The following is a 56311-nucleotide window of genomic DNA, read 5'->3' as shown; positions in this document are numbered from 1 at the left end:
CGGGGTGCGGTCCGCGCATTTCGCCACTGCCGCCTGACCGGAATTTCTTTATTTCATTCAACTACCTGATCGCGTTTTCGCAGACGATTCGAAGCGGCACGTGAATCGCCTTTGCAGTTTTCGAAATGACATATTGCCGTCGGGATTTCAGCCGAAGGCCAGCCCGGCAACGTTTTCGGCGCGAGGCGGCATGCGTTGATGCTCGCGAGAAAAATCAATCGAACGAACCGGTTTCGCTGACGCGCGGCCAATCCTCCGCACCGATTTACCGCTCCGCGACAAGACGTGTCCGACGAGTAAGCGCGATAATTGCGCATCGGCCGTATGTCACGGCTCTCTCGCCTTCCCTATTCTTCACTCGAGTTCCGCCATGTCCGCCATCGACACCACCGGCATCGACAGTTGGCACGCACACGTCTACTTCGACGCCGCGAGTCGCGACGCGGCCTGGGCGTTTCGCCTCGTCGTCGAAGAACGGTTCGGCGCGATCATCGAGCTCGGCCGCTTTCACGAACGCCTCGTCGGCCCGCATCCGGCGTGGTCGTACCAGATCGCGTTCGACGCCGCGCGGTTCGACACCATCGTGCCGTGGCTCGTGCTGAATCACGGCGCGCTCGACCTCTTCCTGCATCCGAACACGAACGACGAACTGCGCGACCACCGCGACAGCGCTGTGTGGATCGGCAAGTCGCATGAACTGAATCTCGGCGCGCTCGCGGGCTGACGGGTGGCTTGCGCGACATCCACGTTTCGGTTCGCGCTGAAACGTCCGGCGGCGTTGCATCGATACAGTGGTTCCGTTATCCACGCTTGCCGGAACCCGTCATGACCCACGCCGACACCGATGCGCAACGCATCCATCGCGACTGGCACGCCGCCGTCGTCGCACGCGACCTCGACGCGTTGATGTCGCTGTACGCGCACGACGCGATCCTCGAAACGCCGCTGATCGTCGCCACGCTGCCCGATCAGGGCGCGGGCGTGCTGCACGGCAAGGCCGCGATCGGCGAGTTCTTCGCGGCGGGCCTGCGCAATCCGGGCAACCAGCTCGGACGCTGGCACCGCACGGGCACATTCTTCTCGAACGGGCGGCAACTCATATGGGAATATCCGCGCGAAACGCCGGAAGGCGATCAGGTCGATCTCGTCGAGGTGATGGATCTGCGCGACGGGCTGATCGCGCATCACCGCGTCTACTGGGGATGGGTCGGGTTCATGGCGCTGCGCGGCGCGGCACAAGCGGCCGGACGCGGATGACGCGCACCGTGCCGTCCACGCTCACGCAACGTACATCGCGACACTGACGAACTGGCACAGGCTGCCGGCCAGCACGAAAAGGTGCCAGATGCCATGCCCGTGGCGGATGCGCTCGTCGTTGATGAAGAAGTAGATGCCCGCGCTGTAGATGACGCCGCCGGCCACGAGCCATGCGGTACCCACCGGCGGCAACGCATGGATCAGCGGGCGGATCGCGACGAGCGCGAGCCAGCCCATCAGCACGTACAGCACCATCGACACGATGCGCGTGCGCCGTCCGAGCGTGAGCTCCTGCGCGATCCCGAATGCGGCGAGCCCCCAGCTCACGCCGAACAGCGACCAGCCCCACGGGCCGCGCAGCGTGACGAGCGCGAATGGCGTGTAGCTGCCCGCGATCAGCAGATAAATGGCCGAATGGTCGCACTTCTGCAGGATCGCCTTGAGCCGCGGGTTGCGCACGCTGTGGTACAGCGTCGAGATCGCGTAGAGCAGGATCAGCATCGCGCCGTACACGCTGAAGCTCACGATCTTGTAGGGATCGCGATCGAGCGCGCCCATCGTCACCAGCGCGACCAGCCCTGCCACCGACAGCACCGCGCCGACGAGATGGGAAATGCTGTTGAAACGCTCACCGACATGCACGACGGATTCTCCTGCCCGGATTCATCGAAAAAAACAAAAACCCTATGATACCGGCGCGCCGAGCGAGCCAGGCTGAAGCCGGTCAAACGCCGCGGCGACGGCCGGGCCGTGCGCGCCGCCCGGCCCCAAAGAAAAAAGCGCCGCGAATGCCTTCGCGGCGCTTCCTGGTCCGTCACCGGACCGCCCTACCGGGCGGCTTCACCGGCCTGGTTCAGCAACACTTCCCCGCCCCCGACCCGTACCGCGCATTCTGACGCTCGCGGAAGAATTCCTCGTACGTCATCGGCTCGCGGTCCGGATGGGTTTCGCGCATGTGCGCGACATAGGTGTCGTAGTCGGGTAGGCCGACCATCAGCCGCAACGCCTGCCCGAGGTAACGCCCCGCGCTGCGCAGGTCGCCGCCGAGATCGCTGAACATCGCGGCCTCCCGTTATCGTCCGCTGCCGAGCGCCTGCGCGGCCGGCATCGGCTCGTACGGCGTCTCGCGCACCGTCGGCTTCGACTCGCGGCGCGCGCGCAGCACGGCAAGCAGGCCGTACACCGCGATCGCCACGACGACGAAGATGAACAACCCGGCCAGCGCCGCATCGATGTAGTCGTTGAAGATGATCCGTTTCATCTGCGCGATCGACTTCGCCGGCGCAAGCACCTTGCCTTCGTCCACCGCGGCCTGCAGCTTCGCGGCGTGCGCGAGGAAGCTGACCTTCGGATTCGAATCGAAAATCTTCTGCCAGCCGGCCGTCAGCGTGCAGATCAGCAGCCACGCGGTCGGCACGAGCGTCACCCATGCATAGCGCTCGCGCTTCATCTTGAACAGCACGACGGTGCCGAGCACCAGCGCGATCGCGGCGAGCATCTGGTTCGAGATGCCGAACAGCGGCCACAGCGTGTTGATGCCGCCGAGCGGATCGACCACGCCCTGGTACAGGAAGTAGCCCCACGCGGCCACGCACAGCGCGGTGGCGACGAGGTTCGCGGGCAGCGACTCGGTGCGCTTGAGCGCCGGATGGAACGTGCCGAGCAGGTCCTGCAGCATGAAGCGGCCCGCGCGCGTGCCGGCGTCGACGGCCGTCAGGATGAACAGCGCCTCGAACAGGATCGCGAAGTGATACCAGAACGCCATCATCGCTTCGCCGCCGATCACCTGGTGCAGGATGTGCGCCATGCCGACGGCCAGCGTCGGTGCGCCGCCCGCGCGCGCGATGATCGTCGTCTCGCCCACGGCCTTCGCGGTCTGCGTGAGCATGTCGGGCGTCAGCACGAAGCCCCATTGCGTGACCGTGTTCGCGACGGCTTCCGGCGTCGAGCCGAGCACGGCCGCCGGCGCGTTCATCGCGAAGTAGATGCCCGGCTCGATCACGCACGCGGCGACGAGCGCCATGATCGCGACGAACGATTCCATCAGCATCGCGCCGTAACCGATGAAGCGCGCGTTGGATTCGTTGTCGATCAGCTTCGGCGTCGTGCCCGACGAGATGAGCGCGTGGAAACCCGACACCGCGCCGCACGCGATCGTGATGAACAGGAACGGGAACAGGTTGCCCGACCACACCGGGCCCGTGCCGTCGACGAACTTCGTCAGCGCGGGCATCTTCAGTTCCGGTGCGACGACCAGGATGCCGATCGCGAGGCCGAGGATCGTGCCGATCTTCAGGAACGTCGACAGGTAGTCGCGCGGCGCGAGCAGCAGCCACACCGGCAGCACCGATGCGACGAAGCCGTAGCCAATCAGGATCCACGTGAGCTGCGTGCCGCTGAACGTGAACCACGCGGCGATCGCCGGCGAGGCGGCCACGTTCTGACCGAACGCGATCGCCGCCATCAGCCCGACGAAGCCGATGATCGACACTTCGCCGATGCGGCCCGGACGGATGTAGCGCGTGTAGATGCCCATGAACAGCGCGATCGGAATCGTCGCGGCGACGGTGAACGTGCCCCACGGCGAATTCGTCAGCGCCTTCACGACGATCAGCGCGAGCACCGCGAGGATGATCACCATGATCAGGAACGCGCCGAACAGCGCGATCACGCCGGGCACCGTGCCGAGCTCCATCTTGACGAGGTCGCCGAGCGAGCGGCCGTCGCGGCGCGTCGAGATGAACAGCACGATGAAGTCCTGCACCGCGCCGGCGAACACGACGCCGGCCAGGATCCACAGCATGCCGGGCGTGTAGCCCATCTGCGCGGCGAGCACGGGGCCGACGAGCGGCCCGGCGCCGGCGATCGCGGCGAAGTGATGGCCGAACAGCACGTACTTGTTGGTCGGTACGTAGTCGAGGCCGTCGTTGTATTTGACCGCCGGCGTCATCCGCAGCCCGTCGAGCTGCATGACCTTGCTGGCGATGAAACGGCTGTAGAAGCGATATGCGATCAGATACACGCAGACGGCGGCGATCACGATCCATAGCGCGCTGACGCGTTCGCCGTGCGCAAGTGCGATCGTCCCGAATGCGAACGCGCCGAGCAGCGCGACCGCGATCCAGAGCAGGGTACTGGAAGCCCGATTCATGGCGTCTCCTGGTCTCCAATGTGTTTTTGAGTGGATGCGGCGAGGGGCCGAACCCGCGTGACGTCGATGCGTCGCGCCGCGTCTCGTGAAAGCCGCGGCGTTGGGCCGTAGTATTCCGCGCGATGGGGGCGGCTTACAAGCGCACAACTACGTATGCGGGGCTACGTAGAATTACGTAGACAGGGAGGATGAGCGTGCGCGGCGGTGATGGATCGCCGCACGGCGCGACGTGACGTGACGTGACACTCGGCCGGCCCGGCACATCGCGCGCCGGGCCGGGCCGCATGCATCAATGCATCAATGCTTGTCGTCGACCTTCTTCGGCTTCGGCGCCGCCGGCACCTTCGCGTACTGGAACGCCGGCGTGGCCTTCAGTGCATCCTTCGTCGCGCCCGGCAGGTAGATGTTGCCGTTGCGCACGTCGAGCGACGCGATCGGCACCGCGACGTCATGCGCGGCCACGCCGAGGAAGCCGCCGGCCGACACGATCGCCGCCGACACCGAGCCGTCCGGCGCGACGATCAGGTCGCGCACCGTGCCGACTTTCTGGTTCGCGTCGTTGTACACGACCTTGCCGAGCACGCTCTTCTTCACGCTCCAGCCTTCGAGCAGCGCCTGCGATTGCTCGACGGTCACGCTGAGCGGCTGCGCGCCGGCAATCTGCGCGTGCGCGCTCACGCTCGATGCGAGGACGGTTGCTGCGATGAGGGTCTTGTAGAACTTCATGTAGTTTGCACTCCGGTGCGGTTGTTGTTGATTCCGGGAGCGAAGCGACGCGGGCGCAACGGCCGATCGGTGGGCACCCCGCGCTTCGTCGGTCGCGTGGCGGCCGGCCGCGCCGCCACTGCGTGTGTGCATGACGGACCAGCATGGCCGGACCGCAGTGCAACACGGCTTGCATGGTAGCGACATTCGCCGAATTGTGCGTCCAGCGTGCAACGCGGCAGGCGGATAGCCGGACCAGGATCAAAGACCATGCGGATAGAGTTCGCGCGCCGCGCGGAAACAGCGACGCCGCGGCATGTCGATCAGGAGAACATGGCAGACTGTCAACCGGCGTCACCGGTGCATCGAACTACGCGGCGGGCGCCACCCCTCCGCGCTGGCCCGCAGCCACGCCCGTCACGCGTTGCGCGAATACACCCGGCGATGCCGCACCGCCTCGGCCAGCACGTCGAGCACCGGCTCGGTCTGCGACCAGCTCAGGCACGCATCGGTGATCGACACGCCGTACTGCAACGGCACGCCCGGCTTCAGATCCTGACGCCCGGCCTCGAGATGGCTCTCCACCATCACGCCGACGATCCGGTGCTCGCCCTGCGACAGCTGTCGCGCGAGATCCTGCGCGACGTCGATCTGCCGCTCATGCGACTTGTTCGAGTTCGCATGCGAGCAATCGACCATCACCTGCTCGCGCAAGCCGCTCTTGCGCAGCACTGCACAGCTCGCCTCGACGTGTTCGGCGTCGTAGTTCGGCCCGTTCTTGCCGCCGCGCAGGATCACGTGCGCATCGTCGTTGCCGCGCGTCTCGAAGATCGCGGCCATCCCCATCTTCGTCATCCCCATGAACGCGTGGCTCGCGCGGGCGGCGACGATCGCGTCCGACGCCACCTGCACGCCGCCGTCGGTGCCGTTCTTGAAGCCGATCGGGCAGCTCAGCCCCGACGCGAGCTGGCGATGGCTCTGGCTCTCGGTCGTGCGCGCACCGATCGCGCCCCACGCGATCAGGTCGGCAATGTATTGCGGGCTCAGCAGGTCGAGGAATTCGGTCGACGCCGGCAGGCCCAGCGCGTTGATGTCGAGCAGCAGTTGCCGCGCGGCGCGCAGCCCTTCGTTGATGCGGAAACTGCCGTCCAGGCGCGGATCGTTGATGTATCCCTTCCAGCCGACCGTCGTGCGCGGCTTCTCGAAGTACACGCGCATCGTGATCAGCAGGTCGTCCTTCAGCGCATCGGCGGCGGCCTTCAGGCGGCGTGCGTAGTCGAGCGCCTGATCGTGGTCGTGAATCGAGCACGGGCCGACGACGAGCAGCAGCCGGTCGTCGCGGCCGTGCAGGATGTCGCCGATCGCGCGGCGCGTGTCCTCGACGAGCGTCTGCGTGGCGGCGGGCACCGGCAGCTCGTCCTGCAGCAGCGCGGGGGAAATCAGCGGACGCACGGCGCCGATGCGGACGTCGTCGATGCGCGTGGTGTCCTGCGTCGCGTCGGCGCTGCCTACCTCGCGATCGTGGGAAGGATTGTCGAGGTTCTGCATGGGAATTCTCCGGGGGACGTCTGGAATGATTGCAGGCTCGATTATGGCACTCGCGCCGGCCGGCACGCCGCTCGCGCGGAACTGCCGCGCCATCGCGCACATTGCGACGCGAGCCGGCCGTTCGGCCGAGTGGTTGCATGTCGCCGAAGTACCGTACGATCGTGGCTGTCCCCTGCCGATTGGGGCCCTCGTTTGACGCCGGCGGCACGACGCACCGTCCGTCCGTGATTGATCGTTTGCAATTTGACCCGACCCGCCAAGATGACCGTATCCGAACTGCTCAGCGCCATCCGCCAGCCCTACGCCGACCTGCTCGCGCAAGCGGCGGCGCAACCGGTGACCGTCGTCGAACCGGCCTACCGGAAAGCCGACGGCACGCTGGCCACCGAAGGCCCGCTCGCGCTGCCGTGCCGCGCCGATCTCGTTCACACCGGAGGCGAATCGACCGGTCAGCCGGCGATGGTCGACTCGACCGCGCAACTGGATTTCGAACCGTTCGCGTTCGAACTCGACACGGCGGCCGTGTCGATCCGGCCGTTCGTGTGGGACTGGGTGAGGGTCGAGGTCGACGGGCCCGACGAAGCCGCGGCCACCGACGCGTTCAAGGCATGGTTCTTCGCGTGGTTCGACACCGACGACGCACGCGTGCCGACCGAGGACGGCCTGCACGGCGTCGTTCACTATCTGTCGGAGCCGGTACGCACGGAGCACGGATGGCATGTCAACGCGGACCTCGGTTCGGCGCCGGGTGCGGCCATCGAGGACCTGCTGTTCCGGCTCGTCGCCGCGGGCGCCACGCGAATCGTGCTCGGTTGATGCCGCACTTTACCCTTCGTCGGATCATGATGAAAAAAACCCTTATCGCCCTACTGCTCTTCGCGTCACTGCCTGCGTTCGCCAAGGTTTCCACCGACGTGTACTGCTTCAAATCGGACGGCGACAAACCCGTACGCTTCGAGATGCGCACCTACTACGACGACGCCGTCGATTGGTCGGGCGGCATGGTCCGCTATGCGAAAGCGAAAACGGCCCTGCCGCTGGTGGTCGAGCACGTCGATGAGGAAGTGCTCGTCGAAGGCCGCCCGCACCAGTTCACGACGACCTGGGTCGAAATGGTGGACGGCAGGATCAATGGGCGGTACGAGATGATGTCGCAGGGTGCGATGATCTATTCGATGACCTATACCAGCGCGCGCACCGGCAAGCGAACCGCGTTCAGCAGGGCACTCGACGTCGACGCCTCCGAACAAACCGGGTGCCGCTGGTGATGCGCCCGCTAATCCGGTTTGTGCTGGTGCTGATCGCGCTGCGCGCGGGGGCAGCCGACGCCGCGCCGCGCGTGGTCTATCGCGGCATGCTGCAAGGCGCCGGCGAGGTCGTCATGGAGCTCGATCGCCGAGCGGCGGCGGACGGCACAGTCTCGGGCCGCTATTTCTATACGCAGTACGGTGTCGACATTCCACTGCACGGCAAGCCCGCGCAGCTCGTCGAGCCGCTCGAGCGCACCGCGTTGCCGGACGAGGTGCGCGACATGACGCGAAACAACGGCAACGCCGACTTCGAGCATCCGGCGGCGACCTGGCGCGGCACGCAGGACAAGGACGGCTATCGCGGCCGGTGGACCGACGCGCGTACCGGCAAAACGCGGAACTTCACGCTGCGACGCATCGCCGAATACGATCCCGATGCGGTTGCGCCCGGCTCCGTCGAAGCGATCACCGATCGCATCGCCGGCGGCGTCGGCAGCGGCATCGCAAGCGGCGCGGCCATCGACATGCGGCAGGCGCCGTATGCGACGCTGAAGCTCGCCGGGCACGCACAGCCGGCCGGCCGCGAAATCGGCGACGGCACCGTCGCATACCGGATGTGGCGCGATCCGCGCACGAAACTCATGTATCCGCGTCTGAGCCGCCATCCCGATTCGGGGGTCATGGCACGGGTCAACCGCTTGCTCGAGCAGCAGCACTGGCAGATGAATCTCGCCGCGCTCGAATGCGCGTCGACGCGCTATACCGACGACGGGCCGGCCGCCGGCTCGCTCGGCGGCTTCGACGACGAACAGGTAACGGTCACGTGGCTGTCACCTGCGGCGCTCGGCATCGTGGAATCGGGCAGTACGTACTGCGGCGGCGCCCATCCGAACAATCACTACGATCCGGTCACCTTCGACCTGCTGCGCGGTGCGTACCTCGACTGGAATCGCGTGATCGATGCGGCTGCGGCGGGCACGGACGGCGATCAGGCAACGAGCCCCGCGCTGGGGCGTTTCATTACGCGGTTGCGCGACAGGGCCGAATCCGGCGCTCACCCCACGGATGACGACGGCGATTCAATGGCGTGCGCCGACGTGTTGCCGCAATATCTGGCGTTCGAGTTCGATGCGCCGGGCAAGCTGTCGTTCAGCGTCTCCGGCATCGGGCACGCGATGGGCGCCTGCCTCGGGCCGCAACTCGACGTGCCGTTCGCGGCGCTCGCGCCGATCCTGAGACCGGGCGGTTCACGCTATCTCGTCCCGGGCGTCAAGCTGAGGTAACGCAGCGATGCGGATGGTATCCGCATCACGCACCCCGCCGTGCAACGACGAGGCCAGCCGATGGGCAGGCACAGCCGCCATTTACGTCAGGACGCGTCGCCCGGCGCGTCGACATCGATCCCGAGTTCGGTCGCCATCCGCTGAACGAGCGCGTTCAGCCGCGCCACTTCATCCGCAAGCCGCTTCTGCTCGGCCTTCAGCGCCTCGAACTCGGACGGCGGAACGGAATCCGTGCCGCCACCGGTATCCGGACCGGCGAAGTCGGCGACGTTCACCTCGCCGCACATCAGGTGCATCCAGCGGTTCTCGCGCGCACCGGGCGCACGCGGCAGCCGGATCACGAGCGGCTGCGCGCGCGCCGCGAGTTCGTCGAGGAAGGCCTCGACCGACGAGATGTCCGCGAAGCCGTGCAGGCGGGTGCTGTTCAGGCGCAATTCGGCGGCCGTCTGCGGGCCGCGCAGCAGCAGGATCGTCAGCAGCGCGATCGCCTGGCTCGGGATGCCGAGCACGCGATTCATGTTGTGCTCGAAACGCGGCACGCGGCTGCTGCTGCCCTCCATCACGAGGCTCAGGTGCTTGAGACTGTCGAGCGCGGTCGTGACTTCGTCCTCGCTGACGTTCATCACCGGCGAGCGTGCGGTTTTCTGGTTGCAGCCCGCGGTCAGCGCATTCAGCGACAGCGGATAGGTGTCCGGCACCGTGTGCTGCTTCTCGACGAGCACCCCGAGAATGCGGGCCTCGAGAGGCGTGAGTTCGCGCAAGGCGCGTGGCGTGGGCATATCCGGCGTGGTGTTCATGGATGGCGTCGCAGCGTGCAGCAGGTGAAGGGAAACGTCGCGGCCCGTCCGGCGTCGCGAACGGGCGAGCCATATGATAGCTCGCGACGTGGGGCCCGGCGCCACTTGCCGCCGCGCCGCGCGCACTTGCCGCGGACGGCTTTCGTCCAACGTATCGGACGGGCGGCGGCGGCGCGCGACGATGCGTGCATTCGGCGCCGCGCATTCACGCTGCGTGGCCACGCGTTTGCGCGTCATGCAGGCCGGCGCTACGATACGCGTTCAGCCGGACAGGCGGCGCCGCACTCGGCCGCCTTCGAACGCCACGCCGGCACCGCGCATCGCCCGTCCCGCCCGCCGGGCTGCCGCGCATGCGCGCCACTCGCCACTCGTCAACACGGTTCAACCGTCCACTCGTTCACCACCATGACCGCATTCTCTTCAGCGCCGAACGTGCGCGCCATCGTTACCGGACACACGCGCGGCCTCGGCGCGTCGCTCGCGGAACAGCTGCTGCAGGAAGGCATCGCCGTGCTCGGCGTGTCGCGCAGCCGTCATCCGTCGCTCGCCGCGCAGGCCGGCGACCGATTCGCCGAAATCGAACTCGACCTGTCGGATACGTCGGCCGTCGCGACGTGGCTGGCCGGCGACACGCTGCGCAGCTTCGTCGACGGCGCGTCGATCGTGCTGCTCTTCAACAACGCGGGCATCGTCGATCCGATCGGGCCGCTCGACGCGCAGGACCCGGCGCTCGTCGCACGCGCGGTCGGCCTGAACGTCGCCGCGCCGCTGATGCTGTCGGCCGCGCTCGTGCAGGCGGCGTCGGCGCCGACCGAATGCCGGATCCTGCACGTGTCGAGCGGCGCGGCGCGCAACGCATATGCGGGCTGGAGCGTCTATTGCGCGACCAAGGCCGCGCTCGATCATCACGCACGCGCCGTCGCGCTCGACGGGAACCGCGCGCTGCGGATTGCCAGCGTCGCGCCGGGCGTCGTCGATACGGGCATGCAGGCGACGATCCGCTCGACCAGCGAAGAGAACTTCCCCCTGCGCGAGAAATTCGACCAGTTGAAGGCGAGCGGCGCGCTGTCGACGCCCGAGGCCGCCGCGCGGCACCTGATCGGCCATGCGCTGAGCGATGCGTTCGGCGCCGAGCCGACGGCCGACGTGCGGAACCTGCCGGCCGCGTAAGCTGCGCACGCGGCGCGTCAGCCTTCGAGCCGTTTCGTCCAGTCTTCCACCTGCCGCTCCGTCCGGCGTTTTTCGAGCATCTTGCGCCAGCCGGACGGCAATACCGGAACGCCGCACAGCGCATCGAGCGCGGCCATGTCGAGCGTGCGCCGGTACAGCACCTCGAGCACCGTCGACAGCGGCCATTGCGGATACCGGCGCTCGTGCAGCGCCAGCACCTCGCCCGGCGCCACCCAGCCTTCGTCCAGCACACGGTAGTACCAGCCGCTCCGACCGCTTTGCTGCACGAGCGCCGCCATGCGCGGATCGTCGAAACGCGCATTGAGCTTCCAGCACGGCTGCCGCGACTGCGACACTTGCAGCACGGCGCCGCCCAGCGTGAACACGTCGCCGAGACACACGTCGTGCTCGGTCACGCCGTGCGTCGACAGGTTCTCGCCAAAGGCGCCCGGCCGTCCGAGCACGTCACGCGCCCCGATCTGCGCGGACCACCACGCATAGTGGTCGTACGCATAGTGATGGACCGCCTTGTCGGGGCCGCCGTGATGCCGCGCATCGGCCTGCCCGTCGCCCGCGAAGCCGAGCGGGCCGAGCCACAGACGCGCGTCGACCGGCTGCTTGTCGATCGCACTCACGTGCGGCGTGCCGGCCAGCGGCCGGCTCGTGCCGACCCGCACCGCGGCGATCGGGACCGCGATCGCCGGCCGCGCGTCGCCGCTCATGCCGGCACACCGTCCGGCAGTGCCGCCAGCAGGCGTTCGAGCTCGCGCGTGCGCACGTCGCCGAGCGGCAGCAACGGCCGCCTCGGCTCGCCCGCGTCGAAGCCGCGCAGCCGCAACCCGGCCTTCACGGTCACCGGCAGGCCGCCGTCGGCGATGAACCGCAGCAGCGGCAACTGCGCGTGAAAAACCGCCCTGGCGCGCGCCAGATCACCCGCGCGCATCGCGTCGACCAGCGCAATCGGCAACGCGGCATTCAGGTTCGGCGCGGCCGTGCACCATCCGGCCGCGCCCGCGGCGAGCGCGGCAAGCGCCATCGGATTGCTGCCGTTGTAGAACGGGATCGTCCCGTCGCTCAACTGCGCGAGCCGGTGCATCCGCCCGATGTCGCCGGTGCTCTCCTTGACCATCGTCACGTTGTCGACGGTCCGGCAGATCGTCGCGATCAGGTCGGGCGACATGTCGACGCCGCTCGTCGCGGGGTTGTTGTACAGCATGATCGGGATGCCGATGGCGTCGCCGATCGCGCGGTAATGCGCGACGATCTCGTCGTTGCCGAGCGTCCAGTACGACACGGGCAGCACCATCACGGCATCGGCGCCTGCCCGTTCGGCGAAGCGCGCGCGGCGCACCGCGCCGGCCGTCGTGAGATCGGAGATGCCGACGACGGTCGGCACGCGCCGGCGCACCGCACGAATCGACGCGGTGGCGACCGCCTCCCATTCGGCGTCGGACAGGTACGCGCTCTCGCCGGTACTGCCCAGCGGCGCGATCGCGTGGACGCCATCGGCGATCAGGCGCTCGATCAGCGCATCGAGCGCCGGCAGGTCGATGCCGCCGTCGGCGGAGAACGGCGTAACCGGATAGGCGATGATGCCTTTCAGCAGGATGGACACGATGTGGATTCCTCAATGATGGATGGACGAGACGGAACCGATGCACCCGCTCATGCAATACAGTCCCGATGCGTGCGCAATGCGCGACGCGCGTAGTAGTCGAACGTCACGGCATCGCGCTTCGGCTTCGAAATCCAGTCGTGCGCTTCCCGCGCCAGCGCCGGCGGCACCGGCTTGATCTCGCCCGCCGACATCGCCAGCAGTTGCAGCTTCGCGGCGCGCTCGATCAGCAGCGCGAGAATGCAGGCTTCCTCGATCGTCCTGCCGACCACGAGCTGGCCGTGATGCGACAGCAGGATTGCACGCTTGCTGCCAAGCGCCTTCGAAATGATCTCGCCTTCCTCGTTGCCGACCGGCACGCCGGGCCAGTCCTTCAGGAACGCGCAATCGTCGTACAGCGGGCAGGTGTCCATGTGCGACACGACGAGCGGCTGCTCGAGCATCGACAGCGCCGCGACATGCGCGGGGTGCGTATGGATGATGCAGTTCACGTCCCGGCGCTCGCGATAGATCCACGTATGGAACCGGTTGGCCGGGTTCGGAATGCCTTCGCCGTCGACGACGTCGAGATCCTCGTTGACGCGCAGCAGGTTCGCGGCCGAGATCTCGTCGAAGCCGAGCCCCAGCCGCTGCGTGTAGTACGTGCCGGCGTCGCCCGCGCGGCAGGTGATCTGCCCGGCCAGGCCCGAATCGTGACCGGCGTCGAACAGGATCCGGCACGTGAGCGCGAGCTTTTGCCGCGCGGACCAGCCGCTGTCGCCCACCTCGTTCTCGAGACGCCGCTCCGCCAGCGCGACCAGCACCTCCTTCGTCAAATTCAGCGTTTCCGCCATGTTCACCTCCTGAATGGATCGGATCTGCCGCGCCGCTCGCGGCCGTGTCCGTGGACACACAAGACACACGATACATCATAGGACACATTGTGTCATGCGTTACAATCGATTTTTCGAAGAACACCTGGCGCCCCATGACGATTCGCCTGAAGCTGCTCAGAAAACAGAAGGGCTGGACGCTCGATGTGCTGGCCGACGAGACCGGCCTGACCAAGAGCTACCTGTCGAAAGTCGAGCGCGGCCTGAGCGTGCCGTCGATCGCGGTCGCGCTGAAGCTGTCGAAGGCGCTGAACATCGACGTCGAGCAGCTGTTCTCGGAAAGCCACAACCGCGAGCTGATCACGGTGACGCGCGCCGGCGAGCGCACGGCGATGGGTGCGGCGGCCGACAGCCACGCGCACCGCTTCGAAAGCATCGCGGCCGGCGTCGCGCCGAAGAAGATGCTGCCGTTCGTCGTGCATCCGCCGCACGAATTCGTCGCGTCGACGTTCCGCGAGCACGAAGGCGAGGAATTCCTGTTCGTGCACAAGGGGCGCGTCGAAATCGAATTCCCGAACGAGACGGTGCAACTCAAAACCGGCGATTCAGTCTATTTCAACGCACTCATCCCGCACCGCACGCGCAGCCTCGGCGCCGCGCAGGCGGAGATCCTGGTCATCGTCAGTCACGACGACTAGCCTCGTCACTTCTTCGCGCAAGGATCTTCCGATGGTCACAAAGGCCACCGCACCGTTCCAGCAGATCAAGACGCTCGTTCGCCAGAATGTCGACGCGGGCGACTGGCGCCAGGGCGACCGCATTCCATCCGAACTCGATCTCGCCGCGCAATTCGGCGTCGCGCGCATGACGGTCAACCGCGCGCTGCGCGAACTGACCGAGGAAGGCGTGCTGAAGCGCATCGCGGGCGTCGGCACCTTCGTCGCCGAAGTGAAGCCGCAGTCGAACCTGCTGATGATCGCGCACATCCGCGACGAGATCCGCGCGCGCGGACACGAATATCGCTGCCGCGTGCTCAGCCAGTCGCGCGAGCCCGCGTCGTTCGACGTCGCGGCCGCGTTCGGGCTGGCGGTCAACACGCCGGTCTTTCACGTGGTGTGCGTGCACGAGGAAAACGGCCGCCCGATCCAGCTCGAGGATCGCTACGTGAATCCGGCCGCCGCGCCCGAATTCATCGATCAGGACTTCCAGGCCGAGCCGCCATCCGAATACCTGTTCAACAACGTGTCGCACTACGAACTGGAGATCGAGCACGTCGTCGACGCGTCGCTGCCGACGAGCGAACAGGCGCGGCTGCTCGACATGCGTGCCGACGAGCCGTGTCTCACCCTCACCCGCCGCACCTGGACGAACGGGCTCCCCGTCACGTTCGTGCACTTCCTGCATCCGGGCAACCGCTACCGGCTCGGCTCGCGCTTCAAGCCGGGCGCCGGACGTCACCAGACCTGAACCGGCTTCGGCACCTGAAAACGGCCACGCGCGGCGACCGCTTCATCGCGAAACGGCCGCCGCGCGTGTGACGGCGCTCCATGTCGTCGATATTCGCCGCTCAGATCGCCCCGACCTGCCCCGCGTCGCGCGTCCACACGACCGGAAACAGCGAATGCTCGAGCGGCGCGCCGTCCGGCAGTTCGTCGGCCAGCCCCGGGAAATCGGGCGACGTTTTCCAGCGGCGCGGCGCGTGACGGATGTCGTCGCCGACGAAGCGGATCGAGAACGCACGCCGGCGGTTCTGCGTACCGCCCGACGCGTGCAGCGTCAGCATCCGGAAGCACACCATGTCGCCGGGCTCGAGCGCCCAGTGACGAATCGGGAATGCCGAGCGGTCGGCCTCGATGTCGGGCAGGTCGGCGAGGCTGCCTTCGGGAAACCACTTCGCCTCCTTGTCCATGAACGTGCGCGGCATCAGCCACGGCCCCTGGTGCGAACCCGCGACGAATTCCAGCGTCGATTCGAGCGGCACCGGGTCGACCGGAATCCACATGCTGACGTTGTCGTCGCCTTCGATGTTGTAGTACGGCTGATCCTGGTGCCACGGCGTGCGCTGCCGCGTGCCGGGCTCCTTCACGAGCAGATGGTCGTGATGCAGGCGCACCGTCTCCGTGCCCATCAGCGCGGCGGCCACCGACGGCGCGGGCGACCGCACGATGAAGTCGCGGTACGCATCGTTGTGCCGCCAGTTGCAGAAGTCCTCGAAGAACCAGCCCGGATCGTCGGGCCGGCTCGCGACCTTCGCACGCTCGCTCGGCTGCGCGAGGTTCGCGTCGATGCCGGCGCGCAGCGCGGCCACTTCGTCGGGCGAGAAAATGCCCTTGATGCATACCGCGCCTTCGTCGCGGAACGCGGTGATCAGTTCGGGCGTCACTGCCTTCGCGACACGGTCCTGGATACTCGTCATGGTTTGCCTGTCGATTGAATGAAGCACGGGATCATGTGGAGCACGGGGCGCATGCGGTCACGGCGCGGCCGTCAACTGCTGCTTCGCGCCGTAGATGTCGAAGTCGAAGTATTTCGCGGCGATCTTCTGGTACGTGCCGTTCGCGCGGATCGCGGCGATCGCGTCGTTCAGCCGCTTCTTCATGTCGGCGTCGCCCTTGCGCACGCCCATCGCGACGCCGTAGCCGGTGATGCGCACGTCGGTCACGTCGGGGCCCGCGAACGCGTAGCCCTTGCCGCGCGGCGTCTTCAGGAACGAATAGCCGGCCTGCGTCTTGTCCTGGAAGGTCGCGTCGAGACGGCCATTCACCAGATCCTGATACACCTGGTCCTGGTTCTGGTACGACACGATCGTCACGCCCCGGGTCGCCCATTCGGCCTTCGCGTACGCCTCCTGCGTGGTGCCCTGATCGATGCCGACGCGCTTGCCGGCGAGCGACGCCGCGGTCGGGAGCAGCTTCGAGCCGGCCGGCGCGACGAGCGCGCCCGGCGATGCGTACAGCTTGTTCGAGAAGTCGATCTGCTTGAGCCGCTCGTCGGTGGCCGTCATCGCGGACATGATCACGTCGAACTTGCGCGCGCGCAGCGCCGGAATCATCCCGTCGAAGCCCTGCTCGACCCACACGCACTTCGCATGCAGCTGCTCGCAGATCGCATCGCGCAGGTCGATGTCGAAGCCGGCGAGCGAGCCGTCGGGCTGCTTCGCCTCGAACGGCGGATAGGTGGGATCGATGCCCCAGCGGATCGTTGCCGTGTCCTGCGCGAACGAGACGAGCGGCGCGAACGCCAGCGCGGAAACGACGAGCTTTGCAGTGCGGTTCATGGTGTGTCCTTGTGGTCTCGACGTGGCGGGCGAGCGCCGGGCGTCCGTGGGGGAGCGTCGTGCCGGCAGGCCCGGCGCGGTACGCGTAAGACTGGGACTTCGATGAAACTGCGATGCAGTCTAGACCGCTCAATTTTCGAGCGCAAGCGGGGCGGGTGGGTTGGAGGAAGCTGGAGGTCGAGATCGGGACAAAGGGCCGGATTGATGATCAAAAAATCGCCGAAGGCGGCGGATTCTCCCTGTATTTCTATCGTTTACCCCGCGTGATGCTTGCTTGCCACAGAGCGAGTTTTCGCGGATATCCGCCGGGGGCGAATGTCTATACAGCGCGGCCCATCGAGACATTTTTCCACCCGAGCCGCCCTGCACCCTATACCGCACAACCAACCACAAGTGGCGACGATCCTCACCGAGATGTAAGATATACTTTACATTCACGCACGGTGAACCTGCGTCCGGAGGGTCAACATGCAACTCTATGAAATCGGTCAGGCCGTTGCAAAACGGAGGGCCGAGCTCGACCTCACGCAGGCCCAGCTTGCAAAACTCGCCGGATTGTCTCGCCTCACGGTGAACCAGCTTGAAACCGGCAAGATCAAGGATCTTGGCGTCAACAAGCTGATCCCGCTGCTCGGCGTGCTCGGCATCGAACTCCACGCACAACCGCGACCGGCCCAAAGCGGTCTCTACAAGGCGGTTGTGAGCTCAAACGTCAGCTATAGAGGTGAATTGACCGAGCGACTGCTGGCCGACGCGTTGACCACGGGACAGATTCCCGCCGGATACGAATCGCAGATCTCCGTGATCCTCGACGAGGTGCCGTTGCCGGTGGTGGTGAAGGCCGCCGAAGAAGCTGCCGCACGCTCCGGCACGCCGCTTCGCGCCATCTGGAAGAACCTTGCCGCATGGTCGAAGGATCTTCATCTGTACCGGGACGTATGGGCATGATTGCACCAGCCGCTTTGCCCGACGGCCCGTGGCTTTCCGACACCGGCACCGCACGCAAATCGCCCCCACGCTGACCTTGCCTCCAGCAGCCCCCCGTGTCCGGCGAAACCGCGATTGCCCGCAGTCTCCGGCCATGCTAAAAGTCCTCGCACGCATTTGGAAATGAAATGCTCGAATCCAGAAAAGTGCAGAAATGAATCGACCTTTGTTCGACCTCGACCTGTTGCGCGCACTCGTGATGGTCGCCGATTGCGGCAGCTTCACGACCGCGTCCGCGCGCCTGCATTCGACGCAGTCGACGGTCAGCCAGAAGGTGCGGCGGCTCGAGGAGATCGCCGGGCATCGCCTGCTCGATCGCGGCACGCGCGACGTGCGGCCGACCGACGCCGGCGTGACGGTGCTCAGCTACGCGCGGCGCATGATCGCGCTGAACGACGAGATGCTGGAAGCGCTGTCGGGCGCGACCGTCGCGCTCACGATCCGGCTCGGCGTGCCCGACGATTTCGCGGCGGGCCGCACGACCCATGCGCTCGCCGCGTTCAAGCGCGATCATCCGCAGGTAAAACTCGAAGTGACGTGCGGGCTGAGCCGCGACATCTGCGCGGCCTACGATCGCGGCGAGCTCGATCTCGTGCTGATCAAGCAGCGGCGCGACAGCCGCGAGGCGGTGGTGCGCTGGCCAGAGAAGCTGCGCTGGATCGACAGCGCGCAGCATCCAACGATCGAGCTCGACCCGGTACCGCTCGTCGTGTTTCCGCCGCGCGGGCTCTATCGCGACGACATGATCAAGGCGATCGAGGAGCGCGGCCGCCGCTGGCGGATCAGCTTCACGACGTCGAGCCTGAGCGGCATCCAGGCGGCCGTCGCGGACGGCCTCGGCATCAGCGTGCTGCCCGCGCGCGCGGTGACCGACGAGCACGTGGTGCTGACCGACGAGCGCGGCGGCTTCGCACCGATCGAGAACATGGACATCGCGATCCTGCATCGGCCGACGGCCGATCCGATGGTCAGCGAACTGACGAAGGCGCTTGCGGCGATGCTGGAACACGAGCCGGAATAAGCGCGGCCGTCACGATGCGGATCGGTGGCGACGGAGCACCGGCGTAACTGGGCAAGTCCGCGCCCGTCAGAACATCGTGTTCCCGTTGGCCGCATGCTCGGGCACCGGCTGGTTCACGTCCCAGTGCTCGACGATCTTGCCGTGCTCGAGCCGGAAGATGTCCATGATCGCGCTGCCGCGCGTGCCGGGCTCGCGCACCGCATGCACATGCAGGATCACGTAGTCGCCGTCGACAAATGAGCGCTTGATCTCGCTGTGCGACTGCGGAAATTTGTCGCGCAGGAACGCGACGAACTTGCGGAAACCGTCACGCCCGTCGGCCGCGTTCGGGTTGTGCTGCACGTACTGGTCGCCGACATACGCGAGCGCGGCATCGGCATCCTTCTCGTTCAGCCCTTTCTCGTAGAACGCCAGCACCGTGCGGCGATTCGCTTCCTGCTGCGCTTGATCCGGTGCTGCCGCCGCCGCGTGCGCGGCCGTCACCGCGAGCATCGCCGCGGCCATCCATCGTGTCCACCGCGTCCATCGCGCGGCCCGTGCCGCCATCGTGCGTGTGCGTCGCATCGTCGTCTCCCGCAGGGTCAGGCTGAAAGAGCCCGATCATACCCGGCGCGATGCGGCACCGGCGTCAGCCGCCTCAGACGAGCGCGCCGTTGCGCGCGACGATCCGCCCCGACGACACGACGAGCCGACGCGTCGGCCGCGCGACGACGGCCTCGGCAAATGTCAGCGCATCGACGAGCACGACGTCCGCACGCTTGCCGGCCTCCAGCCCGTAATCGGCGAAGCCGCAACCGCGCGCCGCGCCGTGCGTTACGCAATCGAGCGCGACTTCGAGCGCGTCGTCGCGGCGGAAGTCGTTGCGCATGCCGATCAGCATCGCGCGTTCCAGCATGTCGGGCGAACCGTACGGCGTCCACGTATCGCGCACGCCGTCGTTGCCGCCGATGACGGTCACGCCGGCCGCGCGGCACACGACCACCGACGGCACCGGCACCGCCGCCGGCGCGGTCGTGACGATCGCGACGCCGAGTTCGGCCATCCGCGCGAGCAGCGCGTCGCGCTCGCGTTCGGCAACGTCGCCGAGGCAGAAGCCGTGGCTGATCGTGACCTTGCCCTGCATGCCGAGCGCGGCCGTGCGCTGCAGGATCAGGTCGAGCGAGTACGCGCCCATCGAGCCGCGTTCGTGCAGGTGCAGATCGAGCCCGCGGCCGTGGCGCTCGGCGATGCCGAACAGCACGTCCACCGCTTCGACCGGATCGCCTTCGATCGCGCACGGGTCGAGCCCGCCGAGCAGATCGGCGCCCGCGCCGAGCGCGTCGGACAGCAGCGCGGCGGTGCCGGGCCGCTTGAGCACGCCCGACTGCGGAAACGCGACGATCTGGATGTCCACCTGGCCCCGCAGCGTCTCGCGCGTCGCGAGTACGCCGTGCAGATGCCGCAGCCCGGCCTCGGTGTCGACGTCGACGTGCGTGCGGATGCGCGTCGTACCGGCCGCGAGGAACGCGCGCGACAGCGCGAGCGACGCGGCGCGCGCATCGTGGCCGCTCGTCGCGCGGTAGTTGCGCTCGTTCTCGATGCGGTCGACGAGGCGCGGCCCCACCGCGTTGCGATACCACGGCATGCCCCAGTGGGTCTTGTCGAGATGCGTGTGGCCTTCGACGAGGCCGGGCAGCGCGAGCGCGAGCGCGCCGTCCTCGATCGCGCAGCCCGCGGGCGCGTCGAGCGACGGGCCGATGCGCGCGATGCGCTCGCCTTCGATCAGGATGTCGAGTGCTTCGTCGGCGTGCGTGCGGACGTTGCGGATCAGCAGGTTCGTCATGTCGGTTCCGGTGAGGTCGGTCAGTGCGGGACCGTCACGATGCACGCACCATGACGGCGGTCAGGTTGATATCGCGTGAAACGCAGCGTCGGCGCGGCGTCGGCGCGGACAGGGGAAGGAGCCGCGGCCGGCGCGGCGCGACCGTTGGCAGGGCATGCGGTCACGATATCGGACGGGGCGGCCCGCGACCAATTAAATGTCGCGATGCCGCGCATTCGATTTCGCGATGCGCGGCACGCATGCCCGCCGGGCCGCGCGCAACGATGGGGCGGGATCGCGGCGGAAGCGGCGGAAGCGGCGGAAGCGGCGGAAGCGGCGGAAGCGGCGGAAGCAGTGGAAGCGCCGGAAGCAGTGGAAGCAGTGGAAGCGGTGGGAGCGGTGGGAGCGGCGGAAACGGCGGAAGCAGCGGAAGCAGCGGAAGCAGCGGAAGCAGCGGAAGCGGCAGAAACGGTGAAAGCGTTGGAAGCGTGGAAGCGGCGGAAACGGCGAAACGGCGAAACGGCCCACGGTCGCGCAGCGCGCCACATCACAGGAATGCGGGCGCCCGGAGCGCGCGTCGCGCCGTGCCGCCCGCTCGCTGCAACGCCCCATCGTCCCGGCGAGTTGCTCGGCAACAGACTTTACACGTTGTTACCCGGCCGCCCCGGACGCGCATCCGCCCTTTCCTTATACTCACGCCGTGTTCGCCACCCGTCCCGGAATCTGTCGGCGAACACGTTGCCGATGCAGGAACCATCATGATGCGCATGCCTTCCACGAAGACCGTTCTGTTCGCCTCGCTCGTCGCCGTGGCGGCGCTTCCGCTCACCGCTTGCGTCGCACCCGGCTACTACGGTGCGCAACCCGGCTATCCGCAGCAGCAATACGCGACGCCCGGCTACGCGCAGCCCGCATATTCGCAACCCGGCTACGTGCAGCCGCAGCAGCCGGCCTATCCGAATCAAGCGCCGCAGTACGACCAATACGGCAACCCGCAGCCTTACGGCGGCCAGTACGGCAACGGCTACGGCGGGCAGTACGGCACACAATACGGCACGGTCGCGAACATCCAGCCGGTCAACGGCTCGGTCGGCACGTCGGGCGTGGCCGGCACCGTCGTCGGTGCGCTGGTCGGCGGCGTGCTGGGCAACCAGTTCGGCCGCGGCCACGGCCGCGAGGCGGCCACCGTGATCGGCGCGCTCGGCGGCGCCGTGGCCGGCAACCAGATCGGCCAGCAGATGGGCGCGGCCCAACCGCCGAGCAGCTACCGGATCGACGTGCAGGTCAGCGACGGTTCGACGCGCTCGTTCGACGTGCAGTCGCCGGGCGACCTGCGCCCGGGCGATCGCGTGCAGATCAACGGCAATCAGCTGTCGCGTTATTGATCCGCGTCGCATGCGTGTGACCTGATCGGGCGCATCGCGCGGATTACGCAGATTGCGCGCACTCGACGCCGCGCGCCGCCGCGGCGCGACGGCGGGCGCGCTTCACTTCATTCCCTTCCTTCTGCCTGCGCGGCACGCTTGCCGCGCAGGCACGTCACCGTCAGCTTCCGCACATCGCCGATACTCGCGCGAGCCACCCGTTTGCGCTTAGCATTGTCGATGCCCTGCCGCGCATCGCGCAGCAGATTCCGACATCCCGGCACCCCAACAAGAACTGCATTCCATGATCACGATCCGCCTGCTCGACGCCGCCGATGCGGCGCAGTTCCAGTCCGTGCGCCTGCGCGCAATCGACACGTCGCCGACCTCGTTCCTGCCGACCCGCGACGAAGAAGCCGGCATCACGGTCGACGAATTCGCGACGCGCATCACGCCGAGCGGCGTGCAGGCCGTGTTCGGCGCGTTCGACGGCGCGACGCTCGTCGGCATCACCGGCGTGCGCCGCGATCCACGGGCGAAGGTCGCGCACAAGGCGCTGATCTGGGGCGTGTTCGTCGATCCTGCGTATCGCGGGCGCGGCATCGCGCAATCGCTGCTCGACAGCGCGACCGCGCATGCGGCGCAAGCGTGGCAATGCAGCCAACTGATGCTGTGCGTCAACGAGATCAACGGCGCCGCCGAACGCCTGTACGCGTCGCAAGGGTTCGTCCGGTTCGGCACGGAACCGCGCGCGCTGCTCGTCGACGGCCGCTTCTACGACGAGCACCACATGGTCAAGACGCTGGCGTAACGCGTCCGCATGCATCGACCGGCCGCACGCGAACGCATGCTCGTGCGTTACCTCACCGCGTGTCGGTGACCGTCATGTTGACGGCCTGCCCGGCGATCGCCACGTTCGTCAGCGTCATCGCGCTCACGTTGAACGCGTAGATCGGCCCCGGCGACGTGACGGTCGGCGTGCCCGACGCGACCGGCGTGCCGAAGTCGCAGTTGCTGATCGTCACGCCGGAGATCGGCTGCACGGCAGGCGTGGGCGGCGTGCCGTTGTAGTCGAACGCGACCGGCCCCTGCGCGACGATCGCCTGGAAGCACGACGCGGTCACGCCGTTCAGCGTCACGTTGCTCGCCTTCACGTCGGAGATCGTCACGTTCCGCACGACCGGCGGCCGCGTGCGCACGGCGTCGTTCGCGGGCTGGTAGTCGCAGTCGAACGTGACGATGCCACCCTGCGCGGCCGACGGATTGCCGGCTGCCGGCGTCGCCACGCCGAGCGGCACGCTCGCGTTGACCGGGCTGCCCGCGAGCAGCGCGCTGCCGTAGCCGCCGCCCTTCAGCGTCACGCCGTTCGGCAGCGTGACGCCCTTCACGTGGAAGTCCTTCACGTAGCCGCCCCGGTTCATGTTCGTCTTCACGCGAATCGCGATGTTCAGCGGGTTGGTCTGCCAGTTCGCGTTCAGCATCGACAGGTTGGTCGCGTAGATCTGCTCGACGCCGCCGCCCATCTCGCTGCCGAGCGTGATGCCGCCGTGCCCGCTGTTCATCGTGCAGTCGCGGATCAGGTGCCGCTTCGCGGGGCCGTATTCCGTGTCGCGGTCCTTGCCCGACTTGATCGCGATGCAGTCGTCGCCGGTGTTGAACGTGCAGCCTTCGCACAGCACGTCGGTGCACGCATCCGGATCGAAGCCGTCGTTGTTCGGGCCGATGCTGTTCGTCGTCACGGCGCGCATCACGACGTTGCGGCTCGCGGTCGGATGGTGCTGCCAGAACGGCGTGTTCTGCGTCTGGTAGTGCTCCATCAGCACGTTGGTGCAGCCGATGAATTCGACCATGCACGGCCGCAGGTAGTGGCCGAGGCCGAATATGCGCTTCTCGACCGGCACGCCGGCCTCGGACAGCGCGGGCAGGTAGTTCTGATCCTGCTGCCACGGCGTGACGGGCGACGTAAGCAGCGCATAGAGCGTGTCGGGGATCGCGGGCGCGACGATCCGCAAGTCGACGTTGTTCGGATTCGCGGAATTCTGTGCCGGCACCGTCGCGCTAGCACCGTATGCACCCGACGAGCCCTTGTAGGTCCACCAGCACACGCTGCTGCTGCCGGCGCCGGAGAACGGCGTCATCGCCTGTCCGTTCAGCACCGACGTCGGCCCTTCGCCGGTCAGCGCGATGTTGGTCGCGTTGCGCGCATAGACCGGGGCGCCGTAGTTCAGGCAGTCGTTCGCCTGCCAGCGGCTGTAGTACAGGCGGCCATTCGCGCCGCAGTCGACCGGGCCGTCCTTCGCGTAGTCGGCCGGGGTCGGGCTGAAGTAGATCGTGCAGTTCGCGCTCAGGTGGAAATTCACGTTGCTCTGCAGCACGATCGGCCCCGCGCAGTACCAGTTGCCGGGCGGCACGACCACGCGGCCGCCGCCTTCGCGCACACACGCGTCGATCGCCGCGAGAAACGCCGGACGCGAGTCGAACGCGCCGGGCGCGGTCGTCAGTTCGGAACCGGGGCTGACCGGAGATTTCGCCGCCGGGTACGGCGATGTCTGCGCGACGGTCGCGCACGCGCGTGCGCCGAAGTGCGTGACATCGAAGTCGCGCCTGCGGAACGCGAGGCGCGACACATGCGCGAGCGATGCGGCGATGCGCGCCGCCGCACCGTGCTCGCCCCAGATCAGGTCGACCGCCGCATGGGGCGACGTGCCGGCCGCAAACGCGCGGGTGGCCGCGAGCGGTGCGCCGAGTGCGGCGCCGCCGGCGAACGCGCCGGTCAAGCCGATGAAGTCGCGACGCGATAGCCGCCGCGACGCGGGCGATCGGACAGACGAAGACGAACGGCGACGGTTTGCGGCCATGGGCACTCCTTCAGGGGGTTTGGGGGGATTGATGCGCCGGACAGCGGATTTCCATTCATACGTCGTCGTACTACTTCGCAAAGTCTAGACCCGATGAGTCCCAAGGACGTATCTGTCGTTTACCCTGTTTTTCGGCCTTTCATCGAGAATGTGAGCGCACACTCGCATCTCGAATGAACCGCTCAAGAGATATGTCGTCGTATATTTATGCGCAAAAACTGCAGTAAAATGCCCCGCCCGACGAGAGCAAGCGGGGCGACCGCGCTACTTGCCAGTTGCTGAAACGGTCCCGTCTGCCGGCTCGCGCCCCGCCGACGCGGCCGGTTCGAACACCAGCACCAGATTGCGCGGCTCACGCGCGCCGGCCTGTGCCGCGGTTGCGCGCACCACCGCCGCGGGGGCGCTGACCTGCAAGTCATGCGTTTCATCGAAGCCGTCGAACCCGTCGCGTCCGCGCTTCACCAGCGTGATCGTACGGCCCGCACTGGACACCATGTCCGGATTGCCGGCATTGCCCGTCAGCGCGACCTTTGCGTCGGCGGGACCTTCAGCGCCGTTCAACGAACCCGGCGGCGGCAACAGCACGACATGGATATCGGGACTCGTCGTACGTACGCGGATCGGCAGCGTCGCGCCGAAATTCTGCTGCGCGCGGTCCATCGCGGTCAGTTCGACCACGTCGTTCCATGCCGAATCATCCGGTTTCGACACGAACAGGCTGTCGCCGATGTTCGCGGTCAGCTTGATCGTCTTGACGACCGCTTGCGGCGACGTCGGTCCTGCATCGGCGATACCGGTCAGTGCACCGCACGCGGCAAGCGCGGCGAGTTGTAGGTGGATCTTCATCGTGTCGCTCCGCCTTCTGGATGGTTGAAACCCGATGGCCGAAACAACCGGCCCGTTTCGCGCGCCCGATTCCGCCATTGCGTGAAAAATCGGCTAGCCACTTATCCCGAAATTAACCCGCGATGCCCCGGTGAATTCGGTGCGCGCAGCCGCATGCGCGTGCGGTCGGATTGTCCGCATGCGATCGCGACAGCGCGCCGGATGCGCCGCACATTCAGCATCGACGGCACCCCACGCACGGCTCGCGCCGCGGCATACCATCACGATAGATCGCGAAAAGCCGCACCAGAATCGATGAATACCTGCACGCTTTACCGGCTTTCCATTTACCTGTGCAATCTCGAAATCAACCGGAAAAGCGCCCGGCATGCCGGTTTCGCGCGCGTCGGTCTCGATGATTCCGCCTCTGGTCAGCCCCCTGCCGCCCGCGCTATCGTTTCTCCACCCTCACAGCCCAGGAGCCGCCTTTGCGTTCCCGACACGGAGTCGACCTCATCCGCGCCCGCGCATTGTTCGATCGCGAGCGCCGTGCATTCACCGAAGCCATGCCGACCTCCCGCGCGTTGTCCGCGGAAGCCGCCGAGCATTTGCTGTTCGGCGTGCCGTTACACTGGATGCAGGACTGGTCGACCCCGTTCTCGCTCGTCGTGAAGGAAGCGCGCGGTGCGACCGTCACCGACGTCGACGGTCATCGCTACGCGGACTTCTGCCTCGGCGACACCGGCGCGATGTTCGGCCATGCGCCCGAGCCGGTCGCCCGCGCGCTCGCCGACCAGGCGACCCGCGGCTACACGACGATGCTGCCGAGCGAGGACGCCGCATGGGTGTCGCGCGAACTCGCGCGCCGCTTCCGGCTGCCGGTCTGGCAGTTCGCGCTGAGCGCGAGCGACGCAAACCGCTTCGTGCTGCGCTGGGCGCGCGCGGCCACCGGCCGCAACACGATCGTCGTGTTCAACGGCTGCTATCACGGGACCGTCGACGACGTGTTCGTCGATCTCGTCAACGGCCGCCCCACGCAGCGCGACAGCCTGCTCGGGCAGTCCTACGACCTGCTCGCGAACACGCGCGTCGTCGAGTTCAACGATCTCGACGCGCTCGAAGCGGCGCTGAAGGTGGGCGACGTCGCATGCGTGCTCGCCGAGCCCGCGATGACGAACATCGGGATGGTGTTGCCGGAGCCGGGCTTCTGGGAGGCCGCGCGCGCGCTGACGCGCCGCTACGGCACGCTGCTCGTGATCGACGAAACGCACACGATCAGCAGCGGCCCGGGCGGCTACGCGGCCGCGCACGGCCTCGACGCGGACGCGCTGGTGGTCGGCAAGCCGATCGCCGGCGGCGTGCCGTGCGCGGTGTACGGTTTCAGCGCCGAATTCGCGGAACGCGCGAAAAAGGCGAAGCTGAACGCGCCGCCCGGCCATTCCGGGATCGGTACGACGCTCACCGCGAACATGCTCGCGATGCGAGCGATGCGCGCGACGCTCGCCGAAGTCGCGACCGACGCCGCGTATGCGCACATGTTCGAACGGGCCGCGCGACTCGCCACCGGGCTCGAACAGGCGATCGCGACACACGGTCTGCCGTGGTGCGTGACGCGCATCGGCGCGCGCACCGAGTTCCAGTTCACGTCCACGCCGCCGCGCAACGGCACGATCGCGGGCGAACAGCTCGACAGCGAGCTCGAGCACATCGTGCACCTGTACCTGCTGAATCGCGGCGTGCTGATCACGCCGTTCCACAACATGATGCTCGTGTGTCCGCAGACGACGGCCGACGACGTCGACACGCTCGTCGCGCAGTTCGACGCGTGTCTGGGCGAGCTGGAGTGATGTAACGAGAGGCTCGCCGGCATGCCGTCATCCGTGCGATCCGCGTAGCCGCCTGCCGGCAGGTGCGCTACGCGGCCTGCAACGCGCGCCGCGCCACTTCCGCGAAATAGCGCGCGCCGACCGACAGGATCTCGTCGTTGAAATCGTACGTCGCGTTGTGCAGCGGCACGCCGCCGTGCCCGGCCGCTACGCCGTTGCCGATGAACACGAAGTTGGCGACCTGCTCGACGCGATGAAGCGGACCTTCGAGCGCTGCCCGCAGATCCAGCAGTGCTACTACGTGACCGGGGAGTGGGATTTCGTGCTGATCCTGGCCGTGCGCAACATGGATCAGTACAACGCGCTCACGCGCGAGCTGTTCTTCGCGAACAACAACGTGAAGCGGTTCAAGACGCTGGTGAGCATGAGCCGGGTAAAGGTCGGGCTCGAGGTGCCGGTGGATGTCGACGCGTGACGTCAGCGCCCGTCGGCGGCCAATGACCCGAAAAACGTCGCGACCTTCGCCTTGCTCGTCGTCTGCAAGCGCGACATGAGCCCGTGATCGATGTGTCGCACGCCGTAAGTCGCGCCGATGTCGCGCTGCAACCGGCACCACAGATGGCTCGCGATCTCCGCGTCGACCATCGCCCGGTGAGCGCGGCCCGTCTGCGGCAGGCGCAGCATGTCCGCCAGGCTCGACAGCCGGTGACTCCGCGCGTGCGGGTAGACGCGCCGCGCGACGAGCATCGTGCACGCAAACGCATGCTCGGCCGCCATGCCGAGCATCCCGAGCTCGGCCTGCCAGAACCGCTTGTCGAAGCCGGCGTTGTGCGCGACGACCGGATGGTTTCCGACGAACGCGGCGGCTTCCTTCATGACCTGCGACACCGGCGGCGCCGACGCAATCATCTCGTTGGTGATCCCGGTGAGCGCGACGACGTCGGACGGAATGCGGCGTCCCGCGTTCATCAGGCTCTGGTAACGGTCGACGATCTCGCCGTCGCGCAGAAGGATCACGGCGATCTCGGTCGCCCTGTCGCCCAGGTTCGGAGAAAGCCCGGTTGTTTCGAAGTCCAGTACCGCTACGGTTTGCATGGTTGAATCGGTGGAAAGATACCTGGCGAGGAACGTCGGTCAGCACGCGTCGCGCCGACAGGAAAGCGCCATAGTATCCCGGGCGCGGCCTCCGGCGGCAAACGCGCTCGTCACGCGCGGCTCACCGCCGTTTTCCTGCGCACCGGCGCGCCCGCCATTGCCGCTGCGGAACCACGGCGGATGGTCCGATCCATGCACCCATCGGCACATCCGCACACCCGCACCGTCAGCGACAACTGAAGTTCGCCGCCGAATTCACGTCGCCCGAACCGTTGTAGCGCGCGACCTGCGGATACGGGCACAGCGGACGCGTGCGGCCGGCCCCCCACGCGCTCGGCACGTCCGCATTCGGCACCGCGTTCGTCGCGTCGCGCGCGGCGGCAACGATCGCGGCGGGCGCCTGCCCCTGCTCGACCCACGCCACGAGCGGCGTCAGCATGTCGAACTGGTCGGCCGCCGGCCCGCCTGCGCAGTGGTTCATCCCCGGCACCGGATAGAAGCGCGCGAAGCTCGACGCATCGCCGCCATTCGCCTGTGCGACCTGCGCATACCAGTCGCGCGTATCGTTGAACGAGAACACCGGATCTCCGGTGCCGTGATAGACGAGCAGCTTCGCGCCACGCGACTTCAGCGCGGACAGGTTGGTCTCGTCGGGCGGCGTCATGAACGACCACGACGATTGCGTGTACACGCCGTTCGTCGCGAAGATCGCCGGCGCGTCGTGGTCCATGTCGAAGCCGAGCGCGAAGCCCGCGAGGTTCGCGAGCGTCGCGGCGGTTTTCGGCGGGGTCATGAACGTGAACGCCATCGCGGCCGGGTCGAGCGTGATCGAATTCGACTGCTTCCAGCCGGCCCAGCCGGCGGCAGCCACACCCGGATCGTATGGAAAGCTCGCGTAGAGCGCCGTGCCGGCGCTGTTGCGCGCCCCCGCGAACACGTTCTCGAGCGCACTCTTCTGCGCGGTCGTCAGGCAGGCGCCGGTGCGCGTGTCGTTCGCGCAGGCCGGGATGTCCGTCTCGACGCTGAAGTGCGCCTGACAGGCGGCGACGTCCTGCACCATGCCGTCCGTCGCGCCGTCGAGCGCATCGCACTTGTCGAGGATCTTCGCGCCGACGAACTGGCGCTCCGCGTCGTTAAAGCCGCTGCGGATGTCCAGCAGCTCGTTCGAGCCGGTCGCCGATGCGATCTTCGCGAACTGCTGCGCACCGTACATCTCGCCGATCGCCGCCTTCGGCAGGTGAAAGCCCGGGTCGCCGGCGATGATCCCGTCGTAGTCGCCCGGGTTGCGCACGGCCGTGACCATCGCGTGACGGCCGCCGTTCGAGCAGCCGCCGAAATAGCTGCGGTCGGGCGTCTTGCCGTACGCGAGCCGGATCACCTGCTTGGCCATCGGCGTGAGCGCATCGACGGCGCCGTAGCCGTAGTCGAGCCGCGCCTGCGGATCGAGGCCGAACAGCGGGTTCTGCGCGGCGCTGTGCCCGGAATCCGAGCTGATCACCGCGAAACCCTGGTTCAGCGCGTTGGTCAGCGGGCCGCCGCCGATTGCGCCGGTCGCGGTCACGACGATGCCGTCGAGCCCACCGTTCGCCTGGTAGAAGAAGCGGCCGTTCCATGCCTTCGGCAAACGCATCTCGAAGCCGATCGCATAGGTGTTGCCGTCCACCGCGCTCACGCGCTCGTTCATCTTCCCTGCGATCACGCAGTGCTCGGCGATGGGCTTGCCGGCCACCGTCAGCGCGCCGGCAGCCGCGGTCGTCACCGACGTGAACGACGTGTTCGCATACGCGAGCTTCGCGGCGAGCGCGTCGCAGGTCTGCGTCATCGCGGCCGGCGTCGCGGCGCTCAGATGCGTCGGCGCGGAACTGACCGAATCGTCGCCGCCGCAACCGGCGAGCATGGCCGCCGACAGCGGCGCGATACAGAGGAATGCAGATTTTCGATTCACGATATCTCCCGTTCGTCAGGCTGCCGAATCAGAACATGTGCCGCACGCCGACCATCGCGCCGAGCTGACCCATCCCCTGGCCGGGCGTCGTGCCGGCACCGCCGCCGCTCACTGCGTAGCGCGCATGCGCGCTGTTCCACAGATACGACGATTGCGCGTAGACGGCAGTGCGCTTGGTCAGCAGATAGGTCGCGCGCAGCGTGGCCATCGTCGCGCGCGTGTCGTGCGCGCTGTTGACGATCCGGTAGCCTTCGCCGTCGACGATGAAGTCGGGCTTGATCGCATACGACGCGCCGAGAAAGAACAGGTCCGAATGCGCGCCGGCCGCGGCCGGCGAGCCGGTCGACACGCGCCGCCCGATCCAGCCCGCGCCGATGCGCGCGCCCGCCGCCTGCGCATATGCGCTCACGTGGGTGCGCGCGTCCTTGCCGCCGCTGCTGGTGAAGGCGACCGGCGCGACGCCGTCGAAGAAGTTCGCGGCGGCGCCCGTGCCGCCGCGCTGCTCCTCGTACGACGCCGCCGCGCCGAAATACGCGCTGTCGTACTTGAGCATCACCGACCAGTTGCGGCATTGCACCGCGTCGCCCGGCACCTGCCCCGCGCACGTGCCCTGCCCCGGCGAGTTGCCGGTGCCCGCGCCGTCGCGGCCGAACGAATACGCGGCGCCGAGCGTCACGCCGCGATACGTGCCGACGTAGGTCACCGCGTTGTCGGCGCGGCCGTTCGGCACGTATGCGTCGAACGAGCCGAGCCCGTAGATGTCGGGGCCAATGATGTCCGCGCCCTGCAGCGCGAGATAGGTCATCGTGTACTGGCGGCCGAACGCGAGCGTGCCGAAGCCGCTCTTCAGCCCGACGAACGCCTGCCGCCCGAACAGCCGCCCGCCCTGCCCGAGATCGCCGCCGCGCACGTTGAAACCGCTTTCGAGCGTGAACACCGCCTGGTAGCCGCCGCCGAGATCCTCGGTGCCGCGCAGCCCCCAGCGTGACGGCAGTTCGCCCGTCACGCCTGGCATGCGCACCACGTGATCGCCGGCCGCGTTCGCGTGCGACACGTACTCGACGCCCGTGTCGATGATTCCGTACAGCGTCACGCTCGACTGCGCGTGCGCGCCCGGCGCGGCGAGCGCACAGCAGGCGCCGGCGGCCAGCAGGCCGTTCCTGGTTTTCGTCTTCATTGCGTTGTGTCTCCAGACCTTGAGTAGGCGCGCTCTGACGGCGCGCATCGAAAAACCGTGACAGTCAGTCGCCGGCTTGCGGGCGGCGAATCAGCACCAGCGCGGCGACGGCCGCGACGAGCGTGACGGGGATGCTCGCGCCGATCACGACCGGCGCGCTGCGGCCGGCGGCCAGCAGCGTCGCGGCCGCGAGCGGCCCGACGACGGAACCGAGCCGCCCCACCGCCACCGCCGCGCCCACGCCCGTGCCGCGCATCGCGGTCGGGTAATAGATCGCCGCGAGCGCATACAGCACCGATTGCCCGCCGACCACGAACATCCCGGCGGCAAACGCGGCCGCCGCGAGCGACGCGAAGCCGGGCGCGGCCGCGAGCGCGGCAAGCGACAGCACGATCCCGACATACATGCCGCCGACCACGCGCGACGCGCGCATCCGGTCGAGCGCCGCGCCGATGCCGAGCGCGCCGAGCCCCGCGCCGACGTTGAACGCGATCTGCACGAGGCCGACATGCGCGCGATCGAGCCCGCGCGCGGCCATCAGCGACGGCAGCCAGTTCAGCAGGAAGTAGAGGACGATCAGCGTGCAGAAGTAGCTGATCCACAGCGCGAACGTCGACGTCGTGCGACCGTCGCCGAACAGCGTGTGCGCGACGCTGGTGCGCGCGGCCGGCGTGCCGGCGACGTCGAGATACGCGCGCGATTCCGGCAGGCACCACGCGAGCAGCGGCACGAGCAGCAGCGGCCCCGCACCGCCGACGTAGAAGATGTGCCGCCATTCGGTGTCGCCAGCGAGCAGCACGCCGATCAGCGACGCGATCACGCCGCCGAACGGAATGCCGCAGTACATCGTCGCCACCGCGCTGCTGCGCGAGCGCGGCTCGACCGCTTCGGACGACAGCGCGATCAGGTTCGGCATCGCGCCGCCGAGGCCGATGCCGGTCAGCACGCGCACGACGACGAGCATCCAGAAGCTCGACACCTGCGCGGTCGCGATCGACAGCAGCCCGAACAGCACGGCCGACGCGATCAGCACGCGCTTGCGGCCGATCCGGTCGGCGAGCCGCCCGCCCAGCATCGCGCCCGGCAGCAGCCCGAAGGTGCCCGCGCTGAACGCGATGCCCATCTGCGACACGGTCAGCCCGAATTCGTGCGCCATGCGCGGCGCGGCGACACCGACCGACTGCAGGTCGAGCCCTTCGAGGAGTGCGACCGCGAAACACAGCGCGAGCGTGGTCGCGACCGTGGATTTTTCGGCAACGTAGGTGTTCATCATGTCTCCAATCCCATGTCTTGTAGTCGGTCGGCCCTGCAACGGCCGCCGCGCGCCGCCGCCGGCCAGTGGCGGATCGGCGCGCGAGGTGTCGTCCGAACGGCCGCCTTTATCAGGCCGCCTGATTCGCTGGCCGCAAGAATGCCTGCCGGTGTCGTGACCGGCCGGTCGTTATGCCTGCTTGGTCCTGCTTATGCCTGCTCGTGATGCCTACGCGTAAATCACGTCGGGATCGCGCCGCGCCGGGTCGTACAGCGCGTCGATCGTCGCGGCGCGATGCTGCTGCACGGCCGCCTGGTTCAGCGAACCCTTGTCGGTCACTTCGCCGAGATCGAGCGACGGCGGCGTGTCGATCAGCCGGATGCGCGCGACGAACGTCGAACCGCCGCTGGCATGCCGGTTCAGTGTGGCCAGCCACGTCGTGAACGCCGCGCGCACGGCCGGCGCGCGCAGCACGTCGGACACCGGCGCGTCGGCGGCGAGCCCCGCCAGCGCGCGGCACGCGTCGACGCGCGGAAACACGAGCAGCCCGATGTCGTCGCGATTGATCCCGGTGACGACCACGTCCTGCACGTACGGCGCGCCGCTCGACACCGCGTTCGCGCGCAACGGCCCGACGCTCACGAAGGTGCCGCTGCTCAGCTTGAAGTCCTCGGTCAGCCGTCCGTCGAACTGCAGCCCGAGTTCCGGCCGCTGCGGATCGGCAAAGACCCCCGCGTCGCCGCTGCGGTAATACCCTTCGTCGTCGAACACGTCGCGCGGATCGACGTCCGCGTGCCAGTAGCCGCGCATCACGTTCGGCCCCTTGAAACGCAGCTCGAGCTTGCCGCCGCACGGCACCAGCTTCGCGTCGCAGCCCGGCGCCGGCAGCCCGATATAGCCGGCGCGCATCAGCGGCCCCGTCGTGAACAGGCACGACGGCGACGCTTCCGTCATCCCGAGGCCGGCCATGATCCGGATGCGCTCGCCGCAATGCGCTTCGGTCACGCGGTCGAGCCGGTCCCACGCGGCCTGCGACAGCCCCGCGCCGCCGAAGAAGTACAGCTTCACACGCGAGAAGAACGTGTCGCGCAGCGCGGCATCGCGTTCGAGCGCGACGGTCAGCTCTTCCCAGCCCTTCGGCACGTTGAAGTAGATCGTCGGCGCGATCTCGCGCAGGTTGCGCACGGTTTCGTCGAAGCGGCCCGGCATCGGGCGGCCGTCGTCGATGTACAGCGTGCCGCCGTTGTACAGCGCGATGCCGAGGTTGTGACTGCCGCCGAACGTGTGATTCCACGGCAGCCAGTCGACCAGCACCGGCGGCTCGCGCGTGAGTTCGGGCATCGTCTGGCGCAGCATCTGCTGGTTGCTGCACAGCATCCGGTGCGTGGTCGGCACCGCCTTCGGCTGCTTCGTCGAACCGGACGTGAACAGGATCTTCGCCAAATGATCGGGGCCGACCGCCGCGTGGATCGCGTCGATCGTGCGCGGTGCCGTGGCGAGCAAGCGCGAGAGCGGCACCGCGCGGCCCTTTCCGTGCGCGTCCGCGTCGGCATCCTCGTCGCGTGCGACGAGCAGCGCCGCATCGGCCGGCAACGTGGCGTCGAGCGCACGCGTGAACGGCGCGCGTTCGGCGACAAACACCGCACCGGGCCGCAGCACGCCGAGCGTGTGGCGCAGCTTGCCGTAGTCGGTCGACACGAGCGAATACGCGGGCGAGATCGGCGCATACGGCACGCCGGCCAGCATGGCCGCGAACATCAGTTGCAGATGCTCGAGATCGTTGCCGGACAGCACCGCGAGCGGGCGCTCGGCCGACAGCCCGAGATCGACGAGGCCCTGGCCCAGCGCGCGAGCGCGTTCGAGCATCTGCGCGTAGGTGATCTCGATCCAGCGTCCGTCGGCGCCGCGCCGCGCGGCCAGCACGCGATCGGGGTGCGCTTGCGCGCCGCGCACGAGGCAGTCGGTCAGGCGCGTCGGGTAGTCGCCGAGCGGTTCGCGCGAACGCAGGTACCACGTGCCGTTTTCCGCGCGGCGAATCTCGGCCGCGCCAACGGCGACGGCCGCCGCGCGATAGCGCACGCCGCCCGTGTCGTTCACCGGCCCGCTCGCGGGCGTCGCTACATTCATCGTGGCCTCGCTCATATGGGGTAATGCCGCGGCGTGGTCTGCACGGTGATCCAGCGCAGCTCGGTGAATTCGGCGATCGACGCACGGCTGCCGAAGCGGCCGTAACCGCTCGCCTTGGTGCCGCCGAACGGCATCTGCGCCTCGTCGTGCACGGTCGGCCCGTTGATGTGGCAGATCCCCGACTCGATCCGTCGCGCGAGCGTCATCGCCCGCGCGATATCGCGGCTGAACACGCTTGCCGACAGCCCGAACTCGCTGTCGTTTGCGAGCGCGACCGCTTCGTCGTCGCTGTCCGCGCGCAGGATCGCGACCACCGGCGCGAACGATTCCTCGCGATAGAGCCGCATGTCGCGCGTGACGCCGTCGACGATCGCCGGCTGCATCGTCGCGCCCTCGACGCGACAACCGAGCGGCAGTTGCGCGCCACGCGCACGCGCATCTTCGACCAAAGACGCCGCGCGCGCGGCGGCCGCCGCGTCGACCATCGTGCCGAGCGGATGGCCGGCCAGCGGATCGCCGGCGACCAGCGTGCGGGCCTTCGCGGCCAGCCGTTCGACGAGCGCATCGGCGATCGGCCGCGCGACGATCACGCGCTCGGTCGACATGCAGATCTGCCCTTGGTTGAAGAACGCGCCGAATGCGATCGCGTCAACGGCTGCATCGAGATCCGCATCGTCGAGCACCAGCACCGGCGCTTTGCCGCCGAGTTCGAGCAGCACGGGTTTCAGGTGCGCTGCCGCGTGGCGCGCGATGATGCGCCCGACGTGCGTCGACCCGGTGAAGTTGATCCGCTTCACGTGCGGATGCGCGATCAGCCGCTCGACGAGTTCCGGCGCATCGGCCGCCGCGTGCGTGATCACGTTGACGACGCCCGCGCCGAGCCCCGCGTCGTCCAGCACCGCGCCGATCAGCGCGTGCACGCCCGGGCACGCCTCGGACGCCTTCAGCACGACCGTGTTGCCGCATGCGAGCGGCATCGCCAGCGCACGCGTGCCGAGGATCACCGGTGCATTCCACGGCGCGATGCCGAGCACCACGCCGCACGGCACGCGCATCGCGAGCGCGAGATTGCCCGGTACGTCGGACGGGATCACGTCGCCGGCGATCTGGGTGGTCATCGACGCGGCCTCGCGCAGCATGTTCGCCGCGAGCGTCACGTTGAAGCCGAGCCAGCCGGGCGTCGCGCCGGTTTCGGCGACGCCGGTCGCGATGAATGCGTCGATGCGCGCGTCCATCAGGTCGGCCGCCTTCAGCAGCCGGCGGCGCCGCTCGGTCGGCGCGAGCGCCGCCCAGGCGGGGAACGCGCGGTGCGCGGCGTCGATCGCCGCGTCGGCGTCGGCCGCGCCGGCCGCCGGCGCGCGCGACGCGAGCGCGCCCGTCGCGGGGTTGAAGCGGTCGAAGGTGCGGCCGTCGCCGGCGGTGCACCACTCGCCGCCGATCAGCATCCGTCTGTCGGTCATGTCGTCTCCTGCCTTGCCTGTCTCTTGCGATTACACCGGCGGGGAAGCCGGCGGCTGCGTCGGCGCTTGTCTCAGCGCTTGTATGCCTGCAGGCCCGGCTTGATCGCCTTGTCGTCGAGGAACTGCTTCAGCCCCTGCTCGCGGCCGCGCTCCGGGTCGCGCAACTGCGCCTGGTCGAGCTTCGCATACAGATAATCCTCGCACTGCTCCCACGTGAGTTCGCGCGAACGCTTGAAGCCATGCTTCGCCGCGCGCAGCACGACCGGGTTCTTGTCCATCAGCCGTGCGGCGAGCGCGATCGTCGCGTCGCGCAGGCCAGCGAGCGGCACGCTGCTGTTCACGAGGCCCATTTCTGCCGCTTCGACGCCGGTAAACGTGTCACCGGTCATGATGTAGTGCAGCGCGCGGCGATGCCCGACCGTGTCCGCCATCGCCTTGCTGACGAGGTTGCCCGGCGGGATGCCCCAGTTGATCTCCGACAGCCCGAACACCGCTTCGTCCGCGGCGATCGCGAGGTCGCACGCGACGAGCGGCGAGAACCCGCCGCCGAAGCACCAGCCGTTCACCATCGCGATCGTCGGCTTGTTGTACATCCGCAGACGGCGCCACTGCCATTCCGATGCGTCGCGCCGCACCTTTTCCTGCAGCGCGTCGGAGCCGCCGTCGATCTCGCGGAAATATTCCTTCAGATCCATGCCGGCCGTCCATGCGCTGCCCGCGCCGGTCAGCACCAGCACCTTCGCGTCGTCATCGAACTCGACCGCGTCGAGGACTTCCAGCATCTCCCGGTTCAGCGTCGGGCTCATTGCGTTGCGCTTCTCGGGGCGATTCAACGTCACCCAGGCGATGCCGGCCTCCACGTTCACTTCAACGGTCTGCCAGCGGTTGTCGTACTTGCTCATGTCTGTTCCTGTCGTTCGTTTCCAGTGCGATTCGGTGCGCAGCGTGCGTGCTGCGGACGACTTCATTTAATATCAGGCTACCTGATATTGCAAGCGGCATGAGCGCCGGTGTAAACCCGGAGCGGAACGCGGGGAAGGCGGCGGGGAAATCAGGGAGCGGTTGGCCGAGCGCCGATGGCGCGTACGAAGCGAGCGCGGGCCTGGCGGGCCCGCGTCGTGAAAATGCGGGAAGCGGTCAGCCGCGCAGGTTGCGCGAGAACAATTCGAGGGCGCGCTGCACGTGCGCGGCGTCGTCGGCGGAGATGTCGCCGAGCATGCGCGTCTCGAGCGGGCGCAGCACGGCTTCACATTCACGCAGCATCGCCGCGCCCGCGTCGGTCAGCGTCAGCAGGATGATGCGGCCGTGTGACGGGTCGGCTTCGCGCGTGACGAAACCGCGGGCGGCCATCACGCTCATCACCTCGTTCGCCGATTGCGGCGTGATCCACGAGCGCTCGGCCAGTTGCGCGTTCGACGACGCGCCGCGCGCCTCGAGCACCGACAGCGCCGTGTATTGCGCGAGCGTGATGCCGAGCGGCGCGAGCGCGTCGGTCATGTGGCGGCGCAGCAGCCGGTCGAGGCCGCCGATCACGTAGGTCAGGCGCTGTTGCACACGCGCTTTCGGCTTGTCGCCCGTCGCGCGGGCGGCGCTTTTCGCGGCGGATTTCGAACGGGCAGGCTTGGTCGGGGTGGAACTCATGGCGCGTGCTGGATGGAATTGCGGGCCATCTTACCAGCAGGTCGGGGGGCGAATGCATAGTGGCCACATCACTCTCAGCGTACCTCCATGTTCTCACTTGCCTCGCATTTAGCTGATAACGGGGTTGGCATGAATTCAGAAGTGGCTAAAAATGGAATTTCAGGACACTGGGGAGTTTTAGGCATGCGTGAACGAATTGCCGTACTGGGTGGTTCATTGAATATAAAAAGTAGTTTCACTGACGGCACGACGCTTACTTTCATTCTTCCAACATAGAGTTATGCGGTTAAAAAGAAAATTAGCTAAATCGGATTATTGCTGGCTCTATGCGCTGGGGAATTACTCTTTCGATCAGTGTCGCTGCACTCAACAATGCACGATCGGCACCCTGACTCGAAAATATCGTGACGCCAAATGGACAACCGTCCTCATCACTGCCAACCGGAATGGCAACGACCGGCGCCCCAGCTTTGCCTGTGCACTTCGCCGCTGCACTCATGGGAGCAATTAGCATCGAGACATTTCCGGCGCGAAGGGCTGCATCAATTCCAGCCGTTCGGCTGAGAAAAATGTCTCGTCTCCGATCGTCGAGATAATTGGGCGTTAGCAAGCCCTCGGTCGCATCTGATGCTATGAGTAATGACTGTCCATACGGAATGGCGGCTGAATGAAGCCGATTCCACTGAATGATATCTTGCATAGAAGTCATGCCACAGGGCTTAAGGTCCTGAAGCATACTGTTCAAACTCTCTTTAAATTCGGCGCGAAACACGCATGATCGAACTTCAGCAAGCTCGTCTGCACTAGGCAGATCGCAAGGGTCTATGATAACAGCCCCGGATTTCTCTAAAGCAACAAGTGTCGCTTCGAACAAGGCGAGGTTATTTCCAGTTATGACATTGTTTGCGATAAACCGTCTCGGAACCCCTATACGAAGGCCGTTTAAACTTGTAGGTACTGGGAAGTCATTGGTGAAGTTAATTAAAGTCATGCTGTCTCGCATGTCTGGCCCGGCGATGATATCAAAGACTAGTTCGGCGTCTTTGACCGTGAGAGTCAACGCCCCAGGTGAGTCTTGGCTAGGCACCAACGGCACGATCCCGTGTCGGCTAACTCGTCCGACAGTCGGTTTGAAGCCTACGACAAAGCTATGTAATGCCGGGGATTGAATCGAATTTTGAGTCTCTGTACCAATCGCAAACGCACAAAACCTTGCTGCTACTGCCGATGCCGAACCGACGCTTGATCCCTGTCCCCGTTCATACCGATGGCCAAGAGGATTACGCACTACTCCGCCAGCGCTACTAAATTCGGCTGGCATAGTATCTGAAACAAAGTCGGCAAATTCGGTTAGGTTCGTTTTTCCTAACAATATTGTCCCGGCTTCTCTCAGACGACTCACGATCGTTGCCTCGTAAGGTGGCACGAATTCTGCGAGCGCTTTGCACCCAGCGGAGGCAACACAGCCGTCCGCTGTGAAGACATTATCTTTTAGAAGATATGGAACTCCATGCAGCGGCCCCCTGATAAAGCCAGAGGCGATTTCCGCGTCAGCTTTCATTGCTTCCTGTATGGCTATCGGTGAGATAGAACGCACGCAATTTAGTCCACTTGGACCAGCATTAAATTTGTCGATCCGCGTCAAAAACCATTTTGTTGCCTGAACAGACGTCAGCCGTCCATTTGTAATGGCTTGTCCGATAGCCGAGGCTGAGTGGGTCGTCAAAATCGAATCTACGTTGGCAGGTTGTTGGGGTGATGATTGATGGACCATATTATTTGCCTATCTAGCTAACGCGATTGCGAGGGAACGGTGCCTACGGAAAGTTTTACGGCTTTCTTCGAAGTTCGGACATCCCGAGTCGCCCCCACATTTTCGCGTTCGCGACGGTCATTTGAATGGCATATGTCGTTGGCAGCGCACGGTATTATCACTTATTATCTGAATCGTCTGGCAGACGCCGAGCATCGCCGTCAACCTTCAAACAACCTCACTCAACTCATGCATAAGCCGACAAGCGATTGACGACCCGGAGGAAATATGTTTAATCCGCGCGAATAGCTTCAGCCTGAATTTTTAGTCGCGTGAACATTTTGAATCCCAGTTTTTTGGAGTAGTCGACACCAAAATCATCACGATTGAATTCAGCATGCCCATCGATTCCGCATACTTCTCGCTTATAAAGCGGATTCTGATAGCATTTAAATGAATCAATCGAAATAACCAGCGGCCGCGATACGCCGTGCAGCGTAATGACCCCATCAACCTCGACCAACTTCTCTCCGTCGAATTTCATCGTCGAGCTTTTGAATTTCGCAACCGGATAGGTTTTCGCGTCAAGAATCTCAGGACCCACAATTTCCCTGTCCAGATCCGCGTTGCCGATATCTACGCTCGATATTTCGGTTTCGACTTCGAGTCGCCCAGTTCCAGCCGCCCGATCAAGGACGACGACACCCGAGCTCCTCAGAAATTTACCGCGCCAAACTGACGCCCCACCAAAGTGATCGACCTCAAAACTCGGGTAAGTATGGGTAGAGTCCAAATTATAAGTGACCGGGGATGCATGCCCGCCCTGAACCCAAAGCGAGGCCGACGCCACGCACAGAATTTTTGCGATTTTCACGTAACTTCCAAATTCAATAATAAGGCCGATTCGCTGTTCACTCAATGCAATTGGAACCTACAATTGAGCCCAGCGCCAGTCGCGATCTCAATAATCGCCATGGAATATTTCTTTAACTTGATTTCCCCTCATATTTGGTAATTTTCGAATCTCGCAACTTATCACGAGATTCGCAAAAAATTGGTCGCGGGCTCCAAACCCTTCAATTCTGCGAGGCAGATTTTCACAACCAAGGACAGAATGCTCCGGCACATGACAATACCCAACACCTCAGCATCGTTCATAGTCGGCGATTAGATTATCGAAATCTACTTAATTTTTATTAATTTATCTGTGATTTCTCTTGCGGAGAATCACGCGCCTTCCCCGAGCGTTGTACCAATAGGAGGGAGATTTCGAATGAAATTTTCTTAGAGCGGCTAACACAACCAGACATGATGCTGCGGGCATCGTATCGTCTACGGCATGGCAAGACGCAAAATCAGTAACGAATTATGGGTGGCGCTGGAGCCGCTGATTCCGGAGTTCACGCCATCGCCCAGGGGTGGTCGGCGGCGCACAGTCGATGATCGCGCAGCGCTGAACGGGCAGCCGCGCAAGCGGCCGAGCAAACCGCACGCCGACAAAGGGTGTGACTTCGCTCGTTGCCGGCGCTATCTGAGACAACGCGGCATCAAGGCCCGTATTGCCCGCCGTGGTATCGAAAGCAGTGAGCGGCTCGGGCGTCATCGTTGGGTCGTCGAGCGCACCCAGGCCTGGTTTGCTGGTTTCGGCAAGCTCCGGATTCGCTTCGAGCGCCGCCTCGATATTCATGCCGCTTTGCTCGCTCTGGCTACCGCCGTCATCTGCTCTAGATTCGTGGATGACTTGTGTTAGCGACTCTTATACGAGGCTTTGAGCCGTCGATTGATGTGGCTGGAGGAATATGAGAAGCAGCTGTGGACGGGGAAAGGATGACCTTGCGTCACGTCGGTGTTACCCATTCCGCAATCACGTTTTCCGCGCGACATTCATGTCGCGGATGCTGCGCGCGTGAATTCCACTGAGAAAGACGAGGGCCGATCAGCCTCGTTCAACGCACATCTTTCGCACAGTCCGGATCTTTGCCTGCCAGCCGATAGAACCTGCCGTCCACACCCGCCATTCATTCAGTACGTGTGCCCGCAAATCGCGTGGTCGGCAGCCCCGCGTGCCGCGTCTGCGCGACGAACAGGCCGCCCGCATACGCGTCGCCCGCCAGCACATCGTCGCTCAGCCCGACGCGCGCACTCGTCACATACAACCGGCCTTCGCCGTCGAGCGTCACGCAACTCGGCTGCGCGGTCGGCACCGCCACGCGGTTCGTCTCGACGCCGTCCGGCCCGTAGCGCACGACCCGCCGGCCGCCCCACTGCGCATTCCACAGCCCGCCGTCACGATCGACGATTGAGCCGTCCGGGTCGCCATCGGCATCGGTCAGCCGCGCGAACGGCCGCACGTTCGCGACGTCGCCGCCTGCACGGTAATCGCACACAAAAATCTCGCGCACCAGCGAATCGCAGAAATACATCTTCGACCCATCCGGCGAGAACGCGATGCTGTTCGCGATCGCGGCCGCCGGCAATGCAAGCCGTTCGAGCGTGAGGTCGGGATTGAGCCGGTAGAACCCGCCGACCGCGCGCGGCGGGTCGCCGCCCTCGTCCTTCATCCCGAACACGAATGCGCCGAACGGATCGCAGCGGCCGTCGTTGAGCCGCGTCGGCAGATCGGGCTCGACGTCGACGATGCGCGTGAACGCCCCGCTGCGCCGATCGAAGAACGCGAGATGCGTCGCGAGCCCGACGAGCAGCACGTCGGGCGCATTCGTCAGCGCAAAGCACGCGAGCCGCTCGGGCATCGGCCACTGCGCGAGGTCCGAGCCGTCCGCGCGGCAACGCCACAACCGCGCGCCTTCGATGTCCGTCCAGTACAGCGCGTGCGTCCCGTCGCACCACGTCGCGCCTTCGCCGAGCGTGTTGCGGCTGTCGACCAGCAGCGCCGCCGCGCCCGGTTGAATCTGTTGCATGCCGTCTCCCGATATCTGTCGCATTCGCCGGCGGCCGCGCGTTCACTTCACCAAAGTCAGATCTTCATCGCGCGCCGCTGGTTGCGACGATACTGGTCGAACAGCACCGCGAGCAACAGAATTCCGCCGCGTATCAGATATTGGTAAAAGGTCGGCACGTTCAACAGGCTCATCGCGTCCTGCACGGAGCCCATGATCAGCACGCCGACCAGCACGCCGGAGATCGTCGCGACGCCGCCCGTCAGCGACACGCCGCCGAGCACGCACGCGGAGATCACGCCGAGTTCGAGGCCGACCGACGTCTTCGGATCGCCGAGGCTCATCCGCGACGCGAGCATCACGCCGGCGAAGCCGGTCACGAGCCCCTGCAGCACGAACACCGCGATCTTGATGCGCATCACCGGCAGCCCCGCGAGCAGCGCGGCCTCGCCGTTGCCGCCGACGGCCAGCACGTTCTTGCCGAACACCGTCTTGCGCAGCAGGAAGCCGAACACGACGAAGCCGACGATGTTGCTCCAGATCGGGTACGAGATGCCGAGGAACGAGCCAGCGCCGAGCTCGAAGAAGCGTTCCTCGGAGATCATCACCGCGTCGCCGTTCGACGTGATGAACGCGAGCCCGCGCACGACTTCCATCATCGCGAGCGTGACGATCAGCGAATTGATCCGCCAGCGCGCGATCAGCACGCCGTTCACGAGCCCGACCGCACCGCCCGCGAGGATGCCGGCCACGGTGCCGAACACCACGCTGTGCGTCGCGGTGATCAGCGTCGACGCGACGACGCCCGAGAACGCGACGATCGACGCGACCGACAGGTCGACTTCGCCGAGCGCGAGCACGAACATCATCGTCACCGCGATCGAACCGATCAGCGTGACCGACAGCAAGAGGCCCTGGATGTTGCGTGACGTGAGGAAGTCCGGCACGGTCAGCGACAGCGTCGCGAACAGCACGAGAAACACCATCACGATGCCGGAGCGGTTGATCAGTTGCCACACGCCGCCGCGCGCTCGCGCGGGCGCGGCCGTGGCATCCGGGGACGGGGAAGTGCGTTGGGGTTGCATTGCCTGGCTCATATCAGTTCAGTTGCTTTCCGGTTGACTGCACGGCGCTAACGCGGCAGCGCGAGCTTGATCAGCGCGTCGGGCGTCGCCTGCGCCTTCGCGACTTCGCCCGCGACCCGTCCTTCCTTCATCACGATGATCCGGTCGGACACGCCGATCACCTCGGCCAGGTCGCTCGACACGAGGATCACCGTGCGGCCCGCTTCCGCGAGTTCGTAGAACAGGTTGTAGATTTCCGCGCGCGCGCCGACGTCGATGCCGCGCGTCGGCTCGTCCATCAGGAACACGTCGATGCGCTCGGCCAGCCAGCGCGCGAGCACGACCTTCTGCTGGTTGCCGCCCGACAGCGCGCCGATCGGCGTGTCGCCGTCGCGGGTCTTGATCGCGAGCCGCTCGATGTAGCGTTGCGCGAGTTCGCGTTCGCGCCGCGCGTCGAGCAGCACGCGCGCCGGGCTGAAATGACGGCGCGCGCTGATGTTCAGGTTGTCGGCCACCGACGCGATCGCGACGATGCCTTCCTGCTTGCGGTCCTCCGGGCACAGCGCAATGCCGGCGCGCACCGCGTGGCGCGGGCTCGAAAACGCAACGCGCTTGCCGCCCAGCTCGACGTGGCCGCCGCTCGGGCGCGTCGCGCCGTACAGCAGCTTCATCAGCTCCGAGCGGCCCGCGCCGACGAGCCCGAAGAAGCCGACGATCTCGCCGCGGCGCGCGGCGAACGACACCGGCTCGGACAGGCCGGGCCCGGTCAGCCCCTTCGCCTCGATCATCACGTCGCCGGCGGCGCGCGGCCGGTAGCCGTACACGTCCTCGATCGAGCGGCCGACCATGCAGCCGATCAGCTGGTCGCGATCGAGGTCGGCGACCGATTCGAACGTCTCGATCCGGCGGCCGTCGCGGAACACCGTCACGCGGTCGCACAGCGCATCGACTTCCTCCATCCGGTGCGTGACGTAGATGATCGCGCGCCCTTCCGCGCGCAGCGAACGGATGATCCGGAACAGCTGGGTCGTCTCGCGCGCGGACAGCGAACTCGTCGGTTCGTCGAACGCGATCACGCGCGCGTCGCGCATCAGCGCCTTGCCGATTTCGATCATCTGGCGCTGGCCGATCGACAAATACTTCACCGGGATGTCCGGATCGATGTGCTCGCCGAGGCGCTCCAGCGCATCGAGCGCACGCACCGCGAGCGCGCGCTCGTCGACCACGCCGAGCCGGCTCGGCAGCTGCCCGAGCATCAGGTTCTCCGCGACCGTCAGCTCCGGCACCAGATGCAGCTCCTGGTAGATGATCGCGATGCCGGCCTCGAGCGCGGCGCGCGTCGACGCGAAGCGCTGCACCGTGCCGTTCAGCGTCAGCGTGCCGGCCTGCGGCTGGTTCACGCCGGACAGCACTTTCAACAGCGTCGACTTGCCCGCGCCGTTCTCGCCCATCAGCCCGTGCACTTCGCCCGCCCGCACCGACAGCGACACGGCATCGAGCGCGCGCACGCCCGGGAACGTCACCGTGATCCCGTCGAGCGCAAGCAGCACGCCGCCGCGCGTGGCCGCGTCATCGTTGCGGGACACGGCCGTGATCGTCTGCATCGTCATCGCGTCGTCGCCTCGCACGCTCAGATGCCGAGCTCGGCGCGCACGGCCTGCCAGTTCGCGCGCGTCATCAGCTTGCCGCTCGTCTGCGTGTCGGCCGGCGGCGTCTTGCCGTTGCGGATCCACTCGACGAGGTTCTGCGTGCTGTCCTTGCCGTGGTTCGTCGAGCTGACCGCGATCGTCCCGTAGAAGCCGGTCGGCTCCTTCTTCTGGAATTCGGCGAACGCCTCGCCCGCGCCGTTGATGCCGACGCCGATCACGTCAGCCGCCGGGATGTGCAGCTGTTCGGTCGCGCGCACCGCGCCGAGCACCGTTTCCTCGTTCAGCGCGTAGACCACCCACTTCTTCACGTTCGGATGGCGCGCGAGCACGGGCGCGGCGGCGCTGAACCCGCCTTCGTCGTCGGTCGTCTTCTGTGGCGCGTCGAAGATGTTCTCCTTGCGGAAGCCGTTCGCGAGCAGCGCCTGCGTCGCGCCGTCGGTGCGCAGCTTCGCGGTCGGCAGCTCGTAGTTGGTGATGCGCAGCGCGCCGACTTCCTCCGGCTTCCAGCCGCGCCGTTTCATCTCGTCGGCGATCGCCTGGCCGACCTGGTTGCCGATCTTGATCGCCGACATGCCGAGATGCGGCACGTTCGACAGCGGCTTGCCGGTCGAGTCGACGAGCTGGTCGTCGACGGTCACGAACTTCATGTTGTAGCGCTTCGCGCGCGCGGCGATCGCCGGCCCGAGGCGCACGTCGGGCGCGCAGATCACGAAGCCCTGCGCACCTTGCGAGCCGAGGTTGTCGATCGCGGCGAGCACCTTCTCGCCGTCCGGCGTGCCGATCTTCACGACCGAGAAGTTCTCCTTCTGGCCGAGCGAGGCGGCCGCGTTCTGCTCGTTGATGAACCATGCCTGCTCGGGCATCTTCACCAGGAAGCCGATCTTCAGCGGCGCGTCGGCGTGCGCGGCGCCCTGCATCCCGAGCGGCGCGAGGCAAAGCGCGGCCAGCAGTGCGCGCAGGGTGTGTCGGCGAGTCGTGCGGTTCATGCGGTGTCTCCTTGTATTGGCTTGGGTCTTCAACATTCGTCGTACACGGTCGCGCTCGCGATGGTGCGCGCCGGCACGTTTTCAGCGGCCGAACGCGTCGGTCCCGACGCGCCGCCCGAACAGGAATGCGTCGGCGACGAGCCGCAACGGCCGTACGTCGACGTCGCTTTCGCCGCGCGCGATCAGCGCGCGGAAGTGAGCATACAGCGCCGGATACTCGCGCTGCGGCCCGATCTCGACCGGCTCGCCGCCGATCGACAGTTGCGCGCCGCCGCGGCTGATCGCGAGCACGCCGTCCGACGTGTCGACCGCGATCTCCCATTGCTCGACGGGGCCGTGCCGCCAGTCGAATTCCGCGTGCACGGGCACGCCGTCCGTATCGGCGCAATCGAGTTCGGCCGCGATCGGCGTCTGCACGTCGCTCGGCACGTAGAGCGTCGCTTCGCGCAGCACGAGCTCGCGCGGCAGGATCCGCGTGACGATCGACAGCGCGTTGATGCCGGGATCGAACACGCCGAGACCGCCCGGCTCCCAGATCCATTGCTGCCCCGGATGCCAGCGCCGCACGTCTTCCTTCCAGCGCACCTGCACCGCGCGGATCGTGCGCGTCGCGAGCCACGCGCGCGCCGGTTCCACCGCGCTCGCGCAGCGCGAATGCCAGGTCGCGAACAGCGTGAGGCCGCGTTCGCGCGCGAGCGCGTCCAGCGCGGCCACTTCGCCCAGCGTCGCGCCCGGCGGCTTCTCGAGCATCACGTGCTTGCCGGCTTCGAGCGCCGCGCGTGCCTGCGCGTAGCGCACCTGCGGCGGCGCGCACAGCGACACCGCCTCGAGTTCGGGCTCGGCGGCCAGCAGCGCACCCAGCTCCGGATAATTGCGCACGCCGCTGACTTCCGCGTGACGGCTCGCGCAGGCGGTCAGCGCGAAGCCCGGTTCGGCGGCGATCGCGGGCAAATGCTGGTCACGCGCGATCTTGCCGATCCCGATCACGCCCAGCGAAATCACCTTGCTCATCTGCGTTCCTCCTTCGCTAGTCGGTCAGTGCGCCCAGCGCAGCACGAGCGGATCGAGCCGGCGCGCGATCGCGAGCAGCTCCGCGCGCGTGTCCGGATGCAGTTCCGGCATCGGATGCCGCGGCCGCTCGCACGCGATCACACCGCCTTCGCGCATCAGCGCCTTCGCGGTGAGAATGCCGGACTGGCGGTTCTCGTGATTGATCAGCGGCAGCCACGCCTGGTAGCGCGCGTACGCGTCGTCCTGCCGCCCTTCGCGCCACGCTTCGAGGATCGGCCGGATGCCGTCCGGATACGCGCCGCCCGTCATCGCGCCGGTCGCGCCGGCGTGCAGGTCGGCGAGCAGCGTGATCGCCTCCTCGCCGTCCCACGGCCCTTCGATCGCGTCGCCGCCGAGCCGGATCAGCTCGCGCAGCTTGTTCGCGGCGCCGGGCGTCTCGATCTTGAAGTACGCGACCTGCTCGATCTCGCGCGCCATCCGCGCAAGCAACGGCGCGGACAGCGCGGTGCCGCTCGCGGGCGCATCCTGAATCATGATCGGGATGTCGATCGCATCCGACACGCGCGCATAGAAATCGACGATCTGCGCTTCGGGCACGCGGAACGTCGCGCCGTGATACGGCGGCATCGTCATCACCATCGCCGCGCCGAGCTGCTGCGCGCGCAGGCTGCGCGCCGCGCACACCTGCGTGCTGTAGTGCGACGTCGTGACGATCACCGGCACGCGGCCGGCGACGTGTTCGAGGATCGTGCGCGTGAGCACGTCGCGTTCGTCGTCGGTGATCGCGAATTGCTCGGAGAAATTCGCGAGGATGCACAGCCCGTCCGAGCCCGCATCGATCATGAAATCGACCGCGCGCTTCTGGCTCGCGAGGTCGAGCTCGCCGGTATCGGAAAACGTCGTCGGGACGACGGGGAAGATGCCGCGGTAGCGCGGTGTGCTGCTCGATGTCATGGTTCGGGTCCTGCGTCGGTCGAATCGGCGTTCAGCCGGAAAAACAAGGCGTTCAGGATTCGCGGGCGAATGCGCCCGCGGCCGGCTCGGGCGCGCGCAGCGCGGCCCGGACCACGAACGTCATCAGCACCGCGAACAACAGCGTCGCCGCAAGAAAGTACAGGCCGGCCGCGAGACTGCCGGTCGATGCCTTGATCAGGCCGATGCCGTACGGCCCGAAGTAGCCGCCGAGATTCGCGAGCGAATTGATCGCGGCGATGCCGACCGCCGCGCTCGTGCCGGTCAGGAATTCGCCGGGCAGCGCCCACACGACGGCCTGGATCGAATAGAGCGAGAACGCGGTGAGGCAGATGAATGCGAACTGCAGCGCGGGCTGCCGCACCCATGCGCTCGCGGCCATCGTCACGGCGGCGGCCGCCGACACGACGACGATGTGCCAGTAGCGCTCGCGCTTGCGGTCCGAATGGCGCGGCACGACGAGCAGGCCGACCACCGCGAACAGATACGGCACCGCGGACAGCAGCCCGGTCGCCGCATCGCCGGCGCCGAATGCGTGGATGATCGTCGGCAGCCACAGCGACAGCCCGTAGATGCACAGCGGAAACGGCAGGAACAGCGCGGCGAGCAGCAGCACGCGGCGATCGCGCAGGGTGGCGAGCGGATTGCCGTGCGAAGCCGGTCGATACGTGTCGCGGTCGGCGGCGAGCTGCCGCGCGATCCAGCGGCGCTGGTCGTCGTTCAGCCAGCGCGCATGCGCGGGCGATTCGGGCAGCAACCGCAGCGTGGGCCATGCGAGCAGCACGGCCGGCAAGCCGCTGACGACGAACAACGTCTGCCAGTCCGACAGGCCGAACCACCCGTGCGTCGACAGCAGCCACCCGGCGAGCGGGCCCGTCACGATGCCGGCGAGCGGCTGCGCGAGCACGAGCAGGCCGATCACGCGGGCACGGTCGCGCATCGGGAACCATTGCGTGAGGAAGTACAGGATGCCGGGATAGAGGCCGGCTTCGGCCGCGCCGAGCAGGAAGCGCAGCACGTAGAAACTGGCCGGGCCTTGCACGAGCGCCATCGCGATCGTGATCACGCCCCACGTCGCGAGGATGCGCGCGAACCAGACGCGTGCGCCGAAGCGTCCGAGTGCGAGGTTGCTCGGCACTTCGCACAGAAAGTAGCCGATGAAGAACAGTCCGGCGCCGAGGCCGTACGCGGCGTCGCCGAGGCCGATCGCCGCGTTCATGTGCAGCTTCGCGAAGCCGACCACGGTACGGTCGACGTAGGCGACCACGTAGATCAGCGCGAGGAACGGCACCAGCTTGCGCGTGAGCATGCGGGTCAGTTGCCGTTCGTCGACGGCTGCCGGCGAATCGGACTGTTCCGCCGCGGTGAGTGCGGGCGTGTACTGCGTCGTCATCTTGTCTCCTATAGCCCACGTTGGCGCTTCAGCGCTTACGGGGGTCCCATGCTTCGCGGTAGCCCACGTCGGCGCTTTAGCGCTTACGGGGGCCCCATGCTTCGCGGTCGGCCCGTGTTCGCGCTTTAGCGCTTACGAGGGCCCCATGCTTCGCGGTCGGCCCCTGTTCGCGCTTTAGCGCTTACGGGGCCCCCAAGCTTCGCGGTCGGCCTCCGTTGGCGTCTTGGCGCTTGACGGAGGCCCCATGCTTCGCGGCCGGCCGGTTGATCGCCCTGCCTCAGCCGGCGCTTCGCCCTGCTTCCCTCAGGCCCCGCCGCGATCCGTTTGTCTCAATGCGAATGGCTCGGCACGTCGGCGCCGCGCATGCCGACCAGGAAGTCCAGGTCGCACCCCTCGTCGGCCTGCAGCACGTGATCGATATACAGCCGCGCGTAGCCGCCCTTGCCGAGCTGAGCGGCCACGCCCGGCGCCGCGGTCGGATCGACGTCCGACAGGCGGCGCTGCAGTTCGTCGTCCGGAATGTCCAGGTGCAGCGTCCCGGCCTCGCAGTCGAGCTCGATCCAGTCGCCGTTGCGCACGGCAGCCAGCGGGCCGCCCGCGGCCGCTTCCGGCGCGACGTGCAGCACGACCGTGCCGTACGCGGTGCCGCTCATCCGTGCATCGGAGATCCGCACCATGTCCTTCACGCCCTGGCGCAGCAGCTTCGGCGGCAGCCCCATGTTGCCGACCTCGGCCATCCCCGGATAACCGCGCGGCCCGCAGTTCTTCAGCACCATCACCGAACTCGCATCGACGTCGAGCGCTTCGTCGTTGATCGTCGCCTTGTAGTGCTCGAGGTTCTCGAACACCACCGCGCGGCCGCGATGCTTCAGCAGCTCGGGGCTCGCCGCCGACGGCTTCAGCACCGCGCCGCGCGGCGCGAGATTGCCGCGCAGGATGCAGATCCCGCCGTCGGCGATCAGCGGCCGGTCGAGCGGGCGGATCACCTCGTCGTCGTAGTTCGGCGCTTCGCGCACGTTGTCCCACAGCGACTTGCCGTTGACCGTCAGCGCGTCGGGGTGCGGCAGCAGCCCGCCTTCGCCGAGCCGGCGCAGCACGGCCGGCAGGCCGCCCGCGTAATAGAACTCCTCCATCAGGAAGCGCCCGGACGGCATCAGGTCGACGATCGTCGGCGTGTCGCGGCCGATGCGCATCCAGTCCTCGAGTTCGAGCGGCACGCCGATGCGGCCCGCGATCGCCTTCAGGTGGATCACCGCGTTGGTCGAGCCGCCGATCGCCGCGTTCGCGCGGATCGCGTTCTCGAACGCCGCGCGCGTCAGCACCTTCGACAGCACGAGCCCTTCGAGCGCCATCTCGACGATCCGGATGCCGGACATGTGCGCGAGCACGTAGCGGCGCGAATCGACGGCCGGAATCGCCGCGTTGTGCGGCAGCGCCACGCCGAGCGCCTCGGCCATGCACGCCATCGTCGACGCGGTGCCCATCGTGTTGCAGGTGCCGGCCGAGCGCGACATGCCGGCTTCGGCCGACAGGAAGTGATGCAGGTCGATCTCGCCGGCCTTCAGCGATTCGTGCAGTTGCCAGACGGCGGTACCCGAACCGATGTTCTTGCCCTCGAGCTTGCCGTTCAGCATCGGGCCGCCCGACACGACGATCGCCGGCACGTCGCAGCTCGCCGCGCCCATCAGCAGCGCGGGGGTCGTCTTGTCGCAGCCGGCGAGCAGCACGACCGCGTCGATCGGATTGCCGCGGATCGCTTCCTCGACGTCCATCGACGCCAGGTTGCGCGTGAGCATCGCCGACGGCCGCAGGTTCGATTCACCGTTCGAGAACACCGGGAATTCGACCGGGAACCCGCCCGCCTCGAAGATCCCGCGCTTCACGTGTTCGGCGAGCTTGCGAAAGTGCGCATTGCACGGCGTCAGTTCGGACCACGTGTTGCAGATGCCGATGATCGGCCGACCGTCGAACTCGTGATCGGGAATGCCCTGGTTCTTCATCCAGCTTCGGTACATGAAGCCGTTCTTGTCGTTCGTGCCGAACCATTGGGTGGAGCGCAGCCTGGGTTTTGTTGCCGACATCGTCAGTCCTGTGGTGACGGGATACCGGCGCAGTCTAGGCAGAATTTTGATAACTCGCTAATGACGTTTTTGGCGATTACGATATCGATTCCGATATCGATATAAACCCGTACCATGCTCGAAGCCAGCCCGTGGGGAAACCGCAGCCGCCTGAAGACGCGCCAGCTTCTGCTGGTCGTCGCGCTCGCCGACGAAGGCAGCATTCACCGCGCCGCGGCCGCGCTGAACATGACGCAGCCGGCCGCGTCGAAGCTGCTGCGCGAGCTCGAGGAATCGATCGGCGCGGTGCTGTTCGAGCGCCTGCCGCGCGGGATGCGGCCGACGCTGTACGGCGACGCGCTGATCCGCCACGCGCGCGCCGCGCTCGGCAGCCTCGACCAGGCACGCGAGGAGCTGGCCGCGCTGAAGGCCGGCCATCTCGGGCATGTGGCGGTGGGCGCGATTACGTCGCCGGGGTTGCGGATCGTGCCACCGGCCGTCGCCGCGGTGAAGGGCACGCATGCGAACGTGCGCGTGTCCGTCGCGATCGACACGAGCAATGCGCTGCTCGAACACCTCGCGCAGGACAAGCTCGACATCGTGCTCGGCCGGCTGTCCGCCGAACACGACAAGCTGCATCTGCGCTACGAGCCGCTGACCGGCGAGCCGGTCGCGGCGGTCGTGCGGCCCGGCCATCCGCTGCTCGCGCAGGCGCCGTTGTCGCTTGCCGACGTGCAGCGTGCCGCGTGGGTCATGCCGCCGGCCGGCAGCGTGCTGCGCCACCGCTTCGAGCTCGTGTTCCAGCGCGCGAGCCTCGCGCCGCCCGCGAACGTCGTCGAGACGGCCGCGCTGCTGTTCATCACGCAGTTGATCGAGCAGAGCGACATGATCGCGGTGCTCGCGGAGGACGTCGCGCTGTACTACGCGCGACATGGCATCGTGTCGGTGCTGCCGCTGGAAATGGATTGCCGGATGGACGATTTCGGGATCATCACGCGCACCGACCGGCTCCATTCGCCGGCCGTCGCGGTGATGGCGGAGGCGATTCGGGCGGCGGCGCGGGAGGTTTACGGGATCGCGTTGTAACGCGCAGATCGGGGGCCGTGCGGCGCGCCCGCCCGGTAAAGCGCACGAAACGGGGCGCCATGTGCGCATTGCCCGGAGAGTGGAGAAGCCTCGACGCCTTCTCCACGGGGCGCGTCACGCGGTGGCGAACTCGATCACCGGTTCGCACCGGATCGGGAAGTTCACGGAGTTCGCGATATAGCACTTCGCATGCGCATCGTGATGCAGCCGCTCGGCCAGCGCGCGATCGTCGCCCGCGCGGATCGTCACGCGCGGGTGCAGCACGATTTCGGTGAAACGCCCCGGCTCGGGCATGTCGAGCATCGTCCCTTCGGCGTCGTCGACATACGCGAGCACGCGGATGCCCGCATCGGAACACAGATGCAGATACCAGAGCTTGTGGCACGCCGAGGCCGACGCGAGCAGCAGGTCCTCCGGATTCCAGCGCGCCGCATCGCCGCGAAACGCCGGGTCCGACGAGCCCGGAATGTCCGGCTTCGAACCCGTGCGGATCACATGATCGCGGCCATATTCGCGATACCCGGACGTGCCGGTTCCGCGGTTGCCGGTCCACTCCACTGCCACGCGATACTTGTGTTCGCCATGCGCCATGTCGCTCTCCTCTGCAATCGGATGTGAGGCCGCCATTGTGTCACCGGAATACCTGCCGCGAACGCAATGCCCGCGACGCCCGCGCGATGACGGTCGCGCATCCCGATTCGGCGCGACGCATCGGGATGCGGCTCGTCGAACGCAACTGAGGCCGGCCGGCGGCAGAGCGCGCGCTCACCCATTCTCGGCCGCCGCCACACCACGCGGCAAGCCACCGGATCGGCCTCGTCGGCCGGACACTGTCACTCCCCTGCTCCCAATGCAACAAGGTCAACTTACGATTGCAAATACATCTCATTTGCATTAGATTTCGGCGCGCAAATGGACTGTTTGGAACACGGTTGCCGGCGCGAGACGGCCCGCGGTGCCCGAACGCGGACCCATCTCTGAAGGACGAGGCATGAGCAGGAAGAACTGGGCGGCCGCACCGATGGCCATCGTCGTCGGCACGGCCGGGCTGAGCGCCGCCGATGCGCAGGAACTGTCGCTGCCGGCGATCGAAGTCTCCGGGCAGCGCACGACGGCGCCGTTTCGCGCGCCGGAATCGACGAGCGCGACGCGCACCGAGACGGACGTGATGGAGATTCCGTTCGCGGTCAGCAGCGTCGACAAGAAACTGATTCAGACGGTGGCCGCCACACGCGGTGAAGACCTGTACGACTGGGTCGCCGGCGTCGCGCGGCAAAACAACTTCGGCGGGCTGTGGGACAACTACGCGGTGCGCGGCTTCGCCGGCGACGGCAACACGTCCGGCACCGACTACCTCGTCAACGGCTTCTCGTGGAATCGCGGCATCAGCGTGCCGCGCGACACCGCCACGCTCGAGCGCATGGAAGTCCTCAAGGGGCCCGCGTCCGCGCTGTACGGCCGCGGCGACCCCGGCGGGCTCATCAGCTACACGACGAAGCAGCCGCAGTTCGCGCGCGCGAGCACGATCGGCGTGTCGGCCGGCAGCTACGGCGCGCTGCGCGAGACGCTCGATTCGACCGGCCCCGTGACGAAGTCGCTCGCGTACCGCTTCATCGCGATGAACGAGGACAACGGCAGCTTCCGCGATACCGTGTCGAGCAAGCGCTACCTGTTCGCGCCGTCGTTCACGTGGGACATCGGCGCGGACACGACGCTCCACTACGAATTCGAGACCGCCCGCCAGCGCGCGCCGCTCGATCGCGGCGTGGTCGCGGTTAACGGTCAACTCGGTGCGGTGCCGGCGTCGAGGTTCATGGGCGAGCCGCGCGACGGCGACTACGACGTGCGCAACGCGGGCCACCAATTCACGCTCGAACATCGCTTCAATGCCGACTGGTCGGTCAACGCCGGCTTCGCGCAGCGCGACACCGACCTGTCCGGCCGCTCGTCCGAAGCGTTCGCGCTGCAGCCGGACGGGCGTACGCTGTGGCGCCGCTACCGGCAGGTCGCGTTTCACTCGAACGACGTGCAAGGCCGCGTCGAGGTGGCCGGCAAGGCCCGCGCGGCCGGCATCGGCCATACGTTCGTGATGGGCGTCGACGCGTACCGCTTCAACTACGACCAGTTCGTGTCGCGTTCGACGCCGACGGCCGCGGCGCCGTATGCGATCGACATCTTCGATCCGGTCTACGGTCAGCCGGCGCCCGTGCCGCGCACCGCGACGAACCTGCTCGAGCGCGACAATGGCCAGGGCCTGTATGCCCAGGACACGCTCGCGTTCGGGCCGCACTGGAAAGTGCTCGCCGGGCTACGCTGGGACCGCTTTCACCAGTCGGTCGAGAACCGCCTGAAGGGCGTGACGACGACCCAGCTGCAAACGGCGCTGAGCCCGCGGCTCGGCATCGTGTATGAGGCCAGCCCCGCGCTGTCGCTCTACGCGAACACCGCGTATTCGTTCCGGCCGAACAACGGCGCCGACGTGAACGGCCGCGCGTTCGATCCGGAGAAGGGGCACGGCTATGAGGCCGGCGTGAAATGGGCCGGCACGCGCTGGCTCGCGACCGTCGCCGCGTTCTACGTGAACAAGCGCAACGTGCTGAGCGCCGATCCGGCGAATGCCGGGTTCTCGCGTGCGGCCGGCGAAGTACGCAGCCGCGGCGTCGAATTCGAATGGAACGGCGAACTCGGCCACGGCTTGCGCGGCATCGTCAACTTCGCGTACGTCGATGCGCAGGTCACGCACGACAGCGTGCTGACGCCGGGCGCACGCCTCGTCGACATTCCGCGGCTGAGCGGGAGCGCGCTGCTGATGTACGAAACCGCGCTGCCGCTCGTCGACAAGGCCGGCGCGGGCGCGGGCGTGATCTACGTCGGGCGCCGCGCGGGCAACACCGCGAACACGCAGGACGGCTTCGACCTGCCCGCCTACGCGACCGTGCAGCTCAACGGCTACGTGCAGGTCAACAAGCATCTGCGCGCGTCGGTCGTGTTGAACAACCTGTTCAATCGCACGTACTACGTCAGCTCATACAACAACCTGTGGGTCACGCCGGGCGCGCCGCGCAGCCTGTTCGCATCGCTCGCGTACTCGTTCTAGAAGCGCTGGTCGATGTGCATCGCGCGGCGGACGCGGACCGCGCGTGCGGTGCGCGGAAAGCCACGACGACGCGGACATCACGGGCATCTCCCCGTTGGC

51 protein-coding genes and 3 pseudogenes are annotated in these 56311 nt (G+C 66.9%); 19 read left to right on the top strand and 35 right to left on the bottom strand.

Going from position 1 to position 56311, the window contains the following annotated elements; all coding sequences use genetic code 11:
* Window positions 1-370 precede the first annotated feature (370 nt).
* Both SB786_RS16525 and SB786_RS16520 read left to right on the top strand, forming a co-directional pair.
* Entirely contained in the window at window positions 371-724 is a 354-nt protein-coding gene (locus SB786_RS16525; protein ID WP_410728375.1) for a DOPA 4,5-dioxygenase family protein, read from the top strand.
* A gap of 101 nt (window positions 725-825) precedes the next feature.
* Window positions 826-1257 (top strand): nuclear transport factor 2 family protein, encoded by a 432-nt coding sequence (locus SB786_RS16520; protein WP_410728374.1) that lies wholly within the window; start codon window positions 826-828, stop codon window positions 1255-1257.
* Between the two features lie 21 nt (window positions 1258-1278).
* Here SB786_RS16520 and trhA read toward each other — a convergent pair whose 3' ends face one another.
* The 5 genes from trhA to SB786_RS16495 all read right to left on the bottom strand — a co-directional run bounded on the left by trhA (window position 1279) and on the right by SB786_RS16495 (window position 6661).
* The gene (trhA, locus tag SB786_RS16515) at window positions 1279-1899 is read right to left on the bottom strand and encodes a PAQR family membrane homeostasis protein TrhA (protein ID WP_006761278.1); all 621 of its coding nucleotides are present in this window, start codon (window positions 1897-1899) and stop codon (window positions 1279-1281) included.
* Between the two features lie 211 nt (window positions 1900-2110).
* Window positions 2111-2317: a YbdD/YjiX family protein gene (locus tag SB786_RS16510; protein WP_006761279.1), complete on the bottom strand. Its 207-nt coding sequence runs from the start codon at window positions 2315-2317 to the stop codon at window positions 2111-2113.
* A 12-nt stretch (window positions 2318-2329) separates the two neighbouring features.
* Complete coding sequence (locus SB786_RS16505; protein WP_410728373.1) at window positions 2330-4408, bottom strand: carbon starvation CstA family protein; 2079 nt, start codon at window positions 4406-4408, stop codon at window positions 2330-2332.
* A 297-nt stretch (window positions 4409-4705) separates the two neighbouring features.
* The gene (locus SB786_RS16500; RefSeq protein ID WP_006761281.1) at window positions 4706-5134 is read right to left on the bottom strand and encodes a PRC-barrel domain-containing protein; all 429 of its coding nucleotides are present in this window, start codon (window positions 5132-5134) and stop codon (window positions 4706-4708) included.
* A 396-nt stretch (window positions 5135-5530) separates the two neighbouring features.
* Window positions 5531-6661 carry a 3-deoxy-7-phosphoheptulonate synthase gene (locus SB786_RS16495; protein WP_410728372.1) on the bottom strand — a complete coding sequence of 377 codons (1131 nt, stop codon included), beginning with the start codon at window positions 6659-6661 and terminating at the stop codon, window positions 5531-5533.
* A gap of 261 nt (window positions 6662-6922) precedes the next feature.
* On the opposite strand from SB786_RS16495, the gene SB786_RS16490 reads away from it, so the two are divergent.
* From SB786_RS16490 to SB786_RS16480, 3 genes are read left to right on the top strand one after another with little or no spacing between them, the layout of a single operon-like run.
* A complete protein-coding gene (locus SB786_RS16490; protein WP_410728371.1) occupies window positions 6923-7477 on the top strand; it encodes a hypothetical protein in 555 nt (184 codons plus the stop codon).
* 29 nt (window positions 7478-7506) lie between these two features.
* On the top strand, window positions 7507-7929 hold the full coding sequence (locus SB786_RS16485; protein ID WP_126226830.1) for a hypothetical protein: 423 nt from the start codon (window positions 7507-7509) through the stop codon (window positions 7927-7929).
* Window positions 7929-9194 (top strand): hypothetical protein, encoded by a 1266-nt coding sequence (locus SB786_RS16480; RefSeq protein ID WP_410728427.1) that lies wholly within the window; start codon window positions 7929-7931, stop codon window positions 9192-9194. The genes SB786_RS16485 and SB786_RS16480 overlap by 1 nt, the downstream gene beginning before the upstream one ends.
* 86 nt (window positions 9195-9280) lie before the next feature.
* Here SB786_RS16480 and SB786_RS16475 read toward each other — a convergent pair whose 3' ends face one another.
* Window positions 9281-9991: a YceH family protein gene (locus SB786_RS16475; protein ID WP_410728370.1), complete on the bottom strand. Its 711-nt coding sequence runs from the start codon at window positions 9989-9991 to the stop codon at window positions 9281-9283.
* Window positions 9992-10396: 405 nt separating this feature from the next.
* On the opposite strand from SB786_RS16475, the gene SB786_RS16470 reads away from it, so the two are divergent.
* Window positions 10397-11161: an SDR family oxidoreductase gene (locus SB786_RS16470; protein WP_410728369.1), complete on the top strand. Its 765-nt coding sequence runs from the start codon at window positions 10397-10399 to the stop codon at window positions 11159-11161.
* 17 nt (window positions 11162-11178) lie between these two features.
* Here SB786_RS16470 and SB786_RS16465 read toward each other — a convergent pair whose 3' ends face one another.
* From SB786_RS16465 to SB786_RS16455, 3 genes are read right to left on the bottom strand one after another with little or no spacing between them, the layout of a single operon-like run.
* Window positions 11179-11883, bottom strand: a complete 705-nt coding sequence (locus SB786_RS16465; protein ID WP_410728368.1) for an MOSC domain-containing protein — start codon at window positions 11881-11883, stop codon at window positions 11179-11181.
* The gene (locus tag SB786_RS16460) at window positions 11880-12776 is read right to left on the bottom strand and encodes a dihydrodipicolinate synthase family protein (protein ID WP_410728367.1); all 897 of its coding nucleotides are present in this window, start codon (window positions 12774-12776) and stop codon (window positions 11880-11882) included. Before SB786_RS16460 ends, SB786_RS16465 begins: the two co-directional genes overlap by 4 nt.
* Before the next feature lie 50 nt (window positions 12777-12826).
* Window positions 12827-13609 (bottom strand): aldolase, encoded by a 783-nt coding sequence (locus SB786_RS16455; RefSeq protein ID WP_410728366.1) that lies wholly within the window; start codon window positions 13607-13609, stop codon window positions 12827-12829.
* Between the two features lie 134 nt (window positions 13610-13743).
* Here SB786_RS16455 and SB786_RS16450 point away from each other — a divergent pair, with 134 nt between their 5' ends.
* Together SB786_RS16450 and hutC are read left to right on the top strand one after the other, a co-directional pair.
* Window positions 13744-14286, top strand: coding sequence for a helix-turn-helix domain-containing protein (locus tag SB786_RS16450; RefSeq protein ID WP_006750216.1), 543 nt, complete (start codon window positions 13744-13746; stop codon window positions 14284-14286).
* A 31-nt stretch (window positions 14287-14317) separates the two neighbouring features.
* Complete coding sequence (gene hutC / locus SB786_RS16445) at window positions 14318-15055, top strand: histidine utilization repressor (protein ID WP_410728365.1); 738 nt, start codon at window positions 14318-14320, stop codon at window positions 15053-15055.
* A gap of 100 nt (window positions 15056-15155) precedes the next feature.
* Here the strand turns inward: hutC and SB786_RS16440 are convergent, their stop codons facing one another.
* Window positions 15156-16004, bottom strand: coding sequence for a phytanoyl-CoA dioxygenase family protein (locus SB786_RS16440; RefSeq protein WP_410728364.1), 849 nt, complete (start codon window positions 16002-16004; stop codon window positions 15156-15158).
* A gap of 57 nt (window positions 16005-16061) precedes the next feature.
* Window positions 16062-16865, bottom strand: a complete 804-nt coding sequence (locus SB786_RS16435) for an ABC transporter substrate-binding protein (RefSeq protein ID WP_410728363.1) — start codon at window positions 16863-16865, stop codon at window positions 16062-16064.
* A 468-nt stretch (window positions 16866-17333) separates the two neighbouring features.
* Here SB786_RS16435 and SB786_RS16430 point away from each other — a divergent pair, with 468 nt between their 5' ends.
* Together SB786_RS16430 and SB786_RS16425 are read left to right on the top strand one after the other, a co-directional pair.
* Window positions 17334-17813, top strand: coding sequence for a helix-turn-helix domain-containing protein (locus tag SB786_RS16430; protein WP_410728362.1), 480 nt, complete (start codon window positions 17334-17336; stop codon window positions 17811-17813).
* Window positions 17814-18006: 193 nt separating this feature from the next.
* Complete coding sequence (locus tag SB786_RS16425) at window positions 18007-18873, top strand: LysR family transcriptional regulator (protein WP_410728361.1); 867 nt, start codon at window positions 18007-18009, stop codon at window positions 18871-18873.
* A 66-nt stretch (window positions 18874-18939) separates the two neighbouring features.
* Here SB786_RS16425 and SB786_RS16420 read toward each other — a convergent pair whose 3' ends face one another.
* Together SB786_RS16420 and SB786_RS16415 are read right to left on the bottom strand one after the other, a co-directional pair.
* Entirely contained in the window at window positions 18940-19437 is a 498-nt protein-coding gene (locus tag SB786_RS16420; RefSeq protein ID WP_410728360.1) for a nuclear transport factor 2 family protein, read from the bottom strand.
* Between the two features lie 73 nt (window positions 19438-19510).
* Entirely contained in the window at window positions 19511-20695 is a 1185-nt protein-coding gene (locus SB786_RS16415) for an amidohydrolase family protein (RefSeq protein ID WP_410728359.1), read from the bottom strand.
* 75 nt (window positions 20696-20770) lie between these two features.
* Between SB786_RS16415 and SB786_RS16410 the strand changes: the two genes are divergently transcribed.
* The 3 genes from SB786_RS16410 to SB786_RS16400 all read left to right on the top strand — a co-directional run bounded on the left by SB786_RS16410 (window position 20771) and on the right by SB786_RS16400 (window position 22849).
* On the top strand, window positions 20771-21436 hold the full coding sequence (locus SB786_RS16410) for a hypothetical protein (protein ID WP_410728358.1): 666 nt from the start codon (window positions 20771-20773) through the stop codon (window positions 21434-21436).
* Window positions 21433-22059 carry a glycine zipper 2TM domain-containing protein gene (locus tag SB786_RS16405; RefSeq protein WP_410728357.1) on the top strand — a complete coding sequence of 209 codons (627 nt, stop codon included), beginning with the start codon at window positions 21433-21435 and terminating at the stop codon, window positions 22057-22059. The genes SB786_RS16410 and SB786_RS16405 overlap by 4 nt, the downstream gene beginning before the upstream one ends.
* Window positions 22060-22342: 283 nt before the next feature.
* Window positions 22343-22849, top strand: coding sequence for a GNAT family N-acetyltransferase (locus SB786_RS16400; RefSeq protein WP_410728356.1), 507 nt, complete (start codon window positions 22343-22345; stop codon window positions 22847-22849).
* Between the two features lie 52 nt (window positions 22850-22901).
* Here SB786_RS16400 and SB786_RS16395 read toward each other — a convergent pair whose 3' ends face one another.
* Window positions 22902-24896, bottom strand: a complete 1995-nt coding sequence (locus SB786_RS16395; protein WP_410728355.1) for a glycoside hydrolase family 28 protein — start codon at window positions 24894-24896, stop codon at window positions 22902-22904.
* Between the two features lie 264 nt (window positions 24897-25160).
* Window positions 25161-25742, bottom strand: coding sequence for a hypothetical protein (locus tag SB786_RS16390; protein WP_410728354.1), 582 nt, complete (start codon window positions 25740-25742; stop codon window positions 25161-25163).
* A 467-nt stretch (window positions 25743-26209) separates the two neighbouring features.
* Here SB786_RS16390 and SB786_RS16385 point away from each other — a divergent pair, with 467 nt between their 5' ends.
* The gene (locus tag SB786_RS16385) at window positions 26210-27568 is read left to right on the top strand and encodes an aspartate aminotransferase family protein (RefSeq protein WP_410728353.1); all 1359 of its coding nucleotides are present in this window, start codon (window positions 26210-26212) and stop codon (window positions 27566-27568) included.
* A 67-nt stretch (window positions 27569-27635) separates the two neighbouring features.
* Here SB786_RS16385 and SB786_RS16380 read toward each other — a convergent pair.
* Window positions 27636-27782 (bottom strand): annotated as a pseudogene (locus SB786_RS16380) (amidohydrolase); the annotation flags it as partial.
* Here SB786_RS16380 and SB786_RS16375 point away from each other — a divergent pair.
* A pseudogene (locus tag SB786_RS16375) lies at window positions 27771-28022 on the top strand (Lrp/AsnC ligand binding domain-containing protein); the annotation flags it as partial. The pseudogenes SB786_RS16380 and SB786_RS16375 sit on opposite strands and share 12 nt — an antisense overlap.
* A gap of 2 nt (window positions 28023-28024) precedes the next feature.
* Here the strand turns inward: SB786_RS16375 and SB786_RS16370 are convergent.
* From SB786_RS16370 to SB786_RS16335, 8 genes are all read right to left on the bottom strand, one after another.
* Window positions 28025-28642, bottom strand: a complete 618-nt coding sequence (locus SB786_RS16370) for a PolC-type DNA polymerase III (RefSeq protein ID WP_410728352.1) — start codon at window positions 28640-28642, stop codon at window positions 28025-28027.
* A 226-nt stretch (window positions 28643-28868) separates the two neighbouring features.
* A complete protein-coding gene (locus SB786_RS16365) occupies window positions 28869-30587 on the bottom strand; it encodes a tannase/feruloyl esterase family alpha/beta hydrolase (RefSeq protein ID WP_410728351.1) in 1719 nt (572 codons plus the stop codon).
* 28 nt (window positions 30588-30615) lie between these two features.
* The gene (locus tag SB786_RS16360; RefSeq protein ID WP_410728350.1) at window positions 30616-31764 is read right to left on the bottom strand and encodes a porin; all 1149 of its coding nucleotides are present in this window, start codon (window positions 31762-31764) and stop codon (window positions 30616-30618) included.
* Window positions 31765-31828: 64 nt separating this feature from the next.
* Window positions 31829-33034 (bottom strand): 3-(3-hydroxy-phenyl)propionate transporter MhpT, encoded by a 1206-nt coding sequence (mhpT, locus tag SB786_RS16355; RefSeq protein ID WP_410728349.1) that lies wholly within the window; start codon window positions 33032-33034, stop codon window positions 31829-31831.
* Between the two features lie 210 nt (window positions 33035-33244).
* Window positions 33245-35158, bottom strand: coding sequence for a feruloyl-CoA synthase (locus tag SB786_RS16350; protein WP_410728348.1), 1914 nt, complete (start codon window positions 35156-35158; stop codon window positions 33245-33247).
* Window positions 35155-36603 carry an aldehyde dehydrogenase gene (locus SB786_RS16345; protein WP_410728347.1) on the bottom strand — a complete coding sequence of 483 codons (1449 nt, stop codon included), beginning with the start codon at window positions 36601-36603 and terminating at the stop codon, window positions 35155-35157. The genes SB786_RS16350 and SB786_RS16345 overlap by 4 nt, the downstream gene beginning before the upstream one ends.
* Before the next feature lie 71 nt (window positions 36604-36674).
* Window positions 36675-37505, bottom strand: coding sequence for a p-hydroxycinnamoyl CoA hydratase/lyase (locus tag SB786_RS16340; RefSeq protein WP_006758826.1), 831 nt, complete (start codon window positions 37503-37505; stop codon window positions 36675-36677).
* A 235-nt stretch (window positions 37506-37740) separates the two neighbouring features.
* Window positions 37741-38244 (bottom strand): MarR family winged helix-turn-helix transcriptional regulator, encoded by a 504-nt coding sequence (locus tag SB786_RS16335; protein ID WP_410728346.1) that lies wholly within the window; start codon window positions 38242-38244, stop codon window positions 37741-37743.
* An 87-nt stretch (window positions 38245-38331) separates the two neighbouring features.
* Between SB786_RS16335 and SB786_RS16330 the strand changes: the two genes are divergently transcribed.
* Entirely contained in the window at window positions 38332-38520 is a 189-nt protein-coding gene (locus SB786_RS16330) for a hypothetical protein (protein ID WP_410728345.1), read from the top strand.
* 22 nt (window positions 38521-38542) lie between these two features.
* On the opposite strand, the gene SB786_RS16325 is transcribed toward SB786_RS16330, so the two are convergent.
* Complete coding sequence (locus SB786_RS16325; RefSeq protein ID WP_410728344.1) at window positions 38543-40018, bottom strand: amidase family protein; 1476 nt, start codon at window positions 40016-40018, stop codon at window positions 38543-38545.
* Between the two features lie 271 nt (window positions 40019-40289).
* Window positions 40290-40871: a YceI family protein gene (locus SB786_RS16320; protein ID WP_410728343.1), complete on the bottom strand. Its 582-nt coding sequence runs from the start codon at window positions 40869-40871 to the stop codon at window positions 40290-40292.
* Window positions 40872-41450: 579 nt separating this feature from the next.
* Between SB786_RS16320 and SB786_RS16315 the strand changes: the two are divergent.
* A pseudogene (locus tag SB786_RS16315) lies at window positions 41451-41747 on the top strand (transposase); the annotation flags it as partial.
* 268 nt (window positions 41748-42015) lie between these two features.
* Here the strand turns inward: SB786_RS16315 and SB786_RS16310 are convergent.
* The 8 genes from SB786_RS16310 to SB786_RS16275 all read right to left on the bottom strand — a co-directional run bounded on the left by SB786_RS16310 (window position 42016) and on the right by SB786_RS16275 (window position 52050).
* A complete protein-coding gene (locus tag SB786_RS16310; protein WP_410728342.1) occupies window positions 42016-42915 on the bottom strand; it encodes an SMP-30/gluconolactonase/LRE family protein in 900 nt (299 codons plus the stop codon).
* 56 nt (window positions 42916-42971) lie between these two features.
* The gene (araH, locus tag SB786_RS16305; RefSeq protein WP_410728341.1) at window positions 42972-43991 is read right to left on the bottom strand and encodes an L-arabinose ABC transporter permease AraH; all 1020 of its coding nucleotides are present in this window, start codon (window positions 43989-43991) and stop codon (window positions 42972-42974) included.
* A gap of 35 nt (window positions 43992-44026) precedes the next feature.
* Complete coding sequence (gene araG / locus SB786_RS16300; protein WP_410728340.1) at window positions 44027-45568, bottom strand: L-arabinose ABC transporter ATP-binding protein AraG; 1542 nt, start codon at window positions 45566-45568, stop codon at window positions 44027-44029.
* Window positions 45569-45588: 20 nt separating this feature from the next.
* Window positions 45589-46593 carry an arabinose ABC transporter substrate-binding protein gene (locus tag SB786_RS16295; RefSeq protein WP_006758832.1) on the bottom strand — a complete coding sequence of 335 codons (1005 nt, stop codon included), beginning with the start codon at window positions 46591-46593 and terminating at the stop codon, window positions 45589-45591.
* 81 nt (window positions 46594-46674) lie between these two features.
* On the bottom strand, window positions 46675-47604 hold the full coding sequence (locus tag SB786_RS16290; protein WP_410728339.1) for a Gfo/Idh/MocA family protein: 930 nt from the start codon (window positions 47602-47604) through the stop codon (window positions 46675-46677).
* Between the two features lie 24 nt (window positions 47605-47628).
* On the bottom strand, window positions 47629-48558 hold the full coding sequence (locus SB786_RS16285; protein WP_006758834.1) for a dihydrodipicolinate synthase family protein: 930 nt from the start codon (window positions 48556-48558) through the stop codon (window positions 47629-47631).
* A 52-nt stretch (window positions 48559-48610) separates the two neighbouring features.
* Window positions 48611-49969 (bottom strand): MFS transporter, encoded by a 1359-nt coding sequence (locus tag SB786_RS16280; RefSeq protein WP_410728338.1) that lies wholly within the window; start codon window positions 49967-49969, stop codon window positions 48611-48613.
* A 329-nt stretch (window positions 49970-50298) separates the two neighbouring features.
* A complete protein-coding gene (locus tag SB786_RS16275; protein ID WP_011659865.1) occupies window positions 50299-52050 on the bottom strand; it encodes an IlvD/Edd family dehydratase in 1752 nt (583 codons plus the stop codon).
* Between the two features lie 114 nt (window positions 52051-52164).
* On the opposite strand from SB786_RS16275, the gene SB786_RS16270 reads away from it, so the two are divergent.
* Entirely contained in the window at window positions 52165-53115 is a 951-nt protein-coding gene (locus SB786_RS16270; protein ID WP_410728337.1) for a LysR family transcriptional regulator, read from the top strand.
* A gap of 114 nt (window positions 53116-53229) precedes the next feature.
* Here SB786_RS16270 and SB786_RS16265 read toward each other — a convergent pair whose 3' ends face one another.
* Window positions 53230-53706: an OsmC family protein gene (locus tag SB786_RS16265; RefSeq protein ID WP_410728336.1), complete on the bottom strand. Its 477-nt coding sequence runs from the start codon at window positions 53704-53706 to the stop codon at window positions 53230-53232.
* A 400-nt stretch (window positions 53707-54106) separates the two neighbouring features.
* Here SB786_RS16265 and SB786_RS16260 point away from each other — a divergent pair, with 400 nt between their 5' ends.
* Window positions 54107-56212 (top strand): TonB-dependent siderophore receptor, encoded by a 2106-nt coding sequence (locus SB786_RS16260; RefSeq protein ID WP_410728335.1) that lies wholly within the window; start codon window positions 54107-54109, stop codon window positions 56210-56212.
* The last annotated feature ends 99 nt before the right edge of the window (window positions 56213-56311 follow it).

The organism is Burkholderia sp. SIMBA_062 (assembly GCF_046534765.1).
Taxonomy (GTDB): Bacteria; Pseudomonadota; Gammaproteobacteria; order Burkholderiales; family Burkholderiaceae; genus Burkholderia; species Burkholderia ambifaria.
This window is presented reverse-complemented; position numbering and strand designations above follow the sequence as displayed.

What these genes read in the sequence shown, in the direction of transcription:
- SB786_RS16270 (WP_410728337.1), top strand. Translation starts at nt 52,165, where the DNA reads ATGCTCGAAGCCAGCCCGTGGGGAAACCGCAGCCGCCTGAAGACGCGC.
- SB786_RS16275 (WP_011659865.1), bottom strand. Translation starts at nt 52,050, where the DNA reads ATGTCGGCAACAAAACCCAGGCTGCGCTCCACCCAATGGTTCGGCACG.
- SB786_RS16470 (WP_410728369.1), top strand. Translation starts at nt 10,397, where the DNA reads ATGACCGCATTCTCTTCAGCGCCGAACGTGCGCGCCATCGTTACCGGA.
- SB786_RS16325 (WP_410728344.1), bottom strand. Translation starts at nt 40,018, where the DNA reads ATGGTCCATCAATCATCACCCCAACAACCTGCCAACGTAGATTCGATT.
- mhpT (WP_410728349.1), bottom strand. Translation starts at nt 33,034, where the DNA reads ATGAACACCTACGTTGCCGAAAAATCCACGGTCGCGACCACGCTCGCG.
- SB786_RS16520 (WP_410728374.1), top strand. Translation starts at nt 826, where the DNA reads ATGACCCACGCCGACACCGATGCGCAACGCATCCATCGCGACTGGCAC.
- SB786_RS16405 (WP_410728357.1), top strand. Translation starts at nt 21,433, where the DNA reads ATGATGCGCATGCCTTCCACGAAGACCGTTCTGTTCGCCTCGCTCGTC.
- SB786_RS16360 (WP_410728350.1), bottom strand. Translation starts at nt 31,764, where the DNA reads ATGAAGACGAAAACCAGGAACGGCCTGCTGGCCGCCGGCGCCTGCTGT.
- SB786_RS16350 (WP_410728348.1), bottom strand. Translation starts at nt 35,158, where the DNA reads ATGAGCGAGGCCACGATGAATGTAGCGACGCCCGCGAGCGGGCCGGTG.
- SB786_RS16450 (WP_006750216.1), top strand. Translation starts at nt 13,744, where the DNA reads ATGACGATTCGCCTGAAGCTGCTCAGAAAACAGAAGGGCTGGACGCTC.
- SB786_RS16435 (WP_410728363.1), bottom strand. Translation starts at nt 16,865, where the DNA reads ATGAACCGCACTGCAAAGCTCGTCGTTTCCGCGCTGGCGTTCGCGCCG.
- SB786_RS16345 (WP_410728347.1), bottom strand. Translation starts at nt 36,603, where the DNA reads ATGACCGACAGACGGATGCTGATCGGCGGCGAGTGGTGCACCGCCGGC.
- SB786_RS16335 (WP_410728346.1), bottom strand. Translation starts at nt 38,244, where the DNA reads ATGAGTTCCACCCCGACCAAGCCTGCCCGTTCGAAATCCGCCGCGAAA.
- hutC (WP_410728365.1), top strand. Translation starts at nt 14,318, where the DNA reads ATGGTCACAAAGGCCACCGCACCGTTCCAGCAGATCAAGACGCTCGTT.
- SB786_RS16425 (WP_410728361.1), top strand. Translation starts at nt 18,007, where the DNA reads ATGAATCGACCTTTGTTCGACCTCGACCTGTTGCGCGCACTCGTGATG.
- SB786_RS16475 (WP_410728370.1), bottom strand. Translation starts at nt 9,991, where the DNA reads ATGAACACCACGCCGGATATGCCCACGCCACGCGCCTTGCGCGAACTC.
- SB786_RS16430 (WP_410728362.1), top strand. Translation starts at nt 17,334, where the DNA reads ATGCAACTCTATGAAATCGGTCAGGCCGTTGCAAAACGGAGGGCCGAG.
- araH (WP_410728341.1), bottom strand. Translation starts at nt 43,991, where the DNA reads ATGAGCCAGGCAATGCAACCCCAACGCACTTCCCCGTCCCCGGATGCC.
- SB786_RS16510 (WP_006761279.1), bottom strand. Translation starts at nt 2,317, where the DNA reads ATGTTCAGCGATCTCGGCGGCGACCTGCGCAGCGCGGGGCGTTACCTC.
- SB786_RS16330 (WP_410728345.1), top strand. Translation starts at nt 38,332, where the DNA reads ATGTTCTCACTTGCCTCGCATTTAGCTGATAACGGGGTTGGCATGAAT.
- SB786_RS16390 (WP_410728354.1), bottom strand. Translation starts at nt 25,742, where the DNA reads ATGAAGATCCACCTACAACTCGCCGCGCTTGCCGCGTGCGGTGCACTG.
- SB786_RS16340 (WP_006758826.1), bottom strand. Translation starts at nt 37,505, where the DNA reads ATGAGCAAGTACGACAACCGCTGGCAGACCGTTGAAGTGAACGTGGAG.
- SB786_RS16370 (WP_410728352.1), bottom strand. Translation starts at nt 28,642, where the DNA reads ATGCAAACCGTAGCGGTACTGGACTTCGAAACAACCGGGCTTTCTCCG.
- SB786_RS16495 (WP_410728372.1), bottom strand. Translation starts at nt 6,661, where the DNA reads ATGCAGAACCTCGACAATCCTTCCCACGATCGCGAGGTAGGCAGCGCC.
- SB786_RS16265 (WP_410728336.1), bottom strand. Translation starts at nt 53,706, where the DNA reads ATGGCGCATGGCGAACACAAGTATCGCGTGGCAGTGGAGTGGACCGGC.
- SB786_RS16295 (WP_006758832.1), bottom strand. Translation starts at nt 46,593, where the DNA reads ATGAACCGCACGACTCGCCGACACACCCTGCGCGCACTGCTGGCCGCG.
- SB786_RS16400 (WP_410728356.1), top strand. Translation starts at nt 22,343, where the DNA reads ATGATCACGATCCGCCTGCTCGACGCCGCCGATGCGGCGCAGTTCCAG.
- SB786_RS16310 (WP_410728342.1), bottom strand. Translation starts at nt 42,915, where the DNA reads ATGCAACAGATTCAACCGGGCGCGGCGGCGCTGCTGGTCGACAGCCGC.
- SB786_RS16280 (WP_410728338.1), bottom strand. Translation starts at nt 49,969, where the DNA reads ATGACGACGCAGTACACGCCCGCACTCACCGCGGCGGAACAGTCCGAT.
- SB786_RS16260 (WP_410728335.1), top strand. Translation starts at nt 54,107, where the DNA reads ATGAGCAGGAAGAACTGGGCGGCCGCACCGATGGCCATCGTCGTCGGC.
- SB786_RS16525 (WP_410728375.1), top strand. Translation starts at nt 371, where the DNA reads ATGTCCGCCATCGACACCACCGGCATCGACAGTTGGCACGCACACGTC.
- araG (WP_410728340.1), bottom strand. Translation starts at nt 45,568, where the DNA reads ATGACGATGCAGACGATCACGGCCGTGTCCCGCAACGATGACGCGGCC.
- SB786_RS16415 (WP_410728359.1), bottom strand. Translation starts at nt 20,695, where the DNA reads ATGACGAACCTGCTGATCCGCAACGTCCGCACGCACGCCGACGAAGCA.
- SB786_RS16490 (WP_410728371.1), top strand. Translation starts at nt 6,923, where the DNA reads ATGACCGTATCCGAACTGCTCAGCGCCATCCGCCAGCCCTACGCCGAC.
- SB786_RS16455 (WP_410728366.1), bottom strand. Translation starts at nt 13,609, where the DNA reads ATGGCGGAAACGCTGAATTTGACGAAGGAGGTGCTGGTCGCGCTGGCG.
- SB786_RS16395 (WP_410728355.1), bottom strand. Translation starts at nt 24,896, where the DNA reads ATGGCCGCAAACCGTCGCCGTTCGTCTTCGTCTGTCCGATCGCCCGCG.
- SB786_RS16500 (WP_006761281.1), bottom strand. Translation starts at nt 5,134, where the DNA reads ATGAAGTTCTACAAGACCCTCATCGCAGCAACCGTCCTCGCATCGAGC.
- SB786_RS16485 (WP_126226830.1), top strand. Translation starts at nt 7,507, where the DNA reads ATGAAAAAAACCCTTATCGCCCTACTGCTCTTCGCGTCACTGCCTGCG.
- SB786_RS16480 (WP_410728427.1), top strand. Translation starts at nt 7,929, where the DNA reads ATGCGCCCGCTAATCCGGTTTGTGCTGGTGCTGATCGCGCTGCGCGCG.
- SB786_RS16465 (WP_410728368.1), bottom strand. Translation starts at nt 11,883, where the DNA reads ATGAGCGGCGACGCGCGGCCGGCGATCGCGGTCCCGATCGCCGCGGTG.
- SB786_RS16290 (WP_410728339.1), bottom strand. Translation starts at nt 47,604, where the DNA reads ATGAGCAAGGTGATTTCGCTGGGCGTGATCGGGATCGGCAAGATCGCG.
- SB786_RS16420 (WP_410728360.1), bottom strand. Translation starts at nt 19,437, where the DNA reads ATGCGACGCACACGCACGATGGCGGCACGGGCCGCGCGATGGACGCGG.
- SB786_RS16505 (WP_410728373.1), bottom strand. Translation starts at nt 4,408, where the DNA reads ATGAATCGGGCTTCCAGTACCCTGCTCTGGATCGCGGTCGCGCTGCTC.
- SB786_RS16285 (WP_006758834.1), bottom strand. Translation starts at nt 48,558, where the DNA reads ATGACATCGAGCAGCACACCGCGCTACCGCGGCATCTTCCCCGTCGTC.
- SB786_RS16440 (WP_410728364.1), bottom strand. Translation starts at nt 16,004, where the DNA reads ATGACGAGTATCCAGGACCGTGTCGCGAAGGCAGTGACGCCCGAACTG.